This window comes from Kouleothrix sp. 19917 (assembly GCF_057073505.1).
Window position 1 is genome coordinate 3,287,153 of record NZ_CP097099.1, and the last position, 57,671, is coordinate 3,344,823.

The window sequence follows — 57,671 nt, forward strand, 5'->3', positions numbered from 1 at the left end:
GGCGCGCCGGAATCGTGGGGCGCGGCGCTGCGCTTGCTGGCAGGCGGTGGGCTGAGCGGCGGGCTGTTCCGCTTACCCACGCCGGGTGCAGCCGTGGCAGTGCTGGGCATGCTGGCGGCGCGCTGGTGGTTCGAGTGGGGGCCGCTTGGCACGGCGCTGAGTCTGCTGGGCGTGGCTGTGCTGGCGCGTCGCGCGCGCGCGGCCTGGCTGGGCGCTGCCTGGGTCTGGCTGGCGACGCTTGGCTACCTGCTGCTGCTCGGCCCGGCGGTGCAGGACGCGCCGGTGTTCAGCTTGCCGATGCTGCTGCCCGGCGCGCTATGGGTGGCCGCCGGCAGCGCCGCGCTGATCGGCTGGGCGAGGGCGCGGGCGCAACTGGCCGGACATGCGCTGGCGGCGCTGCTCGTGCTGGCGGCGCTGGGCTGGGGCTACACGCGCGTGCCGTTTTCCAGCAAGCGCGGGCAGTGGGTGTTTCGCGAGTTCGGCACGGCCACGCTGGCGCAGCTGCCGCCCAACGCAGTGCTGCTGGCGCACTGGGAGCAGGGCATGACGCTCCAGTACCTTGTGCTGGCCGAGCGCCAGCGTCCCGATCTGTGGATCGATGTGGTCGAGCCGGGCGACGACGCCTGGGGCACGCGGGCGGCGCGGCGCTATCCTGGGCGGGCGGTCTTCTTTCTGGGCGCGCCAGCCGATGTGGATGGCCTGATGGTCGAGTTGCGACGGGCCGATTCATACGCCAACCTGTACGAACTGCGGCGCTAGTATGTCTGAGGAATGGAGAACGATCACCACGAAGACACAAAGACACGAAGGTTTTTAGAAAACTTCCGAATTTTCGTGCCTTCGTGACTTCGTGGTTATATTCCCCTACGGTGCAACCGGCGCGTCGTATGTGTCGAGGTCGGCCACCTGCAATTCCAGCGCCTCGATCGAGACTTGAATCTCGCGCAGCGACAGCGCCAGCGAGGCCAGCAACAGCAGCAGGCTGCCGCCAAACACCCATTTCCCCACCTCGGGCAGGCCAGCGAACAGCATAAACATGCTCAGCACGCAGCCAAAAAAGCTGGCGACGCCGCAGGTCTGCATGGTGCGGATGATGCCGATGCGGTAGCGCAGGTTGTTGATCTGCCCGCGCACGCGTGGATCGGGCTCGGAGCGATAGCGCGCATACAGGTCGCGCATCAGCGCCGCCAGCGACAAAAAGCGATTGGTATAGGCCAGCAGCAGCAGCGAAATCGCCGGAAACAGCAGCGCCGGCGTGGTGAGCGTGAGTTCCATTCTTCTTTCCCCAGACGCTTAGCTGGACGTCCGTTCAGATAACTTGAGATGGGACGCGGATGGACGCGGATGGACGCGGACGAGAGATTCGCGTTTTCTGCTTGGTAATGGGACGCGGATGGACGCGGATGGACGCGGACGAGAGATTTCTGTTCCCCTAATCCGCGGTTTCCGCGTGTGTCTGCGTCCAATCCACTCAAATGGGACACGGATGCACGCCGACGAGCACGGACGAGAGATTCGCGTTTTCTGCCTTGAAATGGGACGCGGATGGACGCGGATGGACGCGGACGAGAGATTTCTGTTCCCCTAATCCGCAGTTTCCGCGTGTGTCTGCGTCCTTCTTGCACCTTCGTGCCTTCGTGTCTTCGTGGTAGAAGATCAGCTTCCGCGTGTGTCTGCGTCCTTCTTGTACCTTCGTGCCTTCGTGTCTTCGTGGTAAATTGGTCTTTCCTCACTGGTCGTTTGCAGGCGTAGCTGGCGCGCGACGGCGCCGTTCCAGCGCCACCAGCAGCACCGCCACGTCGGCCGGGTTGATGCCGGCCAGGCGGCTGGCCTGCCCAAGCGTGGCCGGGCGGAAACGCGCCAGCACCTGACGCGCCTCGTTGCGCAGCCCGCGCAGCGCCGCATAGTCGAAGTCGGCCGGCATGCGGCGCGATTCCATCTTACGCACGCGCTCGACTTCGCGCTGCTGCTTGGCGAGGTAGCCGCCATACTTGGCTTCCAGCTCGGCCTGCTCGGCCACCTCGGGCGCGGCGGCGGGCAGATCGAGCGCGGGCTGAATCTGCGTGTAGCGCACCTCGGGCCGGCGCAGCAGCTCCTCGGCCGACATCTCGCTGCTCAGCGCGGCCACGCCATGCTCGGCCAGGCGCTGGTTGATGGCGGCGGAAGGGAACACCCGCCGCTCGCGCAATTCGCCCAGCAGCGCCGCCGTGCGCTCGCGCTTTGCTTCCACCGCCGCAACGCGCTCGGCCGGCACCAGACCCAGCTCGCCCGCCAGTGGCGTCAGCCGCAGGTCGGCGTTGTCGTGGCGCAGCAACAGGCGGTGCTCGGCGCGCGACGTGAACATGCGGTAGGGCTCGTGAATCTCCTTGGTCACCAGATCGTCGATCAGCACGCCCATATAGGCCTGGTCGCGCCGCAGGATCACGGGCGCACAATGGTGCGCCCAGCGCGCGGCGTTTAGCCCGGCCAGCAAGCCCTGCGCGGCAGCTTCTTCATAGCCGGTCGTGCCGTTGATCTGGCCGGCCAGAAACAAGCCCGGCAGCCGTTTCGCGCCCAGGTCGGCGGTGATCTCGCCGGTGGCAACTGCGTCGTACTCAATCGCATAGCCCGCGCGCGTCAGCTCGACCTGGCGCAGCGCCGGGATGCTGCGCAGCATGGCCCACTGCACGTCTTCCGGCAGCGAGGTGTTGCAGCCCTGCACATACACCTCGGCGGTGTTCCAGCCCTCGGGCTCAAGAAACATGCCGTGGCGCTCTTTGTCGGCAAAGCGCACAATCTTGTCTTCGATGCTTGGGCAGTAGCGCGGCCCCACGCCCTCGATCACGCCGCTGAACATGGGCGCGCGGTGGATGTTGGCGCGAATAATCGCGTGGAAGTCGGGCGTGGTGTGCACCAGGTAGCACGGCAACTGCGGGCGCCAGCCGTCGAGCTGCGCGTGCGGGTAGATGGCGGCGGGTGGGCCGGAGAAGACCGGGTTTAGGGTCTGGGGCTCAGGGTTTGGGAACGACGAATCAAATCCCAAATCCCTAGACCCCAGCCCCCCGTAATAATGGCTAAAATACAGCGGCACATCGCTGCCGGGCTGCAGGTCGGTGTGGGCGAAATCGATTGTGCGGGCGTCGATGCGCGGCGGCGTGCCGGTTTTCAGGCGCACCAGCGGGAAGCCCAGCGCCGCCAGATCGTCGCCCAGCGCCATGGCCGGGGCCTCGCCAGCGCGGCCCGCGCCCCAGATCGCCTCGCCAGTGATTGCGCGCCCGCGCAGAAAGGTGCCGGTGGTGAGCACCAGCGCGCGGCCCTGGTAGACGCGCCCGGTGTGCGTCACAACCGAGAAGCGCGCATCGCTTCCCGGTTCTCGGTTCTCGGCGCTGGGCACAATCCGCTCGACCATGGCCTGCTTGAGGTCGAGGTTTGGCACGGCCTCCAGCGCTTCTTTCATCACCTTGGCATACAGCCGTTTGTCGCACTGGGCGCGCAGCGCCTGCACCGCCGGGCCCTTGCTCTCGTTCAGCAGGCGAATCTGGATGGCGGTGGCGTCGGTGACGCGCGCCATCAGCCCGCCCATCGCGTCGATCTCGCGCACCAGATGGCCCTTGGCCGGCCCGCCAATCGACGGGTTGCACGACATGTGCGCCAGCTTGTCGAGGTCGATCGTCAGCAGCAGGGTGCGGCTGCCCGCGCGCGCGGCGGCGGCGGCGGCTTCGCAGCCGGCGTGGCCCGCGCCAACCACAATTACGTCGTAGAGTGTTTCGTGAATCATAGCCCGAAATTATACCATTGGAAGAAAATTCTGTATCGCATGGCGCTGCGCACCCCCCGCCCGGCCCGTGAACGAGCGGGCTCGCTATGGCAAAGCCCGCCTTCGCGGGCTGTCTGTTTATTAGCACACAAACGCCCCTGGCGCTCTGCTCCGACAAGACCGCGCAGGCGGCCTTCGCTAAAGAAGCCGAGGGCTTCAGCCCCACGGCAATCGCGCAGCGCAAGCCAGCAAAATACACGCGAAGCGCGCTTCTTGTCACCATGACGCGACCATGCTATACTTGCCGCTCAGCAAGCGCACCAGCCAGTTCGGGGGACTTCATGAAGCTGCGTCACAGCGCCCGCACCGACGTTGGCAAAACACGCGATCACAACGAAGACAGCTATGGTGTTGGCGATGCCGCGCCCGCTGAGCAGTTGGGCGAACTGCTGGTGGTGTGCGACGGCATGGGTGGCCACGCGGCCGGCGAGGTCGCCAGCAAGATCGGCATCGATACGATCCTGGCGATCTATTATGGCGACTCGGCCGACGACCGGCAGCTCGCGCTGGTGCAGGCTTTCGAACAGGCCAACAGCGCGATTTTTGCGCGTGGCCAGGGCAGCATGGGCACCACTGGCGTGGCCGCGCTGCTGCACCACGATGCCCTGCATGTGGCGAATGTTGGCGACAGCCGCGCCTACCTGATCCGCGACGGCGAGATCCGCCAGGTATCGCGCGACCATTCGTTTGTGAGCGACCAGGTTGCTGCGGGGCTGATCACGCCCGAGCAGGCGCGCTTTTCGCCGCACCGCAATGTCATCACGCGCGCGCTCGGCTACCAGCCCGAGGTCACGGTCGATATGTTTCGCCTGCCACTGCAGGTTGGTGACGTGGTGCTGCTTTCCTCCGACGGCATGCACGGCCTGATCACCGACGCCGAGATTCTGTCGATTGTAACAAGCCAGCCGCCCGACGAGGCGACCCAGGCATTGATCGATCTGGCGAACAGCCGCGGCGGCACCGACAACATCACCGTGGTGATGGCACAGGTCGACGCGCTGGAGTGGTATGGCGACACGCCCGCGCTGAACGACGAGCTGCACGAGCGCGTGACGGTTGAGCTGCCGGTGACGGGGCGCATGCCACGCGTGGAAACCGCCGAGCGCGACACCGACGAGCTGGCCGTCGCCGAGGAAATCGCCGCCGCGCCTGCGCCTGCCGCTGCCGCGCCACTACCCCCGGCCACTGTGCCGCCCGCCGCCACGCCACCACCCGAGCCGCGCCTGAACTGGCCAGGCCTTCTGCTGGCGCTGGTGCTGCTCAGCGTGCTGATCGGCATTATTCTGTTCGCCGCGCCCTCGGTGCTTGCGCCCGACACCATCCCCCAGCCGGCCACCGCGATTGCCGCGCCTTCGGCGGCCAGCACCGCCGTGAGCACGCCGGTTGCCGCAACCACGGTTGCCAGCCCGCCCGCCGCCACCGCCGCGCCTGCGGGGGCTGCCACGGCTGCGCCACTCACGCCCGGGCCCACCGCCGCGCCGTAACGCGGGGGGTGGGAGTTGGGGAGTGGGGTTGGGAAGAGCGCGGCGCTGCGTCCTAAAAAATGTATCCACAGATGACGCAGATGACGCAGATAATAAGCCCTATATCTGTGTAATCTGCGCAATCTGCGGATACATGGTGTTCCCCATCTCCCATCTCATCCCCCGCCGCGCCGGCGAATATGGTACAATACAGCCTCGCAAATCTGTTCGCCCACGCGCTCCGTGCCCGCCGCCCGAGCGCACTGTGCTGCGCAAGATCGCTTGCGCGAGCGGGAAATGCCACCATGCCGATTCGTGTGCTCGAACCTACCGTCGCCGCGCAAATCGCCGCCGGCGAGGTCGTCGAGCGGCCGGCCTCGGTCGCCAAAGAGCTGCTGGAAAACGCGATCGACGCTGGCGCCACGCGCATCAGTGTCGAGGTGCGCGGCGGCGGCCTGCACGAGCTGAAAATCCAGGATAACGGCTGCGGCATCCCGGCCGACGAAGTCGAGCTGGCCTTTGAGCGCCACGCCACCTCCAAGCTGCGCGCCGCCGACGACCTGTGGGCGATTGCGACGCTGGGCTTTCGCGGCGAGGCGCTGCCCTCGATTGCGTCGGTGGCGCAGGTGATCTGCCTGACGCGCGCGGCCCATGAAGAACTTGGCACCGAGCTGCGCATCGCTGGCGGCGAGCTACAGGCCCGCAGCGCGCGCGGCTGCTCGCCCGGCACAACCTTCAGCGTGCGCAACCTGTTCTACAACGCGCCCGTGCGGCGCGAGTTTCTGCGCTCGGAAGCGACCGAGGCCAGCGCGATTACGGCGATTGTGACGCAGTATGCGCTCGCCTACCCCGAGGTGCGTTTCACCATGCTGGTCGATGGCCGCATGGTCGTGCAAACCAGCGGGCGCGGCGACATGCGCGAGGCGCTGATCGACCTGTATGGCCTCGACGTAGCGCGCCAGCTGCTGCCGGTCGATGCCGCGCACGGCGACGACGAGCAGGCCGTGGCCGTGCGCGGGCTGGTGTCGCCGCCCGGCCTGACGCGCAGCTCGCGTGGCGCGATTCACCTGTTTGTGAACCGGCGCGCCATCCAGCCGCGCGGCCAGCTCACGATTGTGCTCGAAGAAGCCTACCATACCCTGATGATGAAAGGCCGCCACCCGGTCGCCGCGCTCGACATTCGCGTGCATCCTTCCATGGTCGATGTGAATGTGCACCCCACCAAGAGCGAAGTGAAATTCCGCGACACCACCCGCGTGCTGAGCGTGCTTGGCCGCGCCGTGCGCGAGGCGCTGATCGAGGGCGGCGGCGTGCGCCCGTGGGACGACCCGGCCGCGCTGCCGGGCGATGTTGCGCAGCGCCGCTTCGAGCTGCGCCGCCTGGGCGACCGCTGGGAGCGCGAGATTGGCAGCCCGGGCGGCGAGCGCGGGCCGCTTGGCGGTGGGGGCTGGGACGCTGAAAATCGCCTGCCGGGTGGCGGTGCGCCCGACTGGAACGCGCCCGCTACACCCGATTTCACCACGCCCGACTTCGCCGCAGCCACCAACGAGCAGCGCTGGGCGCTCGACGATGCCGGCCTGCCTTCGCCCGCGCCGGCCCCGCAGCCCAACCCGAACCGCCTGCCGCCACTGCGCGTGGTTGGCCAGGTTGGGCAAACCTATATCATCGCCGAAGCGCCCGACGGCATGTACATGATCGACCAGCACGCCGCGCACGAGCGCGTGACCTACGAGCGCCTGATGCGCGAGCGCGGCGGGGCCGCCTTCGACCAGCAGAACCTCTTGATTCCGCAAACGGTCGAGCTGCCACCCGCCGCGCAGGCCCTGCTGCTCAGCAATGCCGACGCGCTGGAAGAATGGGGCTTTGCAATCGAAGATTTCGGGCGCAGCCTGAAAATTCGCGCCGTGCCGGCCGGCCTGCGCGACAGCACGCTCAATGGCGCGCTGCTCGAAGTGGCCGACCACCTGCATGGGCGCGGTGGCAGCACCCCCGACGACTGGCGCGAGGCCATGCTTACAACCGTGGCCTGCCACAGCTCGATCCGTGCCGGCCAGACGCTCTCGTTCGACGAAATGCGCCAGCTGCTCGTGCAGCTCGAACAATGCCAGGCGCCGCGCACCTGCCCGCACGGCCGCCCAACCATGATCCTGCTCAGCACCAGCCAGCTCGAACGCCAGTTCGGGCGCATCAAGTAGCCGCCCGGCCCGCACGGCCAAGCACGCGAGCACACAGCATTCTATGAGCGCTGAACCGATCGAAACCGCGCCCGACGCCGGCTGGCGCGCTGGCCTGAACCGCAATGTCGTCGTCCTCGGCCTGGTCAGCTTCTTCACCGACATCAGCAGCGAAATGCTCATCCCAGTGCGCTTTCTGTTTCTGGTGCACTGGCTGGGCGCGCCGCTTGCGCTGGCCGGCCTGATCGAAGGGCTTTCGGAAGCGGCCGCCAGCGTGCTGAAAGTGGCGGTGGGCCGCCGCACCGACCGCGTGCGCCGCCGCACGCCCATGATCCTGTTTGGCTACAGCCTGAGCAACCTGGCCAAGCCGCTGATCGGCTTTGTGCAAACATGGCAGCCAGCCCTGGCGCTGCTGCTGGCCGACCGGGTGGGCAAGGCGGTGCGCGGCGCGCCACGCGACACGATTATTGCCGACAGCGTGCCAGCCACGTATCGCGGCAAGGCCTTTGGCTTCCACCGCGCCATGGATACCGCCGGCGCGGCGCTTGGCCCGCTGATCGCCTCGCTGATCCTGGCTGCCACCGGCGGCAATCTGCCGGCAGTGTTTTTCTGGACGGTCGTGCCCGGCGTGATTGGCATTCTGATCATTCCGCTGCTGCTGCGCGAGCCGCCCCGCGACCGCGCCCCGGCTGCGCCTGTTGCTGGCGCGGCTGCGCCAGCGGTGCCGCTGGGCGCGCGCTTCTGGGTGTTTACGCTGATCTGGACGCTCTTCTCGCTCGGTAATTCGTCCGACTCGTTTATTTTCCTGCGCAGCTACGACCTGGATGCGCAGCTGGCGCTGGTGCCGCTGTTCTATGCCGGCTTCAATATTGTGTATGCTCTGTGCGCCATCCCGCTCGGCTCGCTCAGCGACGAGATCGGCCGCCTGCCGATCCTGGCGGGCAGCCTGCTGCTGTTTGGCGCGATCTACACCGGCTGGAGCCAGGCCACGCAAACATGGCAGAGCGCGGTGCTGTTTCTGCTCTACGGGCTCTACTATGGCGGCACCGAGGGCGTGGCGCGCGCCTTTGTGGCCGATCTGCTGCCGGCCGGGCGGCGCGGCACCGCGCTGGGCTGGTTCACCGCGCTGACGGGCGTTGCCACGCTGCCGGCCAACCTGATCGCGGCCTACCTGTGGAACGCGCAGGGCCGCAGCGCGCCATTTGTGTTTGGCGCGGCCATGGCCTTTGCCGCTGGCGCGCTGCTGCTGCTGTGCTACCCCTGGATGCGGCGTGCCCGGGCGGCGGCGTAGGCGAGGGGTCAGGAGTCAGGGGTTCGCGGGTGGCAGGTTTGAAGGTTGCAGGTTCCGTGGTTCTGCCGTCTGGGCGTATTGCTATACGCCCGTTCGGTTCTGCCGTCTGGGCGTATTGCAATACGCCCGTTCGGTTCTGCCGTCTGGGCGTATTGCAATACGCCCGTTCGGTTCTGCCTCCTGGGCACAGAAAAGCCGGCCCTGGCGAGCCGGCCGTGCGAGCGAAAAATTGCGGGCTTAGCGCGTTGCGGTGGCCTGGCGGCGCTGCCACCAGCTCAGCAGCACAACGGCAACCACGGCGGCGGCAAACACCAGCGGGATGTCGAAGAACAGGAAATCCCAGCTGACAAACAGCTCGCCGCTGATAAAGCTCGCCAGCGTGCCAGCAAGCGCGCTGAGCACAATCAGCGCAATCGCGCGCAGCTGCACGCGCGCAATCCGCTGCACCAGCACGCCAATCAGCAAGCCAGCCAGAATCGGAAATGCCTCGCCCATGAGAACCTCCTGTAGGTATAGACACTATCGCGCTGCGGTGCGCGTATTATAGCATGGTGCCTCGGTTTCGGGAAGAGGAACGGTATCTATACACGGCACTATCAGAGTTCCACAATCGATCCGCAGATGACGCAGATTATGCAGATTAGCGCCCTTATATCTGCGTCATCTGCGTCATCTGCGGATTGATCTCGTTCCCAGCCCAGCGTTGACATGGCCCTAATCATAAAGGCTATGTTCAAGTTCCATAGTTCTGCGGTTCTTTGGTTCACGCCCTACGCCAGCTCGCCCCACAGCACGCCCGCGATCTGCGGCGAAAGCGTGATGGTCTGCTGGCCAGTGCGCAGCGTGACGCCATACGAGGGCGACTGGTCGGTGACCTCGAAGCGCGCGCCCGGCGTCAGGCCGGCATTCTGCAAATAGCGCATCAGCTCAGAATCTTCCTCGGCTTCTTCCACAATCCGCCGCAGCCGGAACTGGCTGCCCGGCTCGGCGCGATCCAGCCGCAAATTGCCCACATAGCCCACGCCGCTGCCCGGGATCGGGTTGCCATGCGGGCAGGTCGTCGATTGACCCACCAGGCTGGCGATCCGCTCTTCCATCAGCGGCGACAGGCTGTGCTCCAGGCGCACGGCTTCTTCGTGGATTTTGTGCCACGGGATGCCCATCACATCCACCAGAAAGCGCTCCAGCACACGGTGGCGCTTGACCATCGCCTCGGCCATGGCAAAGCCTTCGTCGGTGAATTTGATCTCGCCGCGCCCATCGCGCGCAATATAGCCCTGATCTTCCATGCGCTGAACGATATTCGTGACGGTTGGCGGCGTCACATGCATCCACTCGGCCAGCCGCGCGCCAATCACCGGCTCGTTGCGCGCCGAAAGGTAGTAGATCACCTCCAGGTACTCGCGCATTTTCTCGGTCGGCCCTTCCTGGCCGTGGCGGCGCCGCGTTGCGGTATGTTTCTGTGCCTCTGGCATCGTTTAACCCTTCAATATGCGCCTTGCGGGGTTTAGACAGTATTACATTGACAAACTGTGTATATTAGCGTATATTAACGCCGTCGATACGACGCTACGAATACGAGCTATTCGCATATACGAACATTTGTGGCGATGGCGCGGCTATTATAGCCGAGCGCAGACGCACGCGCAAGGCTTGCGCCTGTCGCCCGAGAAGGAGCGGTCCTATGCGCCGGGCGCTGTTCTTCTGCTCACTCCTGCTGCTTATGCTCCTCACGGCGGTTCCAGCCCTGGCGGAAACGCCACCACTTGCCGATCAGGTGCGCGGCCTGAGCCACCACGCCACCGAGGGCGTTGAAGCCGCCGAGGCCAATCGCCCCGAGCTGATGCGCGCCGAGTACGAAGAGCTGCACGCGATCTGGGGCAGCTTCGAAGGCGAGGTACAGGCCAACGATCCCGCAGGCTACCTCGATATTGAGAACGCGCTCGACGCGGTGAAGGCCGCCGTCGCCGCCCAGCCGCCCAACCCGGCCGCCGTCAAAGCTGCCTACACGCAGCTCGGCACCGAGCTGAACGAAGTGGCCGACCGCCTGGGCGCCGCGCCAGCTGCCACCCCCACCAGCGGCCTGGCCGCGCAGGTGCTGGGGCTGAGCCACCACGCCAACGAGGGTATCGAAGCCGCCGAGGCCAATCGCCCTGAGCTGATGCGCGCCGAGTACGAAGAGCTGCATGCGATCTGGGCCAGCTTTGAAGATGGCGTGCGCGCGCAAAACCCCGAAGGCTACCTCGATATCGAGAACGCGCTCGACGCGGTGAAGGACGCCGTCGCTGCCCAGCCGCCCAACCCGGCCACCGCCAAGGCTGCCTACAGCCAGCTGGATGTGGAGCTAAAAGAAGTGGCGGCCCGGATCGCAGCCGCGCCCGCTACGGGTGCCCCGGCCGCAGCCGCAAGCCCCGCTGCCGATATCACACCGGCCAGCCTGCTTGGCACACTTGGCGAGGTCGAACAGGCGCTGGCCGGCGGCGACATTGCAACAGCGCGCAGCGAGTTCACCGGCTTTATTCGCTCGTGGCCCGCCGCCGAAGACGCGATTGCCACCCGCTCGGATGCCGACTACAAAGCGATTGAAGCCAGCCTGGGTCAGGCCAGCGCTGCCCTGCGCGCCGAGCCCGCCGACACTGCCGCCGCCAGCGCGGCGCTGGCGAGCATCCGCAGCACGCTCACGCCCTACACGATCGAGAGCTCCTACACCGCGCTCGACGCCGCGCTGATCATTCTGCGCGAGGGCCTGGAAGCATTGCTGGTGGTGGTTGCGCTGCTGGCCTTTCTGCGCAAATCGGGCAACAGCGACAAGCGCGGCTGGATCTGGGCCGGCGCGGGCCTGGGCGTGCTGGCCAGCATTGGCGCGGCGCTGGCGCTGCAAGCGATTTTCAGCACGGTCAGCGCCGGGCGCAATCGCGAGCTGATCGAGGGTGTCACCGGGCTGGTGGCCGCCGCGCTGCTATTCTACGTTTCCTACTGGCTCCATAGCAAGGCCAGCCTGGGCGCATGGAAAAAGTACATCGACACGCGAACAACCCAGGCGCTGGCACGCGGCAGCATGGTTGGCTTGTCGCTGCTGGCCTTTCTGGCGGTATTCCGCGAAGGTGCCGAGACGGCAGTTTTCTACCTCGGCATGGCCCCGTCGATCAGCATGCGCGACCTGCTGCTGGGCTTTGGCGCGGGCGCGGCCATTCTGGCGGTGGTTGCGGTGCTGATGCTGGTGGTGGGCGTGAAGCTGCCGCTGCGGCCCTTCTTCCGCGTGGCTGGCCTGCTGGTGTACTACCTGGGCTTTAAGTTCGTCGGCACCGGCCTGCACGCCCTGCAAGTCGCCGATGTGCTGCCGAGCTCGCCCATCGGCAGCGGCGAATCGAATGCGGTGCTGGAGTTCTTCGGCATCTACCTGACATGGCAGACCCTGCTGCCGCAGCTGCTCTTGCTGGCGGCGGCGCTGGCGGTCTTCTTCTACCTGCGCGCGCAGGAGCGCCGCGCCCGCGCCGTGGGTACGCCAGCGGTGGCGTAGACGAGGAGACAGGAGACAGGGGTCAGGAGCTTGCGACTTCATCGCATCAGTACGATAAACGCACGACGCTTTTACCGGCGTCGTGCGTTTTTTAGCGAAACCTCGGTGGGCTCTGTGGCTATTTGTCTGCTTCCCGGCCAAGCTGCTTTTCTTTGTGGGCGTAGCGCTCGGCAACCACCATGCCAGCGCGCTCGTACAGGCGCGTTGCCCCAGTGGGGTTTTGCGCGTCCACGCCCAGGCCGGCGGTGCGCAGCCCGCGCGCGTAGAACGCGCCAAAGGCCTGCCGCAGCAGCGCCAGGCCCAGGCCGCGCCGCCGCCAGGGCCGCCGCACGCTCAGGTTGCGCACCCAGCCCAGCTCGGCGGTGCGCGGGTAGCCCAGCACCACGCCCGCCAGCTCGGCGCCATCATACGCTAAAAACCACAGCGCCGGGTCGAAATCTTCGCGGCCCATCGCAGTCTGCCGCCATTCCTCGAACGGGGTTGGCGACGAGCCCCAGTGGTCGCGAAAGGCTTCCTGCACGGTCGCGTGCACGGCCCGCTCGTCGGCCGGGCGGAAGGCGCGCACCGCAACGCCGGCTGGCCACACCGGCGCGGGCGGCGGCGCATCCATGGCCAGCTCCATGCGCCAGAAATGCCGCACTGTGGCGTAGCCCAGGCTGTCGAACAGCGCCTGCGCCGCCGCATTTTCGGCCTCGATCGCGCCGTGGATTGTGAGCGCGGGAAGGTCTGCTGCGGCAAGCTGTGCGCGGGCGCGTGCCTCGGCGCGCTGCAAAAGCTGCGTGCCAATGCCCGCGTATTTATGCGCCGGGTGGACATAGCCATCCACCTCAACCTTACCTTCCGGCTCGAAAAACAGCGTCTCGTAGCCCAGCGCCGCGCCATCGGCACCGAGCGCCAGCCAGGCATTATTCGCCAGGTCGAAATTGCTTTCGGCCCAGTCGCCGCGAATGATTGCAGCGGTCATATCGGGCGTGCCGCCCTCGGCCAGCGACGCCGCGTTGATCAGGTCGACAATTGCGTCGACGTCGGCGGGCGTGGGCGGGCGAATCGTCACAGTGCTCATGGGTATCCTTTCTGCGCAGTCTGCTGCAGAAACAGACGCTTGGCGCAGCGCGGAGGTTACTCGGCGGGCGGCTGCGGTACCACGGCCAGGCCGCGCTGGATGGCAATCATGGCGGCCTGGGTGCGGTTACTAGCGCCGAGCTTCTGAAAAATTTCGCTCATGCGGTTGCCGACAGTTTTTTCCGAAAGGTGCAGACGCGCCGCGATGGCGCGGTTGTCGTGGCCCTCGGCCAGCAGTTGCACAATCTCGCGCTCGCGTGGCGTGAGCGCGTCGTTGTCGGGGCGGGTCGTGTCGGCGCGGCGAATTTCGTCAAACACGCGCGCGGTCATGGATGGATCGAGCGCCGCCTCGCCGCGCTGCACGCGTTCCAGCACATCGATCAGCTCCTCGGCGTCGGCGTCTTTCAGCAGGTAGGCGCGCACGCCAGCGCGGATCGCCTCGATCACATGCTGATCCTGGCGGTACATGGTCAGCATCACCAGCTTGATCGCCGGGTGCGTCTGCGCAAGCTGGCGCGCAACCGACACGCCATCCAGGCCGGGCATCTGGATGTCGAGCAGCACGATGTCGGGCTGGAGCGCGGCCGCCAGCGCCAGCGCCTCGGTGCCGGTGCTGGCCTCGCCCACCACCACAAATTCGGTTTTGCGCTCAATCAGCTCGCGCAGGCCCTGGCGGAACATGCGGTGATCATCGGCGAGAAGCAAACGCGTGCCAGCCATAGCAACCTCATTATCTGGAAAATAAGTTCTTTAATATAACAGGCAAGCTTCCAGGAAGCTAATCTGGTTATCAGGTTAATGAAAAACCGGCCTGAGCTTCCAGGAAGCTGAGCGCAGAAAATTATTTTCCAGAGCATCCTCATCTACTCAGCGGGTGGAATTTCCGCGCCGCCATGCGGGCGTTCGAGCGGTAACCAGGCGCGCAGCTCGGTGCCCGCGCCGGGGCGTGAAAGCACCGTGAGCTGGCCGCGCAGCGCGCTCAGGCGCTCGTGCATCTGGCGCAGCCCGACGCGGTCTGCTGCTGGTTCGCCCGGCTCAAAGCCGCGCCCGTCGTCGCGCACGCTGATGCGCAGCCCGCCGTCGATCAGCTCGACCAGCACGGCAACATGGCGCGCGCCAGCATGCTTGGCGGCATTGTTCAGCGCTTCCTGCACAATGCGGAAGCAGCTTGCCTCCAGGCCAGGATCGAGCGGCGAGGGCAGGCCGGCCAGGTCGATCTGCGTCTGCCAGCCCTGCTGGCCGGCAAACTCGGCGATGTAGCGATGCAGCCCGCCCGCAAAACCCAGGTCGTCGAACTGCACCGGCCGCAGCGCAAAGATCGCGCGCCGCAGCTCGACAATCTGCTCGCGCAGCGATTGCTTGAAGCCACGCAGCTCGCCACGCAGGCGCTCGGGGTCGCTGCCGATCCAGTCGAGCCAGAGGTCGGCACGCATGCGCTGAAAGGCCAGGGTTTGCGCCAGGCCATCGTGAATATCGCGGGCGATGCGGGCGCGCTCGTCGGCAATGGCCTGCTCGAGCTGGTAGATCGCGCGCGCCTCGCGGGCGCGGCGGCGCGCCCCAACAATCGCCTCGGCAAGCTCGCTGCCAATGGTTTCGAGCAGCGCCAGCTCGTCGGCGGGGAGCTGCGTGGCCGATTCTACGTACAGCTCCACGCGGCCAAGCGGCGCAACACCGTCGTGGAGCGGCACAATCAGGCAGGGCGGGTCGGCGGCGGCGAGCAGCGCCGGGATGCGCTGATGCTCGGGCGGCGTGCCAATGAGCCGCGCCCGCCACGCAGCGATCTCGCTGGCGGGTGCGCCCTCGGCGCGGGCAACAATTGGACCAGCCGGGTCGTACAGCAGCAGCGCGGCGGCATGCGCTGGCACTAAGCGCTGCGGGAAGATCAGCGCCGCGTCGAGAATTTCGTCCAGCGTGGCCGAATCGGCGATCTGGCGGTTCACCGCGCTGAGCAGTTCCAGCTGGCTGTTGGCGCGCTGCAGCTGGTTATTCAGCGCCTGCTGCTCGCGGAGCGCGCGCTCCAGCGTGGCCTGGTAGTGCTGCTCGCGCCGGCTCACCCAGGTCAGACTGATCCACACCGCCAGGCCGCCCAGCACGCCCCAGGCCAGCACGTCCATCAGCATGCGAGCGGGCGGGTTTGCGCTTCCCAGCAGCAGCGCCTCGGCAAGCTGGCCCAGCGCAAACGCGAACATGATTGCGGCGGCCAGCGGCCAGCGCAGCTGGAGCGGCAAACGCCAGCGCAGCTCTGCGGATGGGGGTGGGGCAGCCGGTTTCACACGTTCGCCTTTCAGCTGTTCCTCGCGCCGCTATTGTACCGAACTTCGCGGCGGCACGCCAAGCGGGGAAACATGCGCTGTTTCCCCGCTGTGCTTGTGAATATGAGATCCGAGTGCATTATCCGACCAGCATGTACGTTAACCACCAAGACACCAAGACACCAAGGCTTTAGAGTGCTCTTCTTGGTGTCTTGGTGTCTTGGTGGTTCATTTCCGAACATCTCTCTTGAGAGCGAACTACCCACGCGCTGCGGCGGGCTGCGCTCCCCCCTGCGCCAGCGCCCGCAAGCGCGCCACACGCTCGGCGGTGGGTGGGTGGGTGCTGAACAGCTTCATCAGGCTGCGCCCGCTGAGCGGGTTGACGATATACAGCGACGCGGTGGCCGGGCTGGTCTGCATTGGCACGCGCTGCGCCGCCCATTCCAGCTTTTCCAGCGCGCTCGCCAGCGGCAGCGGGTCGCCCAGAATGCGCGCGCCGCCCGCGTCGGCCTGGAACTCGCGGGCGCGCGAGATGCCAAGCTGAATAAGCGTAGCCGCGATTGGCGCGACGATAATCAGCAGCAGGCTGCCGAACAGGCCGCCACCTTCTTCGTCGTCGTCGCCGCCCAGCCCGCCAAAGATCAGCGCCCACTGCCCGATATTTGCGATCATTGCGATGGCGCCCGCAAAAGTCGCCACCACCGCCGAGAGCAGCGTATCGCGGTGCTTGATATGCGCCAGCTCGTGCGCAATCACGCCGGCCAGCTCGTCGCGCGTCAGGATGCGCGTGATGCCGGTGGTGACGGCGACGACGCCAGTGTTCGGGCTGCGGCCGGTGGCAAAGGCGTTGGGCGTTTCGCTTTCGATCACATAGACTTTCGGCATGGGCAGGCCGGCGCGCTCGGCCAGCCGCGCGACCATCTCGTGCAGCCAGGGCGCTTCGCCGGGGTGGGCCGGGCGCGCGCCGCTCATCTTCAGCACCAGGCGGTCAGAAAACCAGTACGTGCCGAAGTTCATGGCCACGGCCAGGCCGCCCGCAAGCAGCAGGCCGCCGGTGCCGCCAATCGCGCGCCCGATCAGCATAAAGATCACGGTCAGTGCGGTGAGCAGCGCGGTGAGCTTCAGAGAGTTGCGTAGCATATGCCAGGAGCCTTTCACAACAAAACTGTGTTGCTCCCAGCATAGATGCTTATGGCCGCGCCGGTAAGAGCAGAACTCCCGGGCGGGCAAGAGGAATTTCCTCCCGTTACAGCAGGGGAATTTTCCCCGCCAGCGCAGGACGAGCTGCCCTAGGCGGCGGCGCGCGCCCGGGGTATAGTGGCTACGAGCGGTGCGGCAGCCGGCGCTCCAACGACGCAGCCGCCGGCGCTCACCCATTCGCACACATGCATTGCAGCGAGCGCTATGATCGCATCTCTTCCCGCCGCCAAAGCGCTGATTCGCGCCAGCTGGGCGCGCACATGGCCGCTTCTCCGCCCGATGCTGGGCTGGTGCCTGATCGGTTTTGGCGTGCTGGGCGTTATTCTGCCAATAATTCCGGGCCTGCCGCTCTTGTTCCCCGGCATCGCGCTGGTGGGGCGACGCAGCGTAGCGCTGCGCTGGGCGGCAGTGCAAGTCAAGCGGCAGCTGCGCCGCCGCGCGGGTGTGCGGCTGCCGCTTCTGGGGCCGGTGGGGCGCTGGGCGCTGTGCGCGCAGCAGCAGTTTTCGCGTCAGCGCCGGCGCATGGCCTGGTGGCACATGGAACGCCGACGCCGGCAGCTTGATGGCTAGGCGAGCGACGAAGCAGATCACCACCGGTTGCAGGTTTGAACGTTGCAGGCTGCAGGTTGGAAGGTTGCAGGTTGCAGGTTGCAGGCTGGAAGGTTGGAAGGTTGCAGGTTTGAATGTTGCATGTTTGAATGTTGTAGGTTGCAAACCCAAAAACCCAGACTCTGAACCCTCATGCGGTTCTGCGGTTCCGCAACTCAACATTCAACACTCAAAACTCAACACTCCCCTAGTTCGCGCCTTTCTCGCTCACGTCGACACCCCAGGCATGCACGCCCTGCGTGGTGAATGAGAACGGCCGCATCCGCACGCCCGCCGCTTCCAGCGCGCGCTCCAGCTCCAGCCGCCGGTCGAACGGGCAGGCGAAGACCATAAAGCCGCCGCCGCCCGCGCCGGTGATCTTGCCGCCCCACGCGCCATGCGCCCGCGCCGTTGCGTAAATATCTTCCACAATTGGCGGCGCGATATAGGGCGAAAACGCCTTCTTGACCTCCCAGGCGTCGTGCAGCAGCCGCCCGAACTCAGCGATTTTCATGGCGCGCAGCAGCTTGACCGATTCGTCCACAAACGCTTTGGTTTCGTCGTGGTAGCGCAGCGTGTCGCCTTCCTTCAGGCGGCGCACCTGATCTTCCATCAGGTGGTGGCGCAGCAGCGTGCGGTCGCCGATATAGCCGATCATCAGGCAGCTTTCCAGCTCCAGCAGTGCGGCCGGGTCGTTCAGCACCGGCTCGACGATCACCTGCTTGCCGCCGAAGTGGTAGACGCACATGCCGCCAAAGGCGGCGGCGTACTGATCCTGCCGCCCGCCAGGGATGCGCATATCGACGCGCTCGATGCGGTAGGCCAGCTCGGCGAGGTTGTGCGGGTCGGTGGGAATGTTGTAGGCGGTGCAGATCAGCTTGAGCATGCTGACGACCAGCGCCGACGACGAGCCCAGGCCGCTGCCGGGCGGCACATCCGAGAACATCGTCACTTCCACGCCCTCGGCTGGCGGCATGGCGTCGAGCACGGCCTGCGGCAGCGTCAGGCGGCCATGCCACTGCCCAGTGACATTGCGGCTGACTTCTTCCAGATCGAGCGAACGGATGGTCAGGCCGCCGTCGCTGCTTGGGCGCAGCATGCAGCGCACATATTTGTCGATCGTGCAGTTCAGCACCTTGCCGCCAAACTCTTCGGCGTAGGGGCTCACGTCGGTGCCGCCGCCAAAAAAGCCGATCCGCATGGGCGCCTTGGCCTTATAGATTCGCATAGGTATCCTCGTTGTGTATTCTGGTGCGGCCGCGCGAGCGCGCGCACCTGGCGCGCTGGCGGCGTTTCAAGTCCGCTAGTATAGCACAGGCGAACGCGCCGCCCGGTGGCGCTTTCGGGGCGGGGGTTATAGCAGTTTGCAGTTGGCAGGATGCAGTTGGCAGTTACATTTTCCGCGCTCCAACGCGTTTCTTGCCAGTGCATGAGTGGTCAATTGTTCTGCTATCTGGCAAATAACTTTCCTTGTAATAGCTTCCTGGAAGCTTACCCGCTCGTATAAAAGAACTTTATTGCCAGAGTATTCAGCCGCGCTGACCAGCACCACGCAACGCAACTTCGCGTACAATACACACATGGACAACATGCTGACAATTGGCGCGGTGGAAACCAGCGCCGGGCGCTACCACGCCGTATTCACGCGGCGCGGGCTGGCGCGGCTGAGCTTCCCCACCGACGACCCCGCCACCTGCGAGCAGTGGCGGCAGCGCTGGGCGCCGGCTGCGGCGCTTATGTCGGAAGATGCGCGCCTGGCCGAGCTGGCCGCGCAGCTCGACGCCTATTTTGCCGGCCGGCTGCGCGCGTTCAGCGTGCCGCTCGATCTGCATGGCACGCCGTTTCAGCGGCGGGTGTGGGAAGCGGTGCTCCATGTGGGCTATGGCGAGCGGCGCAGCTATGCAGCAGTGGCCGAGGCAGTGGGCGCGCCGCGCGCGTTTCGGGCGGTGGGCGCGGCGAATGGCGCAAACCCGGTGCCGATTCTGGTGCCATGCCACCGGCTGCTTGGCGCAGACGGGCGGCTGGTGAAGTATGGCGGCGGGCTGGCAACCAAGCAGCGCCTGCTGGAGCTGGAAGCGCAGGGATGAACACACGAGGCTAACTCGGCCGGCGTTCATTTCTGCTTGCAAAGGGCGAAGCCAAGTTGGTCTTTCCATCTTTCGTCCTTCGCCTTTGGTCACACCCAGCAACGAAATTTCCGACAAGCCGGCCTAGCTTTCTGAATGGCCCAGCTGCTCGGCAATCGCGGCCAGCAGGCGCGCAACAGAAACCGGCCTGGGCAGGTAGGCATGCGCGCCGGCTTGCAGGCAGCGCTCGCGGTCGCCGGGCATCACCACCGACGTGAGCGCGATAACCCGCACCTGCTGGAGCAGGGCTTCGGCGCGCAGTTGCTCCAGCAGCTCCAGCCCATGTTTCCCCGGCAGCTGCATGTCGAGCAGCACCAGCGCCGGCTTTTGGCGCTGCACCGCCTCAAGTGCCGCATGGCCATTCCGCGCCACCGCCACCCGGCAGCCCGCCGCCAGTAATGTTTTTTGCAGCATATGTGCCGGGGCGGTATCTTCCGCCACGAATATAAGCGGTGCCACTGGCGGCGCGCCCAGCACCGGCAATGGCACTGCGGGCGGGGCAGGGGTGGGGCTGCCCTGGGCAGCGAAATCCCAGGGCAGCGTCACGCTGAAACGGCTGCCCTGCCCGAGCACGCTTTCCATCGCCACGCTGCCGCCGTGCGCCTCGGCCAGCTGCCGCACCAGCGCCAGCCCGAGCCCGGTGCCCTCATACGAGCGGTTCAGTCGGCTGTCGAGCTGGCCAAAGGGCCGGAACAAGCGCCCGAAATCGCGCTCTGCAATTCCGATCCCGGTGTCCGTTACTGCAAACGTCACCCATTGCATGGCCGCATCGCCGTGCACCGCAAGCGACACGCTGCCGCCCGGCGGGGTAAACTTCACCGCGTTCGAAAGGAAGTTGCTCAAAATCTGCCGCAGGCGCCGCCCGTCGGCCCACAGCATTGCCACCGCCGGGTCGAGCTCGCTGCTGAGCGCGATCTGCCTGGCGAGCGCGGTTGGCATAATTTCCTTGATGCAATGCTGGCACAGCGCGGCAGCTTCAATCGGCTGGCAGTCCAATTCTGCTCGTCCCGACTCAAACTTGGTGTAGTCGAGAATATCGTTGATCAGCGCCAGCAGCTGGCGGCCGTTGCGCTCGATCGTCCGCAGCGCCTGAACTTGTGCGGGCGGCTGTTCGCCATACACGCCATACAGCAGCAGCTCGGCCTGCCCCAGCACCGACACGAGCGGCGTGCGCAGCTCGTGCGACACTGCCGCCAGAAATTCGTCTTTCAGCTGAATCACGCGGGCGTGCTCGGCCGTCAGCGCAACCTCGGCGCGCACACGCGCATCGACTTCGTCGCGCAGCGAGACAATCAGGCGGGCGGTGCGCAAGGCCAGCCCGGCGCGGTCGGCCAGGTCTTCGGCCAGGCGCAGATCCTCGGGCGTAAAGGCGGGAAGTGCAGGATCGTGCCGCCAGAACGCCAGCGAGCCAATCAACTGCCCGTCCCTGCGCAAGGGCGCGAGCACCATCGTGTGCGGCTGAAAAAAAGCAAAAGCATCTTTGGCAGGTGTATCGAACGCCTGCCGCAAATTGTCGAGATCAACCTGCTGAATGAGCAAGGCTTGCTTTTTACCTATCATAATTGCCGCCGGGTGCGGGCCATCAAGGCGCACACGCGAACCAAGAAGGTGTGTTTGCAGCAGCGCATGCATAGTGGGGTCGGGGTCATCAATAATCACAGCAGTCAGCCACAGGCCATCGTCGGAAATCAGGCGAATAAAGGTGCCAGCGCGCATATACTGGCCCATGGTACGCGCCACCGCTTCCAGAACTGATCGCTCGTTGGCATCCACGGCGGCAAACACACGCGACGCATCGGCAAGCACGTGCAGGCGCGCATTGGCGCGCTTGAGCGCCCGCTCGGCGCCCACCTGGGCGGTGATATCCTGCGTCATCACCATGCCGCTGTCGATTACGCCATCAGCATTGGTGATCGGCAGCACGTAGGTTCGGTAGACTCGCTCGCCCACTGGCATATCGACCATTTGTGGCGTGCCAGCCAGCGCCGCGCGATACAGCGGCTCCATCTCGCCGCCCAACTGTGGGCCAAGCGCTTCCCACACCGTCGCGCCGGGGAAGAGCGCCTTGATACCAGCGTCTGCCAGGCCCTGCCCATCCGCCAGGGTGTAGCGCAGGTCGCGATCAAACAGCAGCACCGCGCCATTCGGGAAGTTCTCGGCCAGCGCGCGGTAGCGCAATTCGCTGGCCCGCAGCGCCTGCTCGGCTTCGATGCGCGCCGTCACATCGCGGAAGCTCACAATCACGCTGCCAATCGCAAGGTTGTCGAGCGCATTCACTACGCTGCGCTCGATCCAGCGCCACGTGCCGTCGCGGTGGCGCGTGCGCGAAACAAGCTGCGCGCGCGCACCCGCTGTGGCAACCACCTGCTCGCGCATTGCGACAAGCGCGGGCAGGTCGTCGGGGTGAGTCATCGTTTTATATGAAAGCGCGAGAAATTCTTCTTCACTGTAGCCCAGCAATTCAGTGACGGTGCTGCTCACATACGTGATCTTGCCAGAGCGCCCGACGAGCACCACGCCATCGGCGCTGTTGTCGACAATCGCGCGCCAGCGTTCTTCGCTTGCGCGCACAGCATGCTCGGCCTCAACACGAGCCGTTATATCGGTCACAACCGACGCGACTGTCCACCCAGGCACATCCAGCGGCACGGCGTGAATATCGATCCAGCGCGTGTAGCCACCTTTCAGCACCATGCCAACTTCCTGCTGTACGGCGTGCTGCTCAGCGGCTGCGCGCGCGCTCACACTTTCGCTCAGTTGCATTGCGCTGCCATCTGAATGCAGGTGAGAGCGTGTCAGATGCGCGCCGGCGCGCAGCTTATCTTCACCGAAGGCCAGCAAGCGCTCAAGTGCCGGGTTGGTATAGATCAGCTTGTGCTGCTCATCCAGAATACTGATGCCAACCGGCAAATAGTTCAGAAGCAGGCTGAGCCGTTGTTCCAGCTGCAGCTTTGCTTGTTCAGCCGCTACCCGTGCCGTGATATCGCGGTTGATGCCAATGGTGGCGGCGATTGCGCCGTGCTCGTCGCGCACCACCTCCAACGAGCTTTCGATCACAATTTCCTGGGCATCGCGGGTGCACTGCACGACCACACCGCGCCATTCGCCATCGCGCAGCAGCATTGCGTACACATCCGCGTCGGTCAGGCCACCTTCGTAGCGCAGCACTCGCAACACAGTTTGGGCGGGCATACGCAGGGCCGCACTGCGCGGCCAGCCATAGATCGTTTCGGCTGCCTTGTTCCACGCCTGAATCGTCCAATCCGCGCCAGTGACGATCACCGCATCGCTGACGACGTCGAACCAGGCGGTTGGGCCAAGCGAACTTTGGCGGAGCACTTGTTCCAGTACAGATGGATCGGCGGCGCCAGGTTCACCATGCTTGCGCTTGAAACCATCCATTGCAGCCTCCACACAGAGCAGTAGCGGTGCTATTGATACTACCGGGCACAGCGAACAATGGCACAGCAAAACAATGCTATTTGGCGGGGCAGTGCCACGAGTTTCAATTTGAGCAATATATGCGTGCCGATTATGGCAGGGAAATAGCGGAACGTGGCAGTTTGGATTGTCTGCCTACGCGACCACGGGGATTGCTGTTCGAGCAGCGTTCAGAAGTCAGAAGCCAGCGTTCAGTATGCCCGGCTTGCTCAAGCTCGGTCGAATAGCAACGCAGTTTGGATGCTTCGGAAGCCCGCCGCCGAGATGTGTACCTGTAGCGTTTATACCTGGCGCAAGTATAGCAGAAATTTTGCGTGTAGTGGGCAAGGCGTGAACAAAGGGTGTGATGGATGTTCCTGCCAAATCCGTGCCGCGGGCACCGCTCAGAGCACAGCGGCTTCAGCCTGGCACATGGCAGAAATACTTGTCGTACCAAATCCGCAAGAATACTTGCACACCGTGGGGGTTCGGGGGCAGCTTCGCAGCACCAGAAAACAAAAGTGATCAAATGGAGGTAGTATCATACCCGCAACAAAAACGGCGGCGCGCAAACCGATGTTTGCGCGCCGCCGTTTCTGCCTTGTTAGTGTGCGCTAGATGCGCGTCTGCTCGCGGTGCAGGCGCACGGTGCGAAGCAGCAGTGTCAGGCCCAGCAGTGCAAAGCCCGAGAGTGGCACTCCCGTGCTGGTTGCCGGCAGTTCGGGCGCGGATGGCTTGGGCGTGGCGGTTGGCTGCACCGTCGGCGCGGTGGTTGGCGCAACCGTGGCCGTTGCCGCCGCGCCGGCCGTGGGCGAAGCCGTGCTGGTGGCTGTGGCGGTGCTGCCGGGCGTGGCGGCCTGCACCACCGGGCCAAGCTGCTCGCCAACAATCAGCACCGTCACGACGTTCGACTGCAAGGGCGCGGCCAGGCCATCGTAGGTGGCTTCGGCCTGGCTGACCAGGCGCGTGCCCACTTCCACGCCGTCTTTGATCTTGGCGCGGATGGCGATCTCAACACCCTTTTGCGCATTGAGTGAAGCCAGGTTCAGCGTAATCAGGTTGCCCTGGCGCTGCGCATCGCCGGTGTCAGATTTCTGCCCAAGGATTTCCAGGTTATCGGGCATGGCGCTGGTGATGCGCACATTCTTCAGGTCGCCGCTCTGCTGCGAGTTGCGGAAGGCGATCACATAGTTGATTTCCTGCCCAACAAAGGCGCTGCCCCAGTCGCTGGCCATGCGGAAGTAGGTGTTCAGCGGCGTTGCCGTGGGCGCGCTTGTGGCCGTTGCACTGGCCGCAGCTGCCGCAGTTGCGCTGGCCGCCGCCGGAGCAGCGGTTGCGCGCGTGGCCGGGCGCGCGGTTGGGCGCGCTGCGCCTGGGCGTGGCGTGGGCGGCAAAGGCGGCAGCAGCGGCGAGGTTGGCTGGGGCGCGCCACCGCCACCGCCGCCACCGCCTCCACCGCCTCCACCGCCTCCACCGCCGCCGCCGCCCGAAGTTTTCGTTGCAGTGGGATTGGAGCCACCACCACCAGTGGTTGGGCTGGGACCGTTGGTTGGGCTGGGGCCAACTGTTGGCTCGGTGGTTGCGGTTGGGCTGGGACCATCGGTCACGGTTGGCAGCACCGAAGTGGGCGCGCCAGTGTCGTCAATCACATCCACTGTAACGGTGTCGGATGCTGCCGTAAAACTGCGGGCATCCTGCGCGCTGGCCTGGTTGCTGATGCGGCCCGGCTGCGTCGCGCCACCCACCGTCACCACAATATGGATGGTAACCGGCTGATTGTTCGCCACCGGCACATTGCAGGTCACCGTCGGCGCAGCAACCGAACACGAACCCTTGGTTGCTGTGGCTCGAACAATCTGGAGCTGGCTGTCGATCAGGTCGCGCACTTCCACATTGGTGGCGGTGGCACTGTTGCTAAACACCGACAGTGTATATTCAAACTGCTGGCCTGGCAGCAATTGCGAGGCCGAAGCGCTTTTGAATACGCGCAGTGGCGGTTCGCCAGGCACCTGAGTGAAGGTCGCAGTAGGCGTGCCCGGAATCGGTGTGTTGGTTGGCGCCAGTGTTGGAGCTGTGGTTGGCGGGGTTGTCGGGCCAGTTGTTGGCGCTGTGGTTGGCGCGGTTGTCGGGCCAGTTGTTGGCGCCGTCGTCGGGCCAGTTGTTGGCGCGGTTGTCGGCGCGGTGGTTGGCCCAGTCGTTGGCGCGGTGGTTGGCCCAGTCGTTGGCGCGGTCGTCGGCGCAGTTGTTGGGCCGGTTGTGGGCGCAGTCGTTGGCGCGGTGGTTGGCACGTTTGTGCCGGCCGGCGAGGTTTGCGTGGCGCGCTGCTGCAGCACATCGCCATTATTGCTCTGGCGCGGCGCGGCGGGCGCGATCAGCGGGTTGACCCAGCGGTACGCCTCGGCGTACAGCGGGAAGATGATCATCGCCGTGGCCGCCACCAGCATCACCAGCTCAACCCACGTCCAGCGCGCCGGCCCGCGCCCAGGTCGTTTACGAGAAGTACGAAAACGTTGCATTCATTTTCTCCCGGTGGTGCCCGGCTATGGGCGCGGAGACGGCTTTGAGTCGACGAGATCGGCCACAACAACCAGGCGTTGGGTATCCCAGTTTGTGCATGTCATAAGCGTAAGCGTTGGCGTAGCCGTTGGATCGAGCACTTCGATCTGGTTCGGCCACACATTCATTGTTTCGCGCACGCGATAGTGGTAGCGCAGCCCAGCCGCATCGAGAAATATATCGTTGCCCGGGCCAAGCGCGCCCAGGTCGCGAAAGACCGCGCCGCGCAGGCCGGCGTGGCCCGCCAGCACCGTGTTGCCCGGCCCGCCCGGCAGGCCAGTGCCATTCAGGTAGCCGGCTGCGTAATCGGCCACCTGCCACGCGCCATCGACCACAAACACTTCTTTCACCGGCGTGTCGAGCGTGATACCCGGTATCACAAGCCGGGTTGGCTGCGGCGCGGCATCAGCCGGGCCTTCGATAACACCCTGGCGCGGCGCCAGAAACTCATCGGCAACCGGCGTTGCGGCCATTGCCGCCGTGGTATAGGGCAGCAGAATCGGCGCTTTGCGCGGGGCTGCCGCTCCTGCGCCATTCAGGCGCGCGGCCGACCCGGCGGCAACTGCCAGTGGGCGCGCGGCGGGCGGCTCGGGCTCGTGCAGCCAGTCGCGCACTGGGCCATCGAACAGCCAGTAGCCAAACACCAGCAGCGCCACCACAACAACCACGCGCTCGGCATAGAACAACATCGAGTCGACCCAGGTACGCAGCAGAAAGCCCTGCAATGCGTGCCGCCGCTGCTCATTCGCCGAGCGCAATACAATCGGGGCGAGCTGCCGTTCGGGCTGTGCCGGTGGGGCGCCGATCAGCGTTTCCAGCAGATCGTGTTCGGCTTGCTTGCGCGATATTCGGCGAGAACGTTCGTGGTTCGGCATGGTCGGCCCTCAGGCGCCACACCTGCCCACACGCTGTGCGGCTGCCTCCAGGCGATTATACATTAGGCATGGCAAGCTTGCAATAGGAAAAAGGTAACTAATGAGGAATCGTGGCATTAGGCGGGGCATGAGTGTAAAGTGATCCGTCAGCAGTAGTGTCAGGCGTGCGCGCTGCCAACCGCAGCCGCCACCGAAGCCCAGCCATCGCGGCGCAGCCGCTGCGCCAGCCCCTGCATGATCGCGCGCGGAACCGTTGGGCCGCCATAGATCAGCCCGGTATAAAGCTGAACCAGGCTCGCGCCGGCGCAAATGTGGCCATAGGCATCGTCGGCATTCGAAATACCGCCTACGCCGATAATCGGCACGCGCCCGCCGGTCAGGCGGTACAGCTGCGCGATCACCGCCCGCGAGCGTGCCAGCAACGGCTGCCCGCTCAGCCCACCCGTTTCGCCCGCCGCCGCGCCGCGCAGCCCATTACGACTCACCGTCGTATTTGTGGCGACAAAGCCAGCAATGCCAGCGGCGCTGCCAGCCTGCACCACTTCTTCGATCTGCTCGGACGTTTCGTCGGGCGAGACTTTCAGGAACAGCGGGCGCGGCCGGGCCAGGCCGGCGTTGCAGGATGCCAGCGCGCCCAGCAGCTCTTCCAGCGCGGCGCGCTCGTGCAGCTTGCGCAGGCCCGGCGTGTTGGGCGAGGAGATGTTGATCGTCACGTAGTTCGCAAGCGGCGCCAGCGCGACAAACGCGGCCAGGTAGTCTTCGGTGGCACGCTCCAGCGGCGTCGTGCGGTTTTTGCCAATGTTCACGCCAATGATCGGGGGCTGGGGGTTGGGGGTTTCCAAGAGCTGGCCCCCCGGCCCCCAAGCCCGCAAATTGCGCGCAACCGCAACCATGCCGGGGCTGTTGAAGCCCAAACGATTGATCAGCGCGGCATCTTCTGGCAGGCGAAACATGCGCGGGCGCTCGTTACCCGGCTGCGGGCGCGGCGTGACTGTGCCAAGCTCGACATGCCCGAAGCCCATTGCGGCCATTGGGCCAATCAGCGCGGCGCGCTTGTCGAAGCCGGCGGCTAGCCCCAGTGGGTTCGCAAAATCGAGCCCGGCGCAACGCGTCGCCAGGATCGGGTCGTCGGGCGGGGCGAGCGCGCGAAGCAGCACGGGCAACGGCGTTGCGCCGGCTGCGCGCAGCAGGCCGCTCACCAGGGTGTGCGCGCGCTCGGCGTCGAGGCGGAACAAGAGCGGTTTGATGATTCGATACAGCATGAATGTTTCAGGTTTGCAGGTTGCAGGTTGCAAGTTGCAGGTTGCCGCCGGGGCGTATCGCATACGCCTGTTGCAGGTTGCAGGTTGCAGGTTGCCGCCGGGGCGTATCGCATACGCCTGTTGCAGGTTTGCATGTTCGCAGGTTGCCGCCGGGGCGTATCGCATACGCCTGTTGCAGGTTTGCATGTTCGCAGGTTGCCGCCGGGGCGTATCGCATACGCCTGTTGCAGGTTCGCAGGTTACGGCTTGTATCTCAAAATCTTCGCGTCCTTTGCGTCCTTTGCGGTGAATACAAACAGCGGCAGATTGCATTACGCACCGTCTTCTCACGGCAGCTCGCGCATATCGAACACCGGGCCGTCGCTGCACAGCATGCGCACGCCTTTGCGCAGTTCAACGCCGCACACGCCGCACGCGCCCACGCCGCACACCAGCGGCCCTTCGAGCAGCGCGCTCGCAAAGCCGCGCTCCCAGCGGTACTTGGTCGTGCGAATCGCCTGCGCCAGCGCGCCAAGCTCGGCGCCCGGCAGCGCCGCCGCGATCTGGTCAGCCCAGGTGATCGCGGCGGGCAGGTCGTAGCTCGCGCCCTTGCCCGCCAGACCGGCCACTTGCAGCGGCACAAAGGTCTGGTACTCGACCTCGCCGGGCAGCAGGTAGGCCGGTGGCAGCAGCGCCGCGTCGGGCGCGCCCGCCAGTAGCGTGACAGCCACGTTCTGCGCAGCGGCGGTGCGCGCCAGCAGCAGCAGCGCCGCCAGCCCCGGCCCTGCGCCCACCAGCAGCAGCGTGCGCGTGCGCGCATCCAGCGCAAACGGCCGCCCGAATGGCCCGGTTATGTCGAGCATGTCGCCGGCATGGGCGCGCGCCAGCCAGGCCAGCCCGCGCTCGTCGGGCGCATAGAGCAGCGCAATTTGCCCAAGCGCCGGCTCGGCGGCGGCCACAAACAGCGCCCGGCGCAGCAGCGGATCGTAGCTGCCGTCTTCCGCGCAGCGCACCAGCAGGTACTGGCCGGCGCGCACGCTGCGCGCCAGCTCGGGCGCTTCGAGCGTCAGCCAGCGCAGCCCACTCGTGGCGGCGCGCTGCTCGGCGATTGGCAGCAGGCGTTGCTGAGCCACGCGCTATTCGTCCTCTTCGCCTTCGTCGCCCAGAATGCCGGGCAGCCTGGAAGGTTGCTGAAGCATGCCAGTGCTGACGCCAAAATTGCCGCGCCGGTAGGCGACCTCGCCGCGGAACATCGTCAGCATCACCTGGCCCTTGAGCTTCTGGCCGTGCACCGGCGAGTTCAGCCCTTTCGAGGCGAACTTCTGCCGATCGACCACCCAGTTCTGGTCGGGGTCGAAGATCACAATATCGGCGTCGCTGCCGGGGCGCAGCGTGGCGGGCGTGCGCTTGATCACCGAGGCTGGGCCTTCGGTGAGCTTGGCAATCAGGTTCACAAGGTCCATCTCGCCGCGATGCACCAGCGTCAGCACCAGGCCCAGCGCGGTTTCCAGGCCCGAAATACCCGGCGCGGCCAGGCCATACTCGCATTCTTTATCGACGTGGCTGTGCGGCGCGTGGTCGGTCGCAATCGCGTCGATTGTGCCGTCGCGCAAGCCCTCAATAAGCGCATCCACATCCTCGTCGCTGCGCAGTGGCGGGCTGACGCGCGTGCTGGTGTCGTAGGGCGGGATCTGCGTCGGGTCAAGCCAGGCTGGCAGCCCCAGGCCGGGCTCCTGGCGGCGCTTGCGCTTGCCGCGCGGGGCGGCGGGCGGCTCGCGGCGCTCATTCGGCTCGCCCAGCGAGCCAAGCACCCAGCGGTCGGTCAGCGTCAGGTGGTGGGGTGTGGCCTCGGCGGTAACATGCACGCCGCGCTCTTTGGCGGCGCGCACCAGCGCCACCCCGCCAGCAGTGCTGACGTGGCAGATGTGGATGTGCGCGCCGGTCATTTCGGCCAGCGCAATGTCGCGCGCGATCTGCACTTCTTCGGCGGCGGAAGGGTATCCGGGCAGGCCCAGGCGCGTGCTGATTGCGCCTTCGTGCATGGCCCAGCCGTGGCTGAGCGTCATATCCTCGCAGTGGCTCATAATCGGCACGCCCAGCATGGCCGCATAGCCCAGCGCATTACGCATCACCGCCGCGTCGCTCACCGGGCTGCCGTCGTCGCTGAAGGCAATACAGCCCGCTTCCACCAGCTCGGCCATCTCGGTCAGGTTTTTGCCGGCGCGGCCAATCGTGATCGCGCCAATCGGCTCGACGCGCACGCTGCCCTGCTCGCGGGCGGTTTCGAGCACTTGGCGCACCACCGCCACACGATCATGCGGCGGGCGGGTGTTCGGCATCGCGCAAACGGTGGTGAAGCCGCCGCGCGCCGCCGCCGATGTGCCGGTGGCAATCGTTTCCTTGTGCTCCTCGCCGGGCTCGCGCAGGTGCGTGTGCAGGTCGATAAAGCCGGGCGCGATCACCGCGCCACGCGCATTGATCACTTCCAGGTCGTCGCCAAACGGCTCAGTCGCCATCGACAGATCCGCCAGGTCCATCACGCGGGCAACTTTGCCATCTTCCACCAGCACATTGCCCACCGTGGCGACGCGCCGGGCCGGGTCGATGATCGAGCCATTCTTAATCAGGTAGCGCATGGTGTTCCCCAGTCGTTATGTCAGGTTTCAGAAGGTGCGGATGCGCTGTGTGGGCCAGCGCGCGCCACAGGCCCAGCGCCGCGCCCAGCAGCAGCAGGACAAAGCTGGCCGAAAAGAGCGTGGCCCACGGCTCAGGAAAGCCGAACTGCGGGTCGGCCAGCGCAAAACTGGCAATCGGCACATTGCGCAGAGCAAGCGCGCGCAGATGCGCCAGGATGGGCGAAAAAGCTGGCTGGTACAGGTAAATCGCTTCACGGGCCATGTCGCCGTGGGTCAGGTTGTTGATATAGGTGTTGAAATCGACCAGAATGCCGAGCAAATTCACACCAATGCTCAACGCCAGCAGCAAAACTACACCCCGCCGCCCGGCCCGCGTTTCAAGCAGCGCGCCAAGCGGCAACACCAGAAACGGCATGAATGGCACCAGAAAGCGCGGCCCCCAGCCCCAGCCCGCCCACCAGATCCACCACAGCGCGCTTTGCAGCAGGGTAATAATTGTCAGCGCGCCAGCGAGCACTGCCTCGGCACGGAAGCGCCGCGCAAACGGCCGCGCCGCCCACGGCAGCGCCAGCAAGAGCGGCACATACAAAAACACCGATTTGCCGGGGCTGAGCAGCAAGCCATACAGCCCTTCCCACAGATTTCCCGTAAATCCTTCATTGGCATAGCCGCGCTCAAACAACGTGCGAAAGCGCACCCAGTTGTAGCCCACCATCATCAACGCGAAGGGCAGACCGCCCAGCGCCAGCCAGGCACACTGCCGCGCCAGCGCCGACCACCGACTGCCGGGCGTATGCGATACGCCTTGAGCTTTGCCCGCCATCTGTCGTCTGTCGTCGGTCGTCGGTTCGGGCGTATTGCTATACGCCCTTCGCCGGTTCTGCGGTTCCCGGTTCTCGATTCTACGGCCGTCCGTCGTCCGCAGCCACAGGTAGGCCGCAAAGGCCGGCAGCAGCACCGCGCCGCCCACGCGCGTCAGCACCGCGTAGCCGAGTGCCGCGCCCGCCAGCATCGGTCGGCGCGAATAGATGGCGTATGCGGCGGCAACGAGCGCGGCAGTGAACAGCGGCTCGCTAAAGAAAAAGCGGCTGTACGGCCAGGCCAGCGTGCCGACGCCAAACAGCAACGCCAGCGCCGCGCCCGCCCGCGCCGAGCCGTACAGGCGCGCGCCCCAGGCACACAGGATGCCGCCGGTGAGCGCGGTCGCCAGCGCGGGCAGCAGCAGCACGAGAAAGCGCCCGACATAGAACGCGCCCGCGCCAGCGCCGATCAGCTTCCCTAGCCCGTAGCGCCCAAATGCATACAGCGGCGCGGCCAGCAGCGGCTGCCCCAGGCCATACTTCGAAAACAGCACGCCATCGGCGCGGCGCACGGTCTGCGGATAGATCGACGCGCCTTCGGGCAGCGACACCGTGCGCTCGTCCACAATCCGCATGCTGGTGATCAGCATCACCTCGCCGTCGCTGATGAACGGCTGCCCGCCCGTGCTCAGCAGGTAGATCGCCAGCAGCAGCAGCGCAGCCCAAATCGCCACGCGCCGCGCACCCGCCGGGTAAAAAGAGGTCGTCGCGGCCTGCACTACGCCTCCGCCAGCCGGTACAGAAGCGCCATGCGCACTGCCACGCCATTCGTCACCTGCGCCTCAATCACCGACTGCGCCGAGGTCGCGACATCGGGCATGATCTCGACGCCCTCGTTCATGGGGCCGGGGTGCATCACCAGGCAGTGCGGCGCGGCGCGTGCCACCCGCGCGGCATTCACGCCAAACAGGCGGCTATACTCGCGCAGCGACGGCAGCAAGCCGCTTTCCTGGCGTTCTTTTTGCAGGCGCAGCGTCATAATCACGTCCGCGCCGTCCACACTCTCGTCGAGGCTGTGCGAAATCGCCAGGTTCGGCCAGGTCGCCGTCCAGTAGGCCGCCGGGCCAAGCAGCGTCGGCGGGGCACACAAAGTCACATTCGCGCCCATGGTCGCCAGCCCCCACAGGTTCGAGCGGGCCACGCGGCTGTGCAGAATATCGCCGACAATCACGACGTTCAGCCCTTCCAGGTGGCCCAGCCGCTCGTGGATGGTGAACATGTCGAGCAGCGCCTGGGTTGGGTGGGCGTGGCGGCCATCGCCCGCGTTCAGCACCGAGCCGCGAAAATGCTGCGACACCAGGTAGGGCGTGCCGCTTTCGCGATGGCGGATAACCAGAATGTCAGCGCCGAGCGCTTGCAGCGTGCGAACCGTATCAATCATCGATTCGCCTTTTTCCACGCTGCTGCCCTTGCCGGTCATTCCCACAACGTTCGCGGAAAGCGCGCGCGCCGCCAACTCAAACGAAATGCGCGTGCGCGTGCTGTCTTCAAAAAACATATTCACGACGGTTTTGCCGCGCAGCGCTGGCACCTGCTTGATCGGCCGGCCCAGCACTTCTTTCATGCTGGCGGTGGTTTCGAGAATTTCCACGATCTCGTCGCGGCGGAAGTCGTCGAGATCGAGCACGTGGCGGCGGCGGGGATTTGAGGATTGGGAGCTGGGGGATGGGGGCGCCATCGCATCCGGTGAGTGTGTCATTGTAGCCATATTGCCTCCCTATCGTGTAGTTATGCGTTTTGATGCTGAGTTCTCAATTGCGCAAGACAATCACTCAAAACTCAGCACTCATAACTAATGTACGATAAACACGCCATCGCCGCCGGCGTCGATCTCGCTCAGGCGCGTTTCGATCCGCTCGTCGCTGGCGGTCGGCACGTTTTTGCCCACGAAGTCGGCGCGGATGGGCAGCTCGCGGTGGCCGCGGTCGATCAGCACGGCCAGCTGGATGCGCGCGGGCCGCCCCAGGTCGGCCAGGGCGTCGAGCGCGGCGCGCGCGGTGCGGCCGGTGTACAGCACGTCATCCACCAGAACCACTGTGCGGCCATTGATATCGGTGGGCATGCTGGTCGAGCGCACAATCGGCGCCGGGCCGCGCAGCCCCAGGTCGTCGCGGTAGAGCGTGATGTCGAGCGTGCCGACCGCCACGCGCTCACCTTCGAAATCGGCCAGCGTGGCTGCGATGCGCTGGGCCAGTGGCACGCCGCGCCGGCGCACGCCCACCAGCACAACGTTGCGCACCCCTTCGTTGCGCTCGGCAATCTCGTGCGCGATGCGTGTGATCGCGCGCCGGATGTCGTCGGCGGACAGAATTTGCTTTTCGCTCATTGGCATGCCCTCGGCCGGAAGATAACAAAAAGCCCCACGCTCGCCACTCGGGCGAGGGGGCTGCTGACGCTTGGGTTATGGGCGCGCGTGTTCGCGTGCGCGCAGTGCTGCGGCAGTTGCATCTGGGCTTCCCTTCTCAACCTCACGGGGTTGAATTAAAGGTCTGCGTATGCTAGCACGACCACGACTCGGTGTCAAGCGACTTGGCAAAACGTGCATTCGCGTGTATACTATCGCTTTGTGTTCAACATACTGAATTTTTCACGGGGGGAGGTGAGAGCAACGACAACCGGGCTTGCAGGCCATATGGCATGGCAAGTTCGCGCGTCCCGCAGGCTATGAAAGTCGAACGCCGCGAGGGAGAAACTGTCGAGCAGCTGCTGCGCCGCTTTAACAAAGGCGTCGTGGCCGAGCGCATCACCAAAACCTACCGCGAGAAAATGCATTTCGTCTCGAAGAGCGAGCAGCGCAAGGAAAAGCGCCGCCGCGCCGAGCGCAACCGCCGCAAAAAGGCGATGCAGTCGCATTAGGCACACAGCACGATGCCCATACGGGCGAGGTGTTCTTACATCTCGCCCGTATGGGCATCTCTGCGTGTTCGGGCGGCTATGCTATAATGAATGAACGTTTATGCACCACTATACGAAAACGAGTGTAGGGGACCGTTTATATGTTTGAGAAGATCGCGAGCCTTGACGCCCGCTACAACCAGCTTTCCGAGCAGATGGCGCAGCCCGACGTGGCCACCGACCACATGCGGCTGCAGCAGATCGCCCGCGAGCAGCGCGAGCTGGAAGATGTCGTCATGGCGTATCGCGCATATAATGATATTGACCGGCAGGCGCGCGACGCGCAGCAGCTGCTCGACGAAACCGACGATGCCGAGCTGCGCAGCATGGCCCAGGAAGAACTCGACCAGCTGCGCACCCGCCGCGACACGCTGGCCGATCAGATCAAGCTCCTGCTCTTGCCGCGCGACCCGAACGACTCGAAGAATGTGATCTTCGAAGTGCGCCAGGGCACCGGCGGCGACGAGGCGGCACTGTTCGCGGCCGACTTGTTCCGCATGTACAGCCGCTACGCTGAGCGGCGCGGCTGGAAGCTTGAAGTGGTGAACGCCAGCGAAAACGGCGTCGGCGGCTTCAAGGAAATTGTATTCGAGATCCACGGCGAAGGCGCGTACAGCCAGCTCAAGTACGAAGGCGGCACGCATCGCGTGCAGCGCGTGCCGGCCACCGAAGCGCGCGGGCGCATCCACACCTCGACGGCGACGGTGGCGGTGCTGCCCGAGGTCGAGGAAACCGATGTCGAGCTGCGGCCGGAAGACTACCGCGTCGATGTGTACCGCTCGGGCGGGCACGGCGGCCAGGGCGTCAACACCACCGACTCGGCGGTGCGGATTGTGTACAAAGGCGGCACGCCCGACGAAATCGTCGTGACCTGCCAGGACGGGCGTTCGCAGCTCAAGAACAAGGCCGCCGCGCTTTCGGTGCTGCGCGCCCGGCTGTACGCCATCGAAGAAGAAAAGCGCCAGAAAGAGCTGGGCGAATCGCGCCTGGCGCAGGTGGGCACAGGCGAGCGCGCCGAGAAGATCCGAACCTACAACTTCCCGCAGGATCGGGTGACCGACCACCGGATCAACCAGAGCTTTTCGAACCTGCCGGGAATGATGGATGGGGATGTCGACCGCCTGATCGAGGCGCTGATCATTTTCGACAACACCGAGCGGCTGGAGGCAGTCGGGATCGACGCGTAGCAGCTCGTTATTCATCGGCCCGGCACGCCAGGCCCAGTGAAGCGGTTATTTCATTCCTGATACGGGGGTGTCGCCAGCAGGCTCGCCCCCTTTTTTGACCCCTGAAATAGGCGCTTACGCGCGAACGAGGTTAGCCAGTGAACACGCACACGCCCCTAGCAGCGTCGCTAGATGCATTTATCGCCGCAATGCCCAAGGTCGAGCTACACCTGCACCTCGAAGGCGCGATGCAGCCGGCCACGCTGTTGCGCATTGCCGAGCGCAACCATGTCGAGCTACCCGCACGCGACGTGGCGGGCGTGACGCAGCTGTTCAACTACCGCCATTTCCACGAGTTTCTGACTGTGTTTATGGTGCTGGCGCGCTCGCTCAAGCGTGGCGAAGATTTCGAGCTGCTGGCCTACGAGCTTGGGCACCACCTGGCCGACCAGAACGTGCGCTACGCTGAAGTGATGGTTTCGGCCTTTCAGTACTACAATCGCGGCATCGACCTGGGCGAAGTGGTGCAGGGCGCGATGGCTGGCTTCAACCAGGCCGAGCGCGAGCGCGGCACCCGCGTGCGGCTGGCCTTCGACTACGGGCGGCAGTTTGGCGCAGAAACCGCGTGGAAGGTGCTTGAGCTGGCGGTTGCGAATATGCGCTACGGCCTGGTGGCGTGGTCGATCGGCGGCGACGAGGTGAACTACCCGCCCGAGCTGTTCGCCGAGGTGTTCGCGGCGGCGCGCCAGGCCGGCCTGCACGTGATGGCGCATGCGGGCGAGGTAGTTGGCCCGCCCAGTGTGTGGGGCGCGGTCGATACACTGGGCTGCGAGCGGATCGGGCATGGCATTCGCAGCGTGGACGATCCGGCCCTGCTGGCGCACCTGCGCGAGCGCAAGGTGGTGCTGGATGTCTCGCCTTCGAGCAATGTCTGCACGGGCGCGGTCGCGTCGATTGAGGCACACCCGCTGCCGCGTCTGCTGGCGGCCGGCGTGTCCGTCACCATCAACACCGACGATCCAACCTTCTTCAAAACCACGCTGAACGACGAGTATCGGCTGGTGGCGAGCAAATTCGGCCTGGACGCCGACACAATTGCGCAGCTGGTGCTGAACAGCGCGCGTGCGACCTTCCTGCCCGAGGAAGAGCGCACCGCACTGCTGGCGAGCGTGGAAGCCGAGCTTGAGCAGCTGCGCGTCGCGCACAGCGAATAGATGGGTGGGCTTTCAGCGCCGGGGTTAGGTGATAGGGAAGGCCATTTATCCACAGATGACGCAGATTGCACAGATATGAGGTTCTTAATTTGCGCAATCTGCGTCATCTGTGGATTGGTTTTGGAGCTTTGACGTAGGCCCTGATGAGCTGCCGAGGCGCACGCTACGCCGCGACAGGCAGCTCGAAGTAGCACGTGCTGCCCTGCTTGGGCGCGCTTTCGAGCCACATGCGCCCGCCGTGGCGCGTGGCCACTTCGCTGGCGACGTACAGGCCCAAACCCAGGCCGCTATACATGCCCGCCACATTGCTGCCACGCTTGAACCGCTGGAAGATGCGCGCTTCTTCGCCAGCCGGCACGCCAATGCCCTGATCGGCCACCACAATGCGCGCCAGGGCCGTGCCGTTCGCTGCTTTTGCGCGCTCCAGCCGCACCGCGATCACGCTGCCATTGGGTGAAAACCGCACTGCGTTGGCAATCATCGCCTCGATCACCTGCCCAATGCGCCCTTCATCGAGATCAACTGGCAGACGCTCGTCTGCGCCATCGATCTGAATGCTGTGCTGCTCGGTTTTGATCTGCTGGTTCTGCACCGCGCGCCGCACCAGCTCCGCCAGGTCGGCGGGAGAATGCGCAATCTGCAAACGGTTCGTCGCAATCCGCGACGTGTCCGACATCTGGTCGAGCAGGACGGTGGCTTTGGTAAGCTGCTGTGAGATGACATTCAGGCCCTTGCTGTACGATTCGTTTTCCTCTTTTTTGGCGCGGCGGAGCAGCAGGTCGGCATAGCCCTTGGCCGAGGCCAGCGGGTTCTTGATCTCGTGCACCGCATGCGAAATAAATTCGTCCCACTCGTTCTCGCTCTCGCCCTCGGGCGAAGCGGATTGCGCCAGCCGCAGCAGCACAGCCATATGCGCGGCGGCAGCCTGCCACAGCTCGCGATCGGTGCTGCCGGGCTGCTCAATAACAACTAGCGCACCAAACACCTGCTCGCCAATACACAGCGGCAGCACCTGCTCAGTCGCTTCTGGCAGCGCAACCGACTGCGCCTGGCCGCGCGCAAGCACCTGGCCAATTCGCTCGGCCAAACGCTCGTCGCCGTTTTCGAGCGGGGCAATATTATGCATGGAGCCGCTGAGATCACGCATCCAGATTCCCGCGTCCTGCACATTGGGATGCGTGCGGACCTGCGCCAGCAGCTGCTCGGCAAGCGCAGGCAGCGTTGCGGGGTAGCTGCGCTGCATAAATTCAAGCAGCCAGGAGAGTGGTGATAGTATGGAGTGCTGCATAGAGAGTTCTCATTCTTTAATGGCGCGAGGCGCTGACCAGGGCCTGAAAAAACAGTAAGTGATTATGAATAGCAAGAACCGTTCCACGCGGCCATACAAAAAAGCTGCCTGCCCAAGCGCGTATGCCTGAGCAAACAGCACGGTGAAACTGAGTTGTTGATGCGCTAGCTCGCGCTGGCGAGCGATCTCTGTGGCGAAAAGATCTGCACCTGGTCGGCTTCCTCGGCATCCTGCAGAAGCTGGGCGGTGGTGTAGTACATGACGGGATGCATCAGGTTGGGGGCGATCTCGACCAGCGGCTTGAGCACAAAGGCGCGCTGGTGCAGCAGCGGGTGCGGGATCGTCAGCTTACGCGATGAGATCTGCACCGAATCGTAGAACAGAATGTCGAGGTCGATCGGGCGCGGGCCGAACTGCACGCCCGGACGGCGGCCCATCACCACTTCGATATCTTGCAGCATTTGCAGCAGGTCAAGCGGCTTAAGGGTGGTTTTCCCGCTGACGACAGCATTGACAAAGGCATCGTCGCGCACATAGCCAAGCGGTGCCGCAACGTAGAGCTGCGAAGCCTTTTCGACATTCATAACTGCGCGCAGCCGCGTCACCGCTTCGCGCAGATATGCCACCCGGTCGCCGAGGTTGCTTCCAAGACCAATATAAACCGTGTGTGCTTTCATCCTGGCCTGCCTTGCAGAAAACGCCAGAGACAGCAAATGACCATTCGCAGCCGCGTATGGTCTAAAAGATGATGCGACGCCGTGCCAGAGCGTAAACCGAGCTGAAATGCAACGTATTGCCGGGTGAGCACGAAAGGCGTGAAGCTGATGCGCCAGCGCATCGTTGTGTATCGGCAATTGGATTTGCTATTATATAGGCACCGATCGCCGAATGCAAGCACCTTTTCTTAATAAACGTAGCTGGTGGCACTTTTTGCATACGGTGCTATTCAAAGCCGTGAGTCGCGCCAGCGCGGGTATCATAGCCTGAAAGGCATGTGATTGGCATGAAAACGAACGAACCCCAGTGGCAGCCGCTGCGCTTTTGTTCGCGCTGTGGCGCGCAGCTTGGCGAACGCATGGCGAATGGGCGCGCGCGCCCAGCCTGCCCGGCCTGCGGCTTTGTGGTGTATGTGAACCCGAAAGTTGCGTGCGGCGCGCTGATTGCGCGCGAAGGGCGGGTGCTGCTGGTGCGTCGCCGCCACGAGCCGGGGCGCGGCCTGTGGTGCCTGCCCTGCGGCTTCGCCGAGGCCGACGAGCCGCCCGAGGCGGCGGTGCTGCGCGAGGTGTTTGAAGAAACCGGGCTGCGGGCACGCCTGGGCGGCTTGCAGGGCGTTTACCACTACACCGACGACCCGCGTGGCGCGGGCTTGCTGCTGGCCTACCGCGCCCATTGCGACGATGTTGGCGCGCTGGCGGCTGGCGACGATGCCGACGCCATTGGCTGGTTCGCGCCCGATGCGCTGCCCACGATCTCGCACCACACGCACCGCAGCGCGCTGGAGGAGTGGCTGGCGGCTGGCGGCGCAGATCAAGAATGACGCAAACCACGAAGACACGAAGGCACGAAGGCACGAAGAGTCATAAGATTCTTCGTGCCTTCGTGGTAAATGCTCTACGCTCCTTCGCTCTGCGCTCCCTACTCTACGTGTCTTCCCGCTCCATCATGCCCGCCACAGCAGCCGCGAGGGGATCAGCGCTGGGCGCAAGGGCGGCCACCACGCCGGCACGATCTTCGGCGCTGCGGTTCTGGCTCAGCTTTTCTTTCCCTTCCAGGCGGGTAATTTCCAGCTCGAAGCCCACCACGCCGCGCATCATGCGCTCCATGTAGTCGGCCGGCAGATCCATGCGCCAGGGCTGCGCAAAGCCGGATTCATGTGTTTCGACCAGGCGCGCGAGCATGGCGTGCAGCTCAGTGGGGTCGCTGACGATGCGCGCCGTGCCATAGGCGTGTACAATCGCGTAGTTCCAGGTTGGCACGCTCGGCGCGACCGTGTACCACGAGGGCGAAATGTAGGCGTGCGGCCCCTGGAAGATCGCCAGCGCTTCCTGCCCCTCCGCCAGGTCGTGCCACTGCGGGTTGGGCCGCGCCACATGCGCCAGCAGGGTGCCATACGGGCCGCGCTCGGCGTCGAGCATGAAGGGCAGGTGGGTGGCGAAGGGCGCACCCTCGTGCTGCGTGACCAGAATGCCAAAGTTGTGCGCGCGGATCAGTGCGTGCATGGGCGCGATCTCGCTCACCTGAAACTGTTTGGGGTTATACATTGCCGTCTCCTTCCGCCGCCAGCGTGTAGGTGTACCAGCCGCTGCGCTGGGTTGGCAGGCTGTCGTACAGGCGCTGGGCGGTGGCGTTATCGAGCGCGGTTTGCCACTCGATCGCGCCAAAGCCACGCGACTGCGCATAGGCCAGGCAGTGCTGAATCAGCGCACGGCCCACGCCCTGCCCACGTGCCTCGGGCACCACGAACAGGTCGTTCATCAGGCAGTACTCACCGGGCGTGACCGAGCCAAGCGCGAAATAGAGCGTGGCAAAGCCCAGCGCCACGCCCGCGTCGTCGAGCGCGACAAACTGGATGCCGCGTGTGTGATCGTTCAGAAACTGGCTGAAATGCGCGCGGTTGCGCGCTTCGTTGGGCGTAGCCTGGTAGAAGCGCTGGTAGGCGGCAATCAGCGGCAGCACCTGCTCAAAGGTCGCGGGCGTCACGGTTTCGATGTTCATACGGCACCGTCCGGCGCGTTGGCGTACTCAGCCGGCGCGAAAAACACCAGGATGTGCAGGTCTTCTTCAATATCGTGGAAGCGGTGCTCGTCATGGGCGCGCACATACACCACGCTGCCGGCTTCAACCGGCCGGTGCTCGCCCGCCACCACAATCTGCCCGCGCCCGCGCACGACATAGTAAACTTCTTCTTCGGTGTGCGGCTGCTGCGGGTCGGTGCTACCGGCGGGCAGGACATACAGGCCCACACTCAGCGCCGGCACGCGCAAAAACTCCAGGTAAGCGCGACCGCTCGCGCCCTGCTGGGCGAGCAGCTCGGCTATTTCAAATGCGTCCATAGCTATCTTCCTTTCTACAAAAACGCCGAAGGGTGACGGAACCACGAAGACACGAAGGCACAAAGGTTTATCATGAACCTTGGTGTCTTCGTGCCTTGGTGGTAGCGTTCCAAAAATCTTTAAGACGCGCTACTCCCCGCCGACTTTATAGTCGCGCAAATAGTCGGGCAGGGCCACGTTGGGCGCAAGCTGCGCGTCGGGGATGGGCGCGCCCGCCGCCTGGTGCAGCGGCAGCACCCCCGCCCACACGGGCAGCTCCAGGTCGGCCGCGCCATCTTTTGGCGGGCCGCTGCGCACCTTGGCCGAGGCGCTGGCGATTGGCACGGCGACGATGGCGGTCTGACGCATTTCGGTGGGCGTAGGCGAGCGCGCATCCTGCCAGCGGCCGGGTATCAGGCGCTCGGTAAAAGCTTCCAGCGCGGCCATCTGCGCGTCCTCGTCCTCGATCGGCTCGCCGCGCCCAAACAGCACCGCCGAGCGATAGTTGATCGAGTGGTTGAACACCGAGCGCGCCAGCACAATACCATCCAGCAGCGTCACCGTGATGCACAGCTCGCCGCCGGCTTCGGCATGCTGCAACAGGCGGCTTGCGCGCGAGCCGTGGAGCAGAATGGTGTCGCCCTGGCGCGCATGCAGCGTCGGGATCACAAAGGGCTGGCCGTCCAGCACAAAACCAACATGGCAGATCAGCGCCGCGTCGACAATCGCGTACACGCTGTCGGCATCGTATGCGCCACGCTCGGGGTGGCGTTTTACCTGATTGCGCGGGGTTTTTGCATAGTTTGTCATACACTCTCCTGGCGGTGGCACTCATCGTGCAATAGAACAAGTATTCGACGACGAAAGAGAGGAACGAGATGGCCGAGACAAAACGCGAACAGGATACGACCAAGCGCACCGCGCCGGCGACCGACGACGCCTACGAGCAGGGCAACACCGTCAAAGATCCCGACGAGTGGACCACCGGCGACGAGCCGATGACCGGCGCGCAGCGTTCGTACCTCAAGACCCTTTCCGACGAGGCCGGCGAAACCTTTGACGAAACGCTCACCAAGGCCGAAGCCTCCAAACGGATCGACGAGCTTCAGCATAAAACCGGGCGCGGGTTGGAAAAATAGCCGCGTCGCCATGTTTAAGGCAGTACCAGCAGGGCCAGTGGTCAGCGCATCCGAGCGCGGCTGCTGGTCTTGTTGCATCTAGCCTACCGCAAAATTGGTTTGACACAAGGGCCAATTCTGGCTACATTGAGGGAGCCAATTGTGGGCCGACCAAGGACGAACGAGGATCACCACGGAGGCGCAGAGACACGGAGAGGGGGGTTGCGGGTTGAAGGTTGCAGGTTGCAAGTTTGAACGTTTGCAGGTTACCGTGGTCTGCCGACAGTTCACCTGCTCCCAGTGTCCTGGACCCAAAGGGTACCCCGCGGCGTAGCCGCGTATCGAAGGGCGAAAGACGGTATTCACCGCAAAGAGCGCGGAGAACGCAAAGAGTTGCAGGTTTGAACGTTTGAAGGTTACTGCCACCTGCCGACTGCCACCTGCCACCTGCCACCTGCCGACTGCGTACTGGCTGGTTCCTCGGTTCTCGGTTCTGCGGTTCTGTAGAAGGGTTCCTATGCACCCGGCCTTGTTCACGCTCGACGCGCGCGCCACAACACCATTGCACCGCCAGCTCTACGATGCGCTGCGGGCCGCCATTCTGGGCGGGCAGCTCGCTGCTGGCGCGCGCCTGCCTTCGACGCGGGCGCTGGCGGCGCGGCTGGCGGTTTCGCGCAACACCGTGCTGGATGCCTATGCCCAGCTGCTGGCCGAGGGCTATGTCGAGGGGCAGGTTGGCTCAGGCACCTTTGTGGCGCGCGTGCTCCCCGACGATCTGCTACAAGTGCGGCCAGCCCAGCCCCCCACCACCACGCCCGCCAGCACAGCCCGCGCGCTCTCGCAGCGCGGCGAACGCCTGGCCGCCACGCCCGTCACCGCGCCACGCCCGGTCGCGACAACTATTTCGTTCCGGCCCGGCCAGCCCGCGCTCGACGCCTTTCCTTTCACCACATGGCGGCGTTTGCTCGACCGGCGCTGGCGCAAGCCGCCCCGCGAGCTGCTGAACTACGGCGACCCGGCTGGCTGGCTGACGCTGCGCGAGGCCATTGCCGCCTACCTGCGCGAAGCGCGGGCGGTGCGCTGCGACGCGCGCCAGGTCATTATCGTCAGTGGCTCGCAGCAAGCACTCGACCTGGCGGCGCGGCTGCTGCTCGACGAAGGCGAGGCCGCGTGGGTGGAAGACCCGTGCTACCTGGGGGCGCGTGGCGCGCTGATCGGCGCGGGTGCGCAACTGGCGCACGTGCCCGTCGATGCGGAAGGGCTCGACGTGGCGGCGGGGCTGGCGCGCGCCCCGCATGCGCGGCTGGCCTATGTCACGCCCTCGCACCAGTACCCGCTCGGCGTAACCATGAGCCTCCCCCGGCGGCTGGCGCTGCTGGAATGGGCGGCGCGCGCGGGCGCGTGGGTGCTCGAAGACGACTACGACAGCGAGTTCCGCTACGCTGGCCGCCCGCTCGCCTCCTTGCAAGGGCTGGATCGCGCGGCGCGGGTCTGCTACATTGGCACCTTCTCGAAAGTGCTGTTTCCCGCGCTGCGGCTGGGCTACCTGGTTGCGCCGCCCGCGCTGGCCGAGGCCTTCGCCAACGCCCGCGCCCTGGTCGATCGCCACGCGCCGACCGTGGAGCAAGCCGCGCTGGCCGATTTCATCACCGAAGGGCATTTTGCGCGGCACATCCGCCGCATGCGCGCACTCTACGCCGAGCGGCAGGCCGTGCTGGTGGAGGCGGTACGAGCCACGCTGGGCGGCGCGGTGGCGCTGGAGCCGGCCGAGGCAGGGATGCATCTGGTGGGCTGGCTGGGCGAGCAGGTGGATGACCTCGCGCTTTCGGCGCGTGCCGCCGCGCAGGGGCTAGAGGTGCCGGCGCTCAGGCGCTACCTGGCCGAGGCGAGGCTGCGCGGCGGGCTGCTGCTTGGCTACACCGCCCTCGATGCAGCACAAATTCGCGCGGGCGTGCAGCGGCTGGCGGGGGTGCTTTAAACCGAAAACAGATCGTTAACAAGAATTGTCATTCCCGCAAGCGATGGCGAACTTGCCGCTTCGCCGGCGCGAAAGACGCCATGTTCGGCGTATACATCGCCACGCAGCTCAAGCACGCTGAATGTTCCATCAAGCGGGTTAACAATCCAGTATTCAAGAATGCCCGCCTCGGCATACTCGCGCCGCTTGGTCACCAGATCACGATCGGGATCATCCGGGCTAACGACTTCAACCACAAGATCAGCGCCGGCCCAGAAGAGCGACTGACGGCGAGGATCGTCGGCGGATCGCAAAAACACAAGGTCTGGCTCACGATACTTCCCCGAGCGCAGCTGGATGCGGAATGGCGCAAAGTATACCTTGCCACCCGTCGCGCGGGCAAAACGCAGCAACAACTCGTACAAAAATGCGACCAGATCCTGGTGGCGCTCGCTCGGCATTGGCAAGACCTCCACAACGCCATCGGCAAATTCAACGAGCCGGCTGGTCTGATTGGTCAGGTGCAAATATTCTTCTTCGCTCCACATCCCCTGCTCAGGGAACAGCAGCGCCACCTCCCAGGCCGGCGTGATATGCGGCCCGGCGCGCTTGATCAGTGTTTCGAGCGATGTCATCGCGTGCCTCCTGTTGATCTGGCAGCAGTATACCTGTGTGCTTGCCCGCCCGCAAATCAACTCGCAACATCCTCGCAACATGTGCGCAACATTGGCATGGTACAGTGCGTCATGCCAGAACAAACCCACCCGAATCACGTAACTCTTGCAACTAATTCGATAGTGTCGGTGTCGACACACTCTTCGCTGTCTTCACACAAGGAGCGCACTCCATGGCTGAGAACACCTCTCCCGCAGCGTACTTCACGCAGACCGTGCCGCAGCAGTATGCCGCCGCGCTGGCAGCAGCGCCCGCCCTTGCCCAGCAGCCACCCCTGAGCGCCGTGTTCGAGATCACTGGCGATAACGGCGGCATCTATTCTCTGCGCTCGGCCAGCGGCCAGCTTGAGGTAAGCGAAGGCGACCAGATCGAAAATCCCGATCTGCGCGTTGTGATGCCCTACGCCGACTGGCAGGTGCTGGCTGGCAGCGGCGCAAGCGATACCTTCATCGACTTTGTGCAGCGCGGCAAGGTGCAGGTGGTGCAGAACCTCAAAGGCACCATCAACCTCGAGCTGACGCGCGACGATGGCAGCCTGTGGCACAGCACCATGGTGTTTGGCAACCAGGCCGAGCCCGCGCTGACCATGATGATGACCAAAGCCGACTACGATGCCATGCTGAGTGGCGATCTGAACGGCCAGATGGCCTTTCTGACCGGCAAGCTGAAATTCGATGGCAGCCTGCCGCTGCTGATGCAGATCGGCGCGCTGGCGTCGTAAACCAGGGCCTGCGCAATTTCATTCGCTCGCACCCTTCGATACGCGGCTACGCCGCACTCAGGATGCTCGCTTTTCCAGCTTGCGCGGGTCATGCACCATACACATTTCTGCGGTCGTGCAAAGGAGCTACTGGTATGATTTCATTTACACCCAACGACGAGCAGCAACTTATCGTCGAGACGGTGCGGCGCTATGCCCGCGAGCGCGTGCGGCCCGCCGCCCACGACGCCGACGAAAGCGGCACGACGCCGCCCGAGATTATCGCTACCGGCTGGGAGCTGGGCCTGCTGCCAAGCGCGCTGCCCGAGGAATTTGGCGGCTTTGGCGACGAGCACTCGGCGCTGACGGGCGCGCTGGCCGCCGAGGAGCTGGCCTATGGCGACCTGGCGATGTCGCTCTACCTGCTTGCGCCAAACCTGTTCGGCCTCCCGCTGCTGCACTGCGGCACCGACGAGCAGAAAAAGAAGTGGCTGCCGCGCCTGACCGACGCCGACTTCGTGCCGGCCACCGCCGCGCTGATCGAGCCGCGCTGGGACTGGAGCCCGCACGCGCTGAGCACCAGCGCCGAGCGCGCCCAGAACAACTATGTGCTGAACGGCCACAAGGCCTTTGTGCCGCTGGCCGCCGAAGCGCAGGCCATGCTGGTGTATGCCCGCGAGGGTGGTGCAACCCAGGCGTTCATCGTCGAGAAGGGCACCGCTGGCGTGACCATTCTGGAGCGTGAAAAGAACATGGGCCTGCGCGCACTGCCCACTTATGAAGTGAAATTTGAAGATGTGCGCGTGCCACGCGACGCCCGCCTGGGCGGCGATGCTGGCTGCCAGATCGACCTGCTGCTGAACTATTCGCGCGTGGCGCTGGCTGGCCTGGCCGTGGGCGTGGCACGCGGCGCGTTCGACTATGCCCGCGATTACGCCAAGCAGCGCGAGACCTTTGGCCGCCCGATTGCGCAATACCAGTCGATCGCGTTTATGCTGGCCGAAATGGCGATTGAGATCGACGCCGCGCGCCTGATGGCCTGGGAAGCCGCGTGGGTGCTCGACCAGGGCAAGGACGCGACCCAGCAGGCCGCGCTGGCCAAGCAGTATGCCGACGAAGCGGCGCTGTTCGTGGCCGACCGCGCGGTGCAGGTGCTGGGCGGGCATGGCTACATCCGCGAGCACCCGGTCGAGCGCTGGCTGCGCGACTGCCGCGGCTTCGCGTCGTTTCTCGGGATGGCGATGATTTAAGCATTTACGATTTCAGATTTTAGATTTACGATTTTAGCAATTTCAAGCGCGCACCACGCTTTCGAAGTCGTAAATCGTAAATCGTAAATCGTAAATCAAGGAGCATAGCGACCATGATCGACTTCGAACTTCCCACCCCGATCGAGCGCCAGATGCAGCTGCTGGGCATGCTGGGCGAGCAGGTGATGCGCCCGGTGGCGCGCTACTACGACGAGCACGAGGGCGAGCGCCCGTGGGACTATATCAACATGATCTGGCAGACCGTGCGCGCGCAGGGCGGTCGTACCCTGGCCGTTGGCACTGAGAAAAACGAGGGCGGCGACAAAAAGCCGCGCATCGGCAACCTCATGATGGTCCACACCGTCGAGGCACTGTCGTGGGGCGACGCCGGCCTGTACCTGAGCACGCCGGGCGGCGCGCTGGGCGGCGCGGCGGTGGAGGCCACTGGCACGCCCGAGCAGAAAGAGCGCTTTCTGAAGCGCTTCACCGAGGGCGAGCCCAAGTGGGGCGCGATGGCGATGACCGAGCCGCAGGCCGGTTCCGACACAGCATCGATCCGCACCACTGCGCGCCTTTCCGACGACGGTAAATACTGGATTCTGAACGGCGAGAAGATTTTCGTCACCAGCGGCCTGATGGCGGCCAAAGAATCGCCGGGCTTTGTGGTGGTGTGGGCCACCGTGGATTCCTCGGCCGGGCGCGCGGGCATGAAGCCCTTTGTGGTCGAGTCGGGCACGCCGGGCATGACGGTGGCGAAGCTGGAGCACAAGCACGGCATCCGCGCCTCCGACACGGCCGCAATCGTCTTCCAGGATTGCCGCATTCCCTACGACAACATTCTGGGCAGCGCCGAGGTGGCCCGCCCAGCCGAGGGCGAAGGCGCACCCAAGGGCTTCAAGGGCGCGATGAAGACCTTCGACGCGACCCGCCCCGCCGTGGCAGCCGGCGCGCTGGGCATCACCCGCGCAACGCTGGAGTTTACCGCCAAGTACCTGAAGGATCGCGGCGTGAAGGTGCGCTACGGCGTGCCGCTGCATCAGCAAACCGCCATTGAGCGCGACCTGCTGCAGATGGAAGCGCAGCACCGCGCCTCGTGGCTGCTGGTGCTCAAAGCCGCTGCGAAGATGGACGCGGGCGAGGAAAACACGCTCGAAGCCTCGATGTGTAAGGTCAAGGCCGGCGCGGTGGCGAATGCCGTGGCGCAGAAGGCCGTCGAGCTGCTCGGGCCGGAAGGCTACTCGTGCAAACTGCTGGTCGAGAAGTGGATGCGCGACGCCCGCATCAACGACATCTACGAAGGCACCGGCCAGATCAACCGCCTGGTAGTCGCGCGCCGCCTGCTGGGCTACAGCAGCCGCGAGCTGCGGTAGGAAGCGCAGGCCAGACTCGATGTAAGGGCGCAGCAGTCGCGCAGGCCGTACTCGCCGAGAAAGGCTTCCTGACTGCTGCGCCCCAACGGAGGTATATCTCCCGGCTGCTGCGCCCCAACGGAGGCATATCTCCCGGCTGCTGCGCCCCGACGGAGGCATATCTCCCGGCTGCTGCGCCCGACGGAGGTATATCTCCCGACTACTTCGCCCGCAACGGTGAACGAGACCGCACAGCACATGCTTCGCCCAACCTATCACGCCGAAGGATGCTACAATAGCCCGCATGCGAACGATCAACATTCTGGTGACGGGCGGCGGCAGCAGCGGGCATATCAGCCCCGCCCTGGCGATCATCAACACCGTGCGCGCGCTGGCGGCGGAAGGCGCGGGCTGGCAGCCCGTGTTTCGCTACCTAGGCGGCAAGCAGGGCATCGAGCAGCGGATTGTGACCGAGGCGGGCATCGACTTTGTTGGCATCGAGACGGGCAAGCTGCGACGCTACTTCAGCGTGCAAAACGCCACCGACATGCTGCGCATTCCGGTGGGCGTCGGGCAGGCCGTGGCCGAGGTGCGCCGCTTCGCGCCCGACGTGGTGCTGAGCACGGGCGGCTATGTCGGCGTGCCGCCGGTGATGGCGGCCTGGCTGCTGCGCCGCCCCATCCTGACTCACGAGCAGACCGTGCAGATCGGTCTGGCCAACCGCATCACGGCGCGCTTTGCCACGCAGATCGCGCTTTCCTTTGCGGGCGCGGCGCGTGAGCTGCCAGCCCGGCTGCGCGCCAAAACGATTGTGACGGGCAATCCCGTGCGGCCAGCGATTTTTGGCGGCGATGGGGCCGAGGCTGCACGGCTGGCGGGTTTCGCGCCAGCAGACGACGCGCTGCCGACGGTGTATGTGACGGGCGGCAGCCAGGGCGCGCGCATCATCAACCGCGCCGTCGAGGCGGCGCTGCCCAACCTGCTGGCACACTGCCGAATCATCCACCAGTGCGGGCAGCAACCTGCCGGCGAGGAACAGGACTACGACCGGCTCGAACGCGCAGCGGCGGCGCTTGCGCCCGAACTGCGGCGGCGCTATTTCTTCACACGTTTTGTTGGCGACGAGATCAGGCACGTTTTTGCGCTGGCCGATCTGGTGCTTGGGCGGGCGGGCGCGGGAACCATCGCCGAGATCTGCGTGCTTGGCAAGCCGGCCCTGTACATCCCGCTGGTGCCGACTGGCGGCGACGAGCAGACGCGCAACGCGCGCATGTGCGCCGAGGCCGGCGCGGCGGCGATCATCCCACAGGCCGAGCTGAATGGGCCGCGCCTGCTGGCCGAGCTGCGCACGCTGCTGGCCGACCCGGCACGCCTGGCGACGATGGGCCGCGCCGCGCTGACACTGGGCAGGCCCCACGCCGCGCACGATGTTGCGCAGGCGCTGCTGGCACTGGCGGGTGTGAGCATCCCGCCGCGAGAAGGAGCACAATGAGCGACACAAACCGGCTGGAACTACACGAACGCGCGGCGCTCAGTGAAGCAGAGATCACCGCCGTGCGCGAGCTGGCTGCCGCAAGCGAAGGCGCGGGCATGGGCGAAACACGCATTTTCTGGGAGGCGCTGACGCATGCCGGCGATCAACCAAACCAGTTTCTGGTCTACGCCGCCAGCCGGCTGGTTGGTTTTTTGTCCATTGAGGGCCTGGGCGACGACGAAGCCGAAGCGACGCTGCTGGTCGCGCCCGATGTGGAAGCCGCCGCGGTGGTCACGCCGCTGGTGGAGGCCGCGCTGACCGCCTGCCGCGCCAGCAAAACGCCCACGCTGCTGATTGCCATCGACCGGCGCGCGCAAGCCGTCACCACCGCACTGGCCGAGCGCGGCGCTCAGGTGCAGTTCACCGAGCAGAAGCAGCGCCGCGACAGCACTGGCCCGCTCGACATCCCTGCCTCCGACCTGCAAGTCAGCAACGCCACTCCCGCCGACGCCGACGCGATCGCCGCGATTCTCGCCGCTGACATGGGCCTCGACCCGGTGGGCTTCGACGCACACGTCACCGCCAACATGGCCCGCCCGAACTATCGCTACTACATCGCCCGCCAGGATGACGCAGCGGTTGGCACTGCCAATGTGCAGCAGCTCAACGGCGATGCCTATATCTACGGCTTTGTGGTGCGGCCCGAGGCGCGCGGGCATGGCTACGGCCGCCAGATCATGCTCCATATGCTGAACGATCTGGCTGCGCAGGGCGACGCGCCAATGTACCTGGAGGTTGTACCCGAAAACACGCCAGCGGTGACGCTCTACGCTTCGCTGGGCTTTGTGCCGGTGGCGACGTTTGATTATTACCGGCTCGATGCGTAGCGCCTGCGGCGGGCTTTTTCGCCTGCGCGGCGGGCGAAGAATTGTTGCAGTTCGCTCGGGCCGCGAGGTTGATTGTAGTTGTTATAGCTATTTTTCAGTCGCAGAGCCAGGACAATGCTAGCCGCTCAGGCCGCGAGGCCGCAGGGGCTATAAGCCACTTTTCGGACACAGAGGCAAAGCAACGCTAGTCGCTCAGGCCGCGAGGCCACAGGGGTGGGCCGCCACCCCTGCACCCCCGGCCGGGGCTAGCGCCCCTGGACCCCAAAAGGAGCGTGTGTAACGAGCGAAATGTTTTACGGTCATGCCTCCGTTGCGAAAATAGCTGGCATCTTTCGATACTTGTGATTCTGGAAAGAATTGCTTTTCCTCAATTGCAAAAGAGCGAATGATTGTACGCAGTTCGCTCGGGCCGCGAGGCCGCAGGTGCTATAAGCCACTTTTCGGACGCAAAGGCAAAGCAACGCTAGTCGCTCAGGCCGCGAGGCCGCAGGTGCTATAGGCCACTTTTCGGACACAGAGGCAAAGCAACGCTAGTCGCTCGGGCCGCGAGGCCGCAGGGGTGGGCCGCCACCCCTGCACCCCCGGCCGGGGCTAGCGCCCCTGGACCCCGAAAGAATGCCGGGGCAAATGAGAAGCTATGCGCTGATGCCTCCGTTGTGCCATAAACCTGGCATCTACCGAGATAACAAGTACTGGTTTATATCTTCGCGGAAGGCATGACAACGAGGTTTCATTTTGACACTGGCGCCCTTTGCCGGAGGGGGTCCGGGGGAACCGGCAAGGGTTCCACCGGTCGGGGGCATGGGGGCGAAGCGCCCCGCTAAAAAAGCTCAAGCAAACTCTATCGGGGCGCGGGGCGAAGCGCCCGGACAACATACGATAGTCAAAGGAGATACTATGACCCAGCCCATCAAAAAAGTCGCCGTGATCGGCGCGGGCACCATGGGCGGCGGCATCGCGGCGCATGTCGCGAACGCTGGACTGCCCGTCGTGCTGCTCGATATTGCGCCAACAGAGCTGACGCCCGAGGAGCAGAAAAAGGGCCTCGCGCTCGATGCCAAGCCCGTGCGCAACCGCATCGTCTCCATGCTCTTCGACCGCATCAAGAAGTCGCGCCCGGCCTCGCTCTTTACCCCCGACACCGCCAGGCGCGTCACGCTTGGCAACCTGGAAGACGACCTGGGCCTGATTGCCGACGCCGACTGGATCGTCGAGGTGATTGTCGAGCAGCTTGAGCCGAAGCGCGCCCTGATGGAGCGCATCGAACAAGTGCGCAAGCCCGGCAGCATTGTTTCCTCGAACACCAGCGGCATCCCGATCGCAGCGATTGCCGAAGGCCGCTCGGACGAGTTCCGCCAGCACTTCCTCGGCACGCACTTCTTCAACCCGCCGCGCTACCTCTACCTGCTCGAAGTCATCCCGACGCCCGACACGCTGCCCGAGGTCGTTGAAACGATCAGCAGCTTTGCTGACCATACACTGGGCAAGGGCGTGGTGCTGGCGAAGGATCGGCCCAACTTCATTGGCAACCGCATCTTCACCTACGCCGGCCAGGTGACGTTCAACTACGCGCTGGAGCACGGCTACAGCGTGGAAGAGGTCGACGCCCTGACCGGCGAGCTGATTGGCCGGCCCAGAACCGCATCGTACCGCCTGCTCGATCTCGTCGGCCTCGACGTGATGCTGCATGTCACGCGCAACCTCTACGACGCCGTGCCCGACGACGAGGAGCGCGAGGTCTTTCGCATCCCGGCCGAGATCGAGCAGGTGGCGGCTAAGGGCTGGCTGGGCAACAAAGCCGGGGTTGGCTTCTACAAGCAGGAAAAAGGCGCGGGCGGCAAAGAGTTCTGGCCGCTCAACCTCCAGACCATGACGCACGAGCCGCCCAAGAAGCCGCGCTTCGAGCTGGTGGGCAAGGCCCGCAAAATCGAAAACCTGCGCGACCGTTTGCGCTTCCTGATGGACAACGCCGACATGGATCGCGCCGGGCAGTTTCTGCGCGAAACCACGCTGCGCACGCTGGCCTACACCGCGCGCCGCATCCCCGAGATCAGCGACTCGATTGCCGAAGTGGACAACGCCATGCGCTGGGGTTTCGGCCAGCAGCTTGGCCCATTCCAGGTATGGGATGCCCTGGGCGTGCGCAAAACCGCCAACCTCATGCGCGAGCGTGATATCGCCGTGGCGCCGTGGGTCGAGAAGATGCTGGAACAAGGTAATGAGTCATTCTACCAAAGCGACAATGGCCGCGTGGTTGGCGTATACAACCCCGCCGCAGGTGCCTACACGCCACTGCAGCGCGCACAGGGCGTGATTGTGCTCGACGATCTGCGCGCCCAGGGCAAGGAGCTGGCCCGCAACGAAAGCGCCAGCCTGCTCGACCTGGGCGATGGCGTGCTGTGCTTGGAGTTCCATTCCAAGGTCAACTCGCTCGACCCGCTGATTATGGAAATGGGCTACAAGGCGCTCGAACTGCTCAAGGGCGACGAGTGGGCCGGCATGGTGATCGGCAACCAGTCCAGCGATTTCTGCGCGGGCGCAAACCTCGGCGTGGTGATGATGGGCGTCGCCAGCGGCAAGCACGATCAGGTCAGCCAGTTCACCAAAGGCATGCAGCAGCTGTTTATGCTGATCCGCACCAGCGCCAAGCCGGTGGTGGCCGCGCCATACGGGCGCGTGCTGGGCGGCGGTGCCGAGATCTCGCTGGCCAGCGCGCGGCGCGTAGCCGCCGCCGAGACCTATATTGGCCTGGTGGAGCTGGGCGTTGGCATCGTGCCGGGCTGGGGCGGCTGTAAAGAGTTTGTGCGCCGCCAGATTTCGCCGCACATGGCCGCGCCCGGCGCGGACGCGCTGCCCTACCTGCAAAAAGCCTTCGAGACAATCGCGATGGCGAAGGTGGCCGAAAGCGCCGAGCAGGGCCGCGAGCTGGGCTTTTTCGACCGCGACGACCAGATTGTGATGAACAAAGAGCGCCTGATCGGCGCGGCCAAGCAGGCTGTGCTCGACCTGGTGGCCGAGGGCTACACGCCGCCGCCCGCCGAGGGCGAGCCGGTCTACGCAATCGGCCGGCGCGGGCAGGCTGCAATTGCCTCGGTGCTGCACGGCATGCGCGTGGGCGGCTATATCAGCGCCTACGACGAGCAGATCGCCAAGGCGCTCGGCACGGTGCTGTGCGGCGGCGACCTGACCAGCCCGCAGTGGGTGACCGAGCAATACCTGCTCGATCTGGAGTTCGAGGAGAACGCCAAGCTGGTGCAAAACCCCAAGACGCAAGAGCGGATGATGGCGATCTTACAGGGCGGCAAGCCGCTGCGGAATTAGCGAGCAGCGGGCAGGGAGCAGCCGGCAGTCAACACTGAAATCGATGATTTCAACGGCGCCGAAGTTGACTGCCAACTGCGAACTGCCAACTGCAAAGGAGAATAGTATGAAAGAGGCAGTTATCGTTTCCGCCGCCCGCACCGCCGTCGGCAAAGCGCCGCGTGGCGCGCTGCGCTCGGTGCACACCGCCGATCTGGCGGCCACTGCGATCAAGGCAGCAATCGAGCGCGCGCCCGGCCTCGACCCGAAAATGGTTGAGGATGTGATCCTGGGCTGCGCCATGCCCGAGGCGGAGCAGGGCCTGAACATGGGGCGCGTGGCCGCGCTGCGCGCCGGGCTGCCGGTTGAAGTGCCGGGGCAGACCGTCAATCGTTTCTGCGCCTCGGGCCTGCAAACCGTCGCGCTGGCCGCTCAGCAGATCATCAGCGGCATGGCCGATGTGCTGGTGGCTGGCGGCGCGGAGAGCATGAGCCTTGTGCCGATGAGCGGGCACCACTTCGCGCCCAACCCGGCCATGGCCGAAATCAACCCGGATGTCTACCTGGGCATGGGCCTGACAGCCGAGAACGTCGCGCAGAAATACAGTGTCAGCCGCGAAGATCAGGACGCCTTTGCGCTGCGCTCGCACCTGCGCGCCGCGGCGGCCCAGGATGCGGGCAAGTTCGCAGAGGAGATCGTACCGGTCGAGGTCGAGAATGTCTGGTTCGAGGGCGGGCAGCGCCGCCGCGCGACCACCGTGTTCGACGCCGACGAAGGGCCGCGCCGCGACACCAACGCCGCCGCGCTGGCCAAGCTGCGCCCGGTGTTCGCCGCCAAAGGCACCGTCACCGCCGGCAACTCGTCGCAGACCAGCGACGGCGCGGCGGCGCTGGTGCTGATGTCGCGCGAAAAGGCCGACGCGCTTGGTATCAAGCCGCTGGCGCGCTTCGTCTCGTTTGCGGCGGGGGGCGTGCCGCCCGAGATCATGGGCATTGGCCCGGTGGTGGCGGTGCCGAAGGCGCTGCAACTGGCCGGCCTTTCGCTCAACGACATCGACCTGATCGAGCTGAACGAGGCCTTTGCCGCGCAGGCGCTGGCCGTGATGCGCGCCCTGGAGATGGACGAAGAAAAGGTGAATGTCAATGGTGGCGCGATTGCGCTGGGCCACCCGCTGGGCTGCTCGGGCGCAAAGCTGACGGTGCAGGTGCTGCACGAGCTTCAGCGGCGCGGCGGGCGCTACGGCCTGATCACGATGTGCGTGGGCGGCGGGCAGGGCGCGGCTGGCGTGATCGAGCGGCTGGACTAGCGTATTTCCGATTTACGATTTTGGATTTACGCGTGTGCTCACCGCATGTCGATGCAAAATCAGCACAGGCGAAAGCCGCAAAGTTTGCTTGACTATGCACCAGCGAGCGCGGCTCAGGATGGATGTAAGAAAAGGGGGATGGGGCGGGTTTCCCGCCTCGTCCCCTTTTTTGTGCGCGGGTGCAGGGTAAGAACCGTGCTACAGCACATGCTCGCGCAGCCAGGCGATCAGCAGGCGCGTGTAGGCCGGGTCGATCACGGGCGTGCCGGTGTATGCGCCTTTCATGTCTTCGTGGGCGCTGGCGATTGCTATCATGAGGTGGTCGGCGCCGGGGAGTTGGGCAAACATGCGGTCGGCCAGGTGCGCCGTGGCCGCGCAGAAGCGGCGCATGCTCTCCGCCGCCGGCACCCAGCGATCCTGCGCGCCCCATACAAAAAGGGCCGGCGTCTGCACACGTGGGTAGATCGCCAGCGCGTCGTAGGCGAACTCGTAGAACCATTTGTCGGTAGTCACGTCGGTGGGCAGCTCGCTGGACGGCCCAATGTAGCTGTACGCAAACCAGGGCGCGCACTCGGCGGCCCCGAGCGCGGCAGCAAGCTCGGCATAGCCCGCCGCGCCGCGATAGTAGGCGTTCACACGCTCGCGCAGCGCCAGCGCCTCGGCCACGGCGGCATCGCCAAAGCCGGCTTCGCGCAGGGTGTAGGCGGCGGCATAGTCCATCTGCTCGGCGGGAGTGACGCCCGCGCCCGAGATGATGGCCATTGCGGCGACTGCCCGCGACTGCGCGGCGACGATTGGCGCGATCCAGCCGCCCTGGCTGATGCCCCAGAGCGCAAAACGATCGGGCAGCACATCGTCGCGCTGGCTGAGTGAGCCAATCGCGGCCAGGCAATCGGCCGCCTGATCGTCGAAGCTGGTGGTCGCCCAGTCGCCCGAGGACGCGCCACTGCCACGCCGGTCGTAGATCAGCACGCCAATGCCCTGCGCGGGCAAGGTTTCGACAAGGTGGCGGTACGCGAAAAAGCCCCGATCTCCGCCACTGGCTGCGTGGAGCACGATCAGCACCGGGCAGGGGCGCACGGAGTCCGGCAGATACAGCGTGCCCGCTAATTGAACCACGCCGCTCTGCACCAGCACCTGTTCTTCCCGCATCGTGTCGCTCCTTATTCATCCACCTCAATAGCTTATCTTCGTGTCTTTGTACCTTCGTGGTTGCCCGGCCTTCTCTTTTCACGCGCACTCGCGCAGGGCGCGGTCGAGCATTGCCACAAAGAAATCGACGTCGCCATGATTGAAAACCAGCGGCGGCTTGATCTTCAGCACGTTGTAGTGGTCGCCGGTGGGGTAGACGATCACGCCCAGCTCGCGCATGCGCTCGGCGACACGCATCGCCAGCGCGGTGGCGGGTGCCTTGCCCGCGCGGTCGCGCACCAGCTCTGCGCCGAGGTACATGCCCTGGCCGTACACCGCGCCAAGCTGCTCGTGGCGCGCGCCCAGCCCGGCCAGCGCGGCGCGAAACGCCCGCCCAACCTCCAGCGCCTGCGCCTGCAAACCCTCGTTCTCGATGATGTCGAGCACAGCCATGCCCGCCGCGCAAGCCACCGGGTTGCCGCCATAGGTGTTGAAGTAGGTCGTGGTCTGGCGGAAGGATTCGGCGATGGCGAGCGTGGTGACCACTGCCGCGAGCGGGTAGCCGTTGCCAATCGGCTTGCCCATGGTCACAATGTCGGGCACCACGCCCTGCGTCTCGAAGGCCCAGAAGTGCGTGCCCATGCGCCCAAACCCCACCTGCACCTCGTCGGCGATGCAGAGGCCGCCAGCGGCGCGCACGGCGGCGTAGGCGTGCTGGAGGTAGCCAGCTGGCAGCGCAACTCCGCCCGACGAGCCAAGCAAACTTTCGGTGAAAAAGGCCGCCACGCCGCGACTCTGCTCGCGCACCTCATTCACGGCGCGCGCCACGTCGGCGGCGTATTTCGCGCCACAGTCGGGGTCGTTGGCGGGGAAGGGGCCGAGAAAGGGGTTGGGGCGCATGGCGGCGTGAACCCACGGGCGGGTGTTTTTCGCCTGCGGGTTGTCGAGCAGCGAGGTGCTGATTTCATCAACTGCGGTGGTGTTGCCATGGTATTCGCCATCAATCACCACCACGTCGTGCTGGCGCGTGTGGGCGCGTGCAAGCCGCAGCGCGAGGTCGTTGGCCTCGCTGCCACTGCACACGAAAAAGACCACGCGCAGCGGCTCGGGCAATAGCGCGGCCACGCGCTCGGCGTACTCGACAATGCCACGATAGAGAAAGCGCGAGTTGGTGTTGAGCAGCGCAAGCTGGCGGGTGATCGCCGCGCCGACGTGCGGGTGGCTGTGCCCAACGTGCGCGACATTGTTGATCGCGTCGAGGTAGGCGCGCCCGGCGTCGTCGTAGAGGTATTGCCGCCAGCCGCGCACCAGTGGCATGGGGCGCTGGTAGTAGTATTCCTGCGACTGCTGCACAACCTGGCCGCGCCGCTCGAGCAGGACGTCGACGGCGGGCGGCGCGGGCGCGGCGGCTTGCACGCCCAGCAGCGGCGCAGGGTCGGGGCAAAGCGCCAGCCAGGCGTCGCGCAGGCTGGCCCGGCCCAGCCCCGGCAACGTTCCGGCGATCAGCTCCACGCCCAGCTGGATGTGCAGGTGCGGCGGCGGGGTTTCATTCGCACCCGGCGCGGCCACAACGCCAAGCGGCTGCCCGGCCACGACGTTTTTTTCCAATCCTTCGGCACGCTCCAGCCCGGCAAAGCGCGTGAAGAAGCGCACGCCCTCGGCGGGCGCGTGATGGAGCAGAACTTCACCATCGGCGGCGCGCACGACGGTGCCGGCCAGCGGCGCATGAACAGGCGTGCCAGCCGGGACAAACACATCCGCGCCGAGGTGCAGGGTGGCTGGCTCGTCGGGCGTGTTTGGCGCGCCGTGCTGCAAGCGCGCCTCGGCGTAGCGACCCAACCCCGCGCCGTTGCGCAACTGCGCTTCCAT

General features: G+C 65.3%; 47 protein-coding genes (2 of these 47 running past the window's edge). 20 read left to right on the forward strand and 27 right to left on the reverse strand.

Annotation, left to right across the window (positions count from 1 at the left end):
• A protein-coding gene (locus M1P90_RS13350; RefSeq protein WP_483703148.1) for a protein O-mannosyl-transferase family crosses the window boundary here: on the forward strand, positions 1-759 show its 3' portion. Its footprint begins 735 nt before the window's first position; the window shows 759 of its 1,494 coding nt (coding positions 736-1,494); its start codon lies off the left edge, out of view; the stop codon is at positions 757-759.
• 105 nt (positions 760-864) lie between these two features.
• Here the strand turns inward: M1P90_RS13350 and M1P90_RS13355 are convergent, their stop codons facing one another.
• On the reverse strand, positions 865-1,275 hold the full coding sequence (locus M1P90_RS13355; protein WP_483703149.1) for a DUF2721 domain-containing protein: 411 nt from the start codon (positions 1,273-1,275) through the stop codon (positions 865-867).
• Positions 1,276-1,729: 454 nt separating this feature from the next.
• Positions 1,730-3,757 (reverse strand): tRNA uridine-5-carboxymethylaminomethyl modification enzyme MnmG/GidA, encoded by a 2,028-nt coding sequence (locus M1P90_RS13360; RefSeq protein WP_483703150.1) that lies wholly within the window; start codon positions 3,755-3,757, stop codon positions 1,730-1,732.
• A gap of 86 nt (positions 3,758-3,843) precedes the next feature.
• On the opposite strand from M1P90_RS13360, the gene M1P90_RS13365 reads away from it, so the two are divergent.
• The 3 genes from M1P90_RS13365 (at position 3,844) to M1P90_RS13375 (ending at position 8,724) form a co-directional block, all read left to right on the forward strand.
• Complete coding sequence (locus tag M1P90_RS13365; protein ID WP_483703151.1) at positions 3,844-5,280, forward strand: Stp1/IreP family PP2C-type Ser/Thr phosphatase; 1,437 nt, start codon at positions 3,844-3,846, stop codon at positions 5,278-5,280.
• Between the two features lie 284 nt (positions 5,281-5,564).
• Entirely contained in the window at positions 5,565-7,454 is a 1,890-nt protein-coding gene (gene mutL, locus M1P90_RS13370; protein ID WP_483703152.1) for a DNA mismatch repair endonuclease MutL, read from the forward strand.
• A gap of 43 nt (positions 7,455-7,497) precedes the next feature.
• Positions 7,498-8,724 carry an MFS transporter gene (locus M1P90_RS13375; RefSeq protein ID WP_483703153.1) on the forward strand — a complete coding sequence of 409 codons (1,227 nt, stop codon included), beginning with the start codon at positions 7,498-7,500 and terminating at the stop codon, positions 8,722-8,724.
• A 237-nt stretch (positions 8,725-8,961) separates the two neighbouring features.
• Here the strand turns inward: M1P90_RS13375 and M1P90_RS13380 are convergent, their stop codons facing one another.
• Both M1P90_RS13380 and M1P90_RS13385 read right to left on the reverse strand, forming a co-directional pair.
• Positions 8,962-9,219, reverse strand: a complete 258-nt coding sequence (locus M1P90_RS13380; RefSeq protein ID WP_483703154.1) for a hypothetical protein — start codon at positions 9,217-9,219, stop codon at positions 8,962-8,964.
• A 275-nt stretch (positions 9,220-9,494) separates the two neighbouring features.
• Positions 9,495-10,199, reverse strand: a complete 705-nt coding sequence (locus tag M1P90_RS13385) for a metal-dependent transcriptional regulator (RefSeq protein WP_483703155.1) — start codon at positions 10,197-10,199, stop codon at positions 9,495-9,497.
• A gap of 209 nt (positions 10,200-10,408) precedes the next feature.
• Between M1P90_RS13385 and M1P90_RS13390 the strand changes: the two genes are divergently transcribed.
• Complete coding sequence (locus M1P90_RS13390) at positions 10,409-12,244, forward strand: FTR1 family iron permease (protein ID WP_483703156.1); 1,836 nt, start codon at positions 10,409-10,411, stop codon at positions 12,242-12,244.
• Between the two features lie 118 nt (positions 12,245-12,362).
• Here the strand turns inward: M1P90_RS13390 and M1P90_RS13395 are convergent, their stop codons facing one another.
• From M1P90_RS13395 to M1P90_RS13410, 4 genes are all read right to left on the reverse strand, one after another.
• Positions 12,363-13,307: a GNAT family N-acetyltransferase gene (locus tag M1P90_RS13395; RefSeq protein ID WP_483703157.1), complete on the reverse strand. Its 945-nt coding sequence runs from the start codon at positions 13,305-13,307 to the stop codon at positions 12,363-12,365.
• Between the two features lie 56 nt (positions 13,308-13,363).
• Entirely contained in the window at positions 13,364-14,026 is a 663-nt protein-coding gene (locus M1P90_RS13400; protein WP_483703158.1) for a response regulator, read from the reverse strand.
• A gap of 143 nt (positions 14,027-14,169) precedes the next feature.
• Entirely contained in the window at positions 14,170-15,579 is a 1,410-nt protein-coding gene (locus M1P90_RS13405) for a GAF domain-containing sensor histidine kinase (RefSeq protein WP_483703159.1), read from the reverse strand.
• Positions 15,580-15,816: 237 nt separating this feature from the next.
• Positions 15,817-16,698 (reverse strand): zinc metalloprotease HtpX, encoded by an 882-nt coding sequence (locus tag M1P90_RS13410; protein WP_483703160.1) that lies wholly within the window; start codon positions 16,696-16,698, stop codon positions 15,817-15,819.
• Positions 16,699-16,962: 264 nt separating this feature from the next.
• Between M1P90_RS13410 and M1P90_RS13415 the strand changes: the two genes are divergently transcribed.
• A complete protein-coding gene (locus M1P90_RS13415; protein ID WP_483703161.1) occupies positions 16,963-17,328 on the forward strand; it encodes a hypothetical protein in 366 nt (121 codons plus the stop codon).
• Positions 17,329-17,554: 226 nt separating this feature from the next.
• On the opposite strand, the gene M1P90_RS13420 is transcribed toward M1P90_RS13415, so the two are convergent.
• A complete protein-coding gene (locus M1P90_RS13420; protein ID WP_483703162.1) occupies positions 17,555-18,574 on the reverse strand; it encodes a GHMP family kinase ATP-binding protein in 1,020 nt (339 codons plus the stop codon).
• 289 nt (positions 18,575-18,863) lie between these two features.
• Between M1P90_RS13420 and M1P90_RS13425 the strand changes: the two genes are divergently transcribed.
• On the forward strand, positions 18,864-19,433 hold the full coding sequence (locus M1P90_RS13425; protein ID WP_483703163.1) for a methylated-DNA--[protein]-cysteine S-methyltransferase: 570 nt from the start codon (positions 18,864-18,866) through the stop codon (positions 19,431-19,433).
• A 123-nt stretch (positions 19,434-19,556) separates the two neighbouring features.
• Here M1P90_RS13425 and M1P90_RS13430 read toward each other — a convergent pair whose 3' ends face one another.
• From M1P90_RS13430 to pyrR, 9 genes are all read right to left on the reverse strand, one after another.
• Positions 19,557-22,874 carry a PAS domain S-box protein gene (locus M1P90_RS13430; RefSeq protein WP_483703164.1) on the reverse strand — a complete coding sequence of 1,106 codons (3,318 nt, stop codon included), beginning with the start codon at positions 22,872-22,874 and terminating at the stop codon, positions 19,557-19,559.
• 632 nt (positions 22,875-23,506) lie between these two features.
• Entirely contained in the window at positions 23,507-25,408 is a 1,902-nt protein-coding gene (locus M1P90_RS13435; protein WP_483703165.1) for a hypothetical protein, read from the reverse strand.
• 24 nt (positions 25,409-25,432) lie between these two features.
• Positions 25,433-26,323, reverse strand: coding sequence for a sortase (locus M1P90_RS13440; protein WP_483703166.1), 891 nt, complete (start codon positions 26,321-26,323; stop codon positions 25,433-25,435).
• Between the two features lie 158 nt (positions 26,324-26,481).
• A complete protein-coding gene (locus tag M1P90_RS13445; protein WP_483703167.1) occupies positions 26,482-27,585 on the reverse strand; it encodes a quinone-dependent dihydroorotate dehydrogenase in 1,104 nt (367 codons plus the stop codon).
• Positions 27,586-27,911: 326 nt separating this feature from the next.
• Positions 27,912-28,697, reverse strand: coding sequence for an iron-sulfur cluster-binding protein (locus M1P90_RS13450; RefSeq protein WP_483703168.1), 786 nt, complete (start codon positions 28,695-28,697; stop codon positions 27,912-27,914).
• Between the two features lie 3 nt (positions 28,698-28,700).
• Positions 28,701-30,200 carry a dihydroorotase gene (locus M1P90_RS13455; RefSeq protein ID WP_483703169.1) on the reverse strand — a complete coding sequence of 500 codons (1,500 nt, stop codon included), beginning with the start codon at positions 30,198-30,200 and terminating at the stop codon, positions 28,701-28,703.
• The gene (locus M1P90_RS13460; RefSeq protein ID WP_483703170.1) at positions 30,184-31,779 is read right to left on the reverse strand and encodes a hypothetical protein; all 1,596 of its coding nucleotides are present in this window, start codon (positions 31,777-31,779) and stop codon (positions 30,184-30,186) included. Before M1P90_RS13460 ends, M1P90_RS13455 begins: the two co-directional genes overlap by 17 nt.
• Positions 31,779-32,738, reverse strand: coding sequence for an aspartate carbamoyltransferase catalytic subunit (locus M1P90_RS13465; RefSeq protein WP_483704644.1), 960 nt, complete (start codon positions 32,736-32,738; stop codon positions 31,779-31,781). Before M1P90_RS13465 ends, M1P90_RS13460 begins: the two co-directional genes overlap by 1 nt.
• Before the next feature lie 114 nt (positions 32,739-32,852).
• Entirely contained in the window at positions 32,853-33,386 is a 534-nt protein-coding gene (pyrR, locus tag M1P90_RS13470; RefSeq protein WP_483703171.1) for a bifunctional pyr operon transcriptional regulator/uracil phosphoribosyltransferase PyrR, read from the reverse strand.
• 311 nt (positions 33,387-33,697) lie between these two features.
• On the opposite strand from pyrR, the gene rpsU reads away from it, so the two are divergent.
• The 3 genes from rpsU to add all read left to right on the forward strand — a co-directional run bounded on the left by rpsU (position 33,698) and on the right by add (position 36,335).
• Positions 33,698-33,916 (forward strand): 30S ribosomal protein S21, encoded by a 219-nt coding sequence (gene rpsU, locus M1P90_RS13475; RefSeq protein WP_483703172.1) that lies wholly within the window; start codon positions 33,698-33,700, stop codon positions 33,914-33,916.
• 140 nt (positions 33,917-34,056) lie between these two features.
• A complete protein-coding gene (prfA, locus tag M1P90_RS13480) occupies positions 34,057-35,142 on the forward strand; it encodes a peptide chain release factor 1 (protein WP_483703173.1) in 1,086 nt (361 codons plus the stop codon).
• 137 nt (positions 35,143-35,279) lie between these two features.
• Positions 35,280-36,335 (forward strand): adenosine deaminase, encoded by a 1,056-nt coding sequence (add, locus tag M1P90_RS13485; RefSeq protein ID WP_483703174.1) that lies wholly within the window; start codon positions 35,280-35,282, stop codon positions 36,333-36,335.
• Positions 36,336-36,498: 163 nt separating this feature from the next.
• On the opposite strand, the gene M1P90_RS13490 is transcribed toward add, so the two are convergent.
• Together M1P90_RS13490 and folK are read right to left on the reverse strand one after the other, a co-directional pair.
• A complete protein-coding gene (locus M1P90_RS13490) occupies positions 36,499-37,623 on the reverse strand; it encodes a sensor histidine kinase (protein WP_483703175.1) in 1,125 nt (374 codons plus the stop codon).
• A 164-nt stretch (positions 37,624-37,787) separates the two neighbouring features.
• A complete protein-coding gene (folK, locus tag M1P90_RS13495) occupies positions 37,788-38,300 on the reverse strand; it encodes a 2-amino-4-hydroxy-6-hydroxymethyldihydropteridine diphosphokinase (protein WP_483703176.1) in 513 nt (170 codons plus the stop codon).
• Positions 38,301-38,626: 326 nt separating this feature from the next.
• Here folK and M1P90_RS13500 point away from each other — a divergent pair, with 326 nt between their 5' ends.
• Positions 38,627-39,160: an NUDIX hydrolase gene (locus M1P90_RS13500; RefSeq protein WP_483703177.1), complete on the forward strand. Its 534-nt coding sequence runs from the start codon at positions 38,627-38,629 to the stop codon at positions 39,158-39,160.
• Positions 39,161-39,263: 103 nt separating this feature from the next.
• Here the strand turns inward: M1P90_RS13500 and M1P90_RS13505 are convergent, their stop codons facing one another.
• From M1P90_RS13505 to M1P90_RS13520, 4 genes are all read right to left on the reverse strand, one after another.
• Positions 39,264-39,884, reverse strand: coding sequence for an FMN-binding negative transcriptional regulator (locus tag M1P90_RS13505; RefSeq protein WP_483703178.1), 621 nt, complete (start codon positions 39,882-39,884; stop codon positions 39,264-39,266).
• A complete protein-coding gene (locus M1P90_RS13510) occupies positions 39,877-40,338 on the reverse strand; it encodes a GNAT family N-acetyltransferase (RefSeq protein WP_483703179.1) in 462 nt (153 codons plus the stop codon). Before M1P90_RS13510 ends, M1P90_RS13505 begins: the two co-directional genes overlap by 8 nt.
• Complete coding sequence (locus tag M1P90_RS13515) at positions 40,335-40,676, reverse strand: cupin domain-containing protein (RefSeq protein WP_483703180.1); 342 nt, start codon at positions 40,674-40,676, stop codon at positions 40,335-40,337. The genes M1P90_RS13510 and M1P90_RS13515 overlap by 4 nt, the downstream gene beginning before the upstream one ends.
• Positions 40,677-40,805: 129 nt before the next feature.
• The gene (locus tag M1P90_RS13520) at positions 40,806-41,465 is read right to left on the reverse strand and encodes a pyridoxamine 5'-phosphate oxidase family protein (protein ID WP_483703181.1); all 660 of its coding nucleotides are present in this window, start codon (positions 41,463-41,465) and stop codon (positions 40,806-40,808) included.
• Between the two features lie 68 nt (positions 41,466-41,533).
• Here M1P90_RS13520 and M1P90_RS13525 point away from each other — a divergent pair, with 68 nt between their 5' ends.
• Both M1P90_RS13525 and pdxR read left to right on the forward strand, forming a co-directional pair.
• On the forward strand, positions 41,534-41,794 hold the full coding sequence (locus M1P90_RS13525; RefSeq protein WP_483703182.1) for a DUF3072 domain-containing protein: 261 nt from the start codon (positions 41,534-41,536) through the stop codon (positions 41,792-41,794).
• Positions 41,795-42,290: 496 nt separating this feature from the next.
• A complete protein-coding gene (gene pdxR, locus M1P90_RS13530; RefSeq protein ID WP_483703183.1) occupies positions 42,291-43,751 on the forward strand; it encodes a MocR-like pyridoxine biosynthesis transcription factor PdxR in 1,461 nt (486 codons plus the stop codon).
• On the opposite strand, the gene M1P90_RS13535 is transcribed toward pdxR, so the two are convergent.
• Positions 43,748-44,365 carry a Uma2 family endonuclease gene (locus M1P90_RS13535; RefSeq protein ID WP_483703184.1) on the reverse strand — a complete coding sequence of 206 codons (618 nt, stop codon included), beginning with the start codon at positions 44,363-44,365 and terminating at the stop codon, positions 43,748-43,750. The genes pdxR and M1P90_RS13535 overlap by 4 nt on opposite strands.
• A 212-nt stretch (positions 44,366-44,577) precedes the next feature.
• Between M1P90_RS13535 and M1P90_RS13540 the strand changes: the two genes are divergently transcribed.
• From M1P90_RS13540 to M1P90_RS13570, 7 genes are all read left to right on the forward strand, one after another.
• Entirely contained in the window at positions 44,578-45,126 is a 549-nt protein-coding gene (locus M1P90_RS13540) for an SCP2 sterol-binding domain-containing protein (RefSeq protein WP_483703185.1), read from the forward strand.
• A gap of 134 nt (positions 45,127-45,260) precedes the next feature.
• Complete coding sequence (locus tag M1P90_RS13545) at positions 45,261-46,355, forward strand: acyl-CoA dehydrogenase family protein (RefSeq protein ID WP_483703186.1); 1,095 nt, start codon at positions 45,261-45,263, stop codon at positions 46,353-46,355.
• A 113-nt stretch (positions 46,356-46,468) separates the two neighbouring features.
• Complete coding sequence (locus tag M1P90_RS13550; RefSeq protein ID WP_483703187.1) at positions 46,469-47,725, forward strand: acyl-CoA dehydrogenase family protein; 1,257 nt, start codon at positions 46,469-46,471, stop codon at positions 47,723-47,725.
• 283 nt (positions 47,726-48,008) lie between these two features.
• Positions 48,009-49,196 carry an undecaprenyldiphospho-muramoylpentapeptide beta-N-acetylglucosaminyltransferase gene (gene murG, locus M1P90_RS13555; RefSeq protein WP_483703188.1) on the forward strand — a complete coding sequence of 396 codons (1,188 nt, stop codon included), beginning with the start codon at positions 48,009-48,011 and terminating at the stop codon, positions 49,194-49,196.
• Positions 49,193-50,065, forward strand: coding sequence for a GNAT family N-acetyltransferase (locus M1P90_RS13560; RefSeq protein ID WP_483703189.1), 873 nt, complete (start codon positions 49,193-49,195; stop codon positions 50,063-50,065). Before murG ends, M1P90_RS13560 begins: the two co-directional genes overlap by 4 nt.
• 897 nt (positions 50,066-50,962) lie before the next feature.
• The gene (locus tag M1P90_RS13565) at positions 50,963-53,386 is read left to right on the forward strand and encodes a 3-hydroxyacyl-CoA dehydrogenase NAD-binding domain-containing protein (protein WP_483703190.1); all 2,424 of its coding nucleotides are present in this window, start codon (positions 50,963-50,965) and stop codon (positions 53,384-53,386) included.
• Between the two features lie 106 nt (positions 53,387-53,492).
• Positions 53,493-54,671 carry a thiolase family protein gene (locus tag M1P90_RS13570; protein ID WP_483703191.1) on the forward strand — a complete coding sequence of 393 codons (1,179 nt, stop codon included), beginning with the start codon at positions 53,493-53,495 and terminating at the stop codon, positions 54,669-54,671.
• A 198-nt stretch (positions 54,672-54,869) separates the two neighbouring features.
• Here the strand turns inward: M1P90_RS13570 and M1P90_RS13575 are convergent, their stop codons facing one another.
• Positions 54,870-55,823, reverse strand: a complete 954-nt coding sequence (locus M1P90_RS13575; RefSeq protein ID WP_483703192.1) for an alpha/beta hydrolase family protein — start codon at positions 55,821-55,823, stop codon at positions 54,870-54,872.
• A gap of 78 nt (positions 55,824-55,901) precedes the next feature.
• Positions 55,902-57,671 carry the 3' portion of an aminotransferase gene (locus M1P90_RS13580; RefSeq protein WP_483703193.1) on the reverse strand. It continues 1,221 nt past the right edge of the window, so only the last 1,770 of its 2,991 coding nucleotides appear in the window; the start codon falls outside the window, past its right edge — the gene reads right to left on this strand; the stop codon is at positions 55,902-55,904.

What these genes read in the sequence shown, in the direction of transcription:
- M1P90_RS13550 (WP_483703187.1), top strand. Translation starts at nt 46,469, where the DNA reads ATGATCGACTTCGAACTTCCCACCCCGATCGAGCGCCAGATGCAGCTG.
- M1P90_RS13515 (WP_483703180.1), bottom strand. Translation starts at nt 40,676, where the DNA reads ATGGACGCATTTGAAATAGCCGAGCTGCTCGCCCAGCAGGGCGCGAGC.
- M1P90_RS13510 (WP_483703179.1), bottom strand. Translation starts at nt 40,338, where the DNA reads ATGAACATCGAAACCGTGACGCCCGCGACCTTTGAGCAGGTGCTGCCG.
- M1P90_RS13520 (WP_483703181.1), bottom strand. Translation starts at nt 41,465, where the DNA reads ATGACAAACTATGCAAAAACCCCGCGCAATCAGGTAAAACGCCACCCC.
- M1P90_RS13440 (WP_483703166.1), bottom strand. Translation starts at nt 26,323, where the DNA reads ATGCCGAACCACGAACGTTCTCGCCGAATATCGCGCAAGCAAGCCGAA.
- rpsU (WP_483703172.1), top strand. Translation starts at nt 33,698, where the DNA reads ATGGCAAGTTCGCGCGTCCCGCAGGCTATGAAAGTCGAACGCCGCGAG.
- M1P90_RS13525 (WP_483703182.1), top strand. Translation starts at nt 41,534, where the DNA reads ATGGCCGAGACAAAACGCGAACAGGATACGACCAAGCGCACCGCGCCG.
- M1P90_RS13500 (WP_483703177.1), top strand. Translation starts at nt 38,627, where the DNA reads ATGAAAACGAACGAACCCCAGTGGCAGCCGCTGCGCTTTTGTTCGCGC.
- pyrR (WP_483703171.1), bottom strand. Translation starts at nt 33,386, where the DNA reads ATGAGCGAAAAGCAAATTCTGTCCGCCGACGACATCCGGCGCGCGATC.
- M1P90_RS13375 (WP_483703153.1), top strand. Translation starts at nt 7,498, where the DNA reads ATGAGCGCTGAACCGATCGAAACCGCGCCCGACGCCGGCTGGCGCGCT.
- M1P90_RS13435 (WP_483703165.1), bottom strand. Translation starts at nt 25,408, where the DNA reads ATGCAACGTTTTCGTACTTCTCGTAAACGACCTGGGCGCGGGCCGGCG.
- M1P90_RS13465 (WP_483704644.1), bottom strand. Translation starts at nt 32,738, where the DNA reads ATGGCGCCCCCATCCCCCAGCTCCCAATCCTCAAATCCCCGCCGCCGC.
- M1P90_RS13455 (WP_483703169.1), bottom strand. Translation starts at nt 30,200, where the DNA reads ATGCGCTACCTGATTAAGAATGGCTCGATCATCGACCCGGCCCGGCGC.
- M1P90_RS13390 (WP_483703156.1), top strand. Translation starts at nt 10,409, where the DNA reads ATGCGCCGGGCGCTGTTCTTCTGCTCACTCCTGCTGCTTATGCTCCTC.
- M1P90_RS13505 (WP_483703178.1), bottom strand. Translation starts at nt 39,884, where the DNA reads ATGTATAACCCCAAACAGTTTCAGGTGAGCGAGATCGCGCCCATGCAC.
- M1P90_RS13445 (WP_483703167.1), bottom strand. Translation starts at nt 27,585, where the DNA reads ATGCTGTATCGAATCATCAAACCGCTCTTGTTCCGCCTCGACGCCGAG.
- M1P90_RS13575 (WP_483703192.1), bottom strand. Translation starts at nt 55,823, where the DNA reads ATGCGGGAAGAACAGGTGCTGGTGCAGAGCGGCGTGGTTCAATTAGCG.
- folK (WP_483703176.1), bottom strand. Translation starts at nt 38,300, where the DNA reads ATGAAAGCACACACGGTTTATATTGGTCTTGGAAGCAACCTCGGCGAC.
- M1P90_RS13570 (WP_483703191.1), top strand. Translation starts at nt 53,493, where the DNA reads ATGAAAGAGGCAGTTATCGTTTCCGCCGCCCGCACCGCCGTCGGCAAA.
- M1P90_RS13380 (WP_483703154.1), bottom strand. Translation starts at nt 9,219, where the DNA reads ATGGGCGAGGCATTTCCGATTCTGGCTGGCTTGCTGATTGGCGTGCTG.
- M1P90_RS13420 (WP_483703162.1), bottom strand. Translation starts at nt 18,574, where the DNA reads ATGCGAATCTATAAGGCCAAGGCGCCCATGCGGATCGGCTTTTTTGGC.
- murG (WP_483703188.1), top strand. Translation starts at nt 48,009, where the DNA reads ATGCGAACGATCAACATTCTGGTGACGGGCGGCGGCAGCAGCGGGCAT.
- pdxR (WP_483703183.1), top strand. Translation starts at nt 42,291, where the DNA reads ATGCACCCGGCCTTGTTCACGCTCGACGCGCGCGCCACAACACCATTG.
- M1P90_RS13410 (WP_483703160.1), bottom strand. Translation starts at nt 16,698, where the DNA reads ATGCTACGCAACTCTCTGAAGCTCACCGCGCTGCTCACCGCACTGACC.
- mutL (WP_483703152.1), top strand. Translation starts at nt 5,565, where the DNA reads ATGCCGATTCGTGTGCTCGAACCTACCGTCGCCGCGCAAATCGCCGCC.
- M1P90_RS13560 (WP_483703189.1), top strand. Translation starts at nt 49,193, where the DNA reads ATGAGCGACACAAACCGGCTGGAACTACACGAACGCGCGGCGCTCAGT.
- M1P90_RS13490 (WP_483703175.1), bottom strand. Translation starts at nt 37,623, where the DNA reads ATGCAGCACTCCATACTATCACCACTCTCCTGGCTGCTTGAATTTATG.
- M1P90_RS13395 (WP_483703157.1), bottom strand. Translation starts at nt 13,307, where the DNA reads ATGAGCACTGTGACGATTCGCCCGCCCACGCCCGCCGACGTCGACGCA.
- M1P90_RS13540 (WP_483703185.1), top strand. Translation starts at nt 44,578, where the DNA reads ATGGCTGAGAACACCTCTCCCGCAGCGTACTTCACGCAGACCGTGCCG.
- M1P90_RS13385 (WP_483703155.1), bottom strand. Translation starts at nt 10,199, where the DNA reads ATGCCAGAGGCACAGAAACATACCGCAACGCGGCGCCGCCACGGCCAG.
- M1P90_RS13535 (WP_483703184.1), bottom strand. Translation starts at nt 44,365, where the DNA reads ATGACATCGCTCGAAACACTGATCAAGCGCGCCGGGCCGCATATCACG.
- M1P90_RS13365 (WP_483703151.1), top strand. Translation starts at nt 3,844, where the DNA reads ATGGCAAAGCCCGCCTTCGCGGGCTGTCTGTTTATTAGCACACAAACG.
- M1P90_RS13415 (WP_483703161.1), top strand. Translation starts at nt 16,963, where the DNA reads ATGATCGCATCTCTTCCCGCCGCCAAAGCGCTGATTCGCGCCAGCTGG.
- prfA (WP_483703173.1), top strand. Translation starts at nt 34,057, where the DNA reads ATGTTTGAGAAGATCGCGAGCCTTGACGCCCGCTACAACCAGCTTTCC.
- M1P90_RS13545 (WP_483703186.1), top strand. Translation starts at nt 45,261, where the DNA reads ATGATTTCATTTACACCCAACGACGAGCAGCAACTTATCGTCGAGACG.
- M1P90_RS13355 (WP_483703149.1), bottom strand. Translation starts at nt 1,275, where the DNA reads ATGGAACTCACGCTCACCACGCCGGCGCTGCTGTTTCCGGCGATTTCG.
- M1P90_RS13430 (WP_483703164.1), bottom strand. Translation starts at nt 22,874, where the DNA reads ATGGATGGTTTCAAGCGCAAGCATGGTGAACCTGGCGCCGCCGATCCA.
- M1P90_RS13400 (WP_483703158.1), bottom strand. Translation starts at nt 14,026, where the DNA reads ATGGCTGGCACGCGTTTGCTTCTCGCCGATGATCACCGCATGTTCCGC.
- M1P90_RS13565 (WP_483703190.1), top strand. Translation starts at nt 50,963, where the DNA reads ATGACCCAGCCCATCAAAAAAGTCGCCGTGATCGGCGCGGGCACCATG.
- M1P90_RS13360 (WP_483703150.1), bottom strand. Translation starts at nt 3,757, where the DNA reads ATGATTCACGAAACACTCTACGACGTAATTGTGGTTGGCGCGGGCCAC.